The 56,153-nt window shown below is 36.5% G+C and carries 58 protein-coding genes, 1 tRNA gene and 1 rRNA gene; 5 read left to right on the forward strand and 55 right to left on the reverse strand.

The annotated features are described in order from the left end of the window. Positions 1 to 316 precede the first annotated feature (316 nt). From lysS to spoIIE, 15 genes are all read right to left on the reverse strand, one after another. The gene (gene lysS, locus DFR57_RS16585; RefSeq protein ID WP_114354338.1) at positions 317 to 1,798 is read right to left on the reverse strand and encodes a lysine--tRNA ligase; all 1,482 of its coding nucleotides are present in this window, start codon (positions 1,796 to 1,798) and stop codon (positions 317 to 319) included. A 298-nt stretch (positions 1,799 to 2,096) separates the two neighbouring features. Beyond that, a complete protein-coding gene (locus DFR57_RS16590) occupies positions 2,097 to 2,309 on the reverse strand; it encodes a helix-turn-helix domain-containing protein (protein WP_114354339.1) in 213 nt (70 codons plus the stop codon). Then, positions 2,279 to 2,788 (reverse strand): 2-amino-4-hydroxy-6-hydroxymethyldihydropteridine diphosphokinase, encoded by a 510-nt coding sequence (gene folK, locus DFR57_RS16595; RefSeq protein WP_114354340.1) that lies wholly within the window; start codon positions 2,786 to 2,788, stop codon positions 2,279 to 2,281. Before folK ends, DFR57_RS16590 begins: the two co-directional genes overlap by 31 nt. Further along, the gene (folB, locus tag DFR57_RS16600) at positions 2,788 to 3,150 is read right to left on the reverse strand and encodes a dihydroneopterin aldolase (protein ID WP_114354341.1); all 363 of its coding nucleotides are present in this window, start codon (positions 3,148 to 3,150) and stop codon (positions 2,788 to 2,790) included. The genes folK and folB overlap by 1 nt, the downstream gene beginning before the upstream one ends. Then, positions 3,143 to 3,979, reverse strand: a complete 837-nt coding sequence (gene folP / locus DFR57_RS16605; protein ID WP_114354342.1) for a dihydropteroate synthase — start codon at positions 3,977 to 3,979, stop codon at positions 3,143 to 3,145. The genes folB and folP overlap by 8 nt, the downstream gene beginning before the upstream one ends. A 293-nt stretch (positions 3,980 to 4,272) precedes the next feature. Next, positions 4,273 to 5,196, reverse strand: coding sequence for a cysteine synthase A (gene cysK / locus DFR57_RS16610; RefSeq protein WP_114354343.1), 924 nt, complete (start codon positions 5,194 to 5,196; stop codon positions 4,273 to 4,275). A 91-nt stretch (positions 5,197 to 5,287) separates the two neighbouring features. Continuing rightward, the gene (locus DFR57_RS16615; RefSeq protein ID WP_114354344.1) at positions 5,288 to 6,199 is read right to left on the reverse strand and encodes a peptidyl-prolyl cis-trans isomerase; all 912 of its coding nucleotides are present in this window, start codon (positions 6,197 to 6,199) and stop codon (positions 5,288 to 5,290) included. Positions 6,200 to 6,217: 18 nt separating this feature from the next. Next, positions 6,218 to 7,087: an Hsp33 family molecular chaperone HslO gene (gene hslO / locus DFR57_RS16620; RefSeq protein WP_114354345.1), complete on the reverse strand. Its 870-nt coding sequence runs from the start codon at positions 7,085 to 7,087 to the stop codon at positions 6,218 to 6,220. Beyond that, a complete protein-coding gene (locus DFR57_RS16625) occupies positions 7,080 to 7,880 on the reverse strand; it encodes a type III pantothenate kinase (protein ID WP_114354346.1) in 801 nt (266 codons plus the stop codon). The genes hslO and DFR57_RS16625 overlap by 8 nt, the downstream gene beginning before the upstream one ends. A 278-nt stretch (positions 7,881 to 8,158) precedes the next feature. Next, a complete protein-coding gene (gene ftsH / locus DFR57_RS16630; protein WP_114354347.1) occupies positions 8,159 to 10,147 on the reverse strand; it encodes an ATP-dependent zinc metalloprotease FtsH in 1,989 nt (662 codons plus the stop codon). A gap of 140 nt (positions 10,148 to 10,287) precedes the next feature. Then, positions 10,288 to 10,827, reverse strand: coding sequence for a hypoxanthine phosphoribosyltransferase (hpt, locus tag DFR57_RS16635; RefSeq protein WP_114354348.1), 540 nt, complete (start codon positions 10,825 to 10,827; stop codon positions 10,288 to 10,290). A gap of 11 nt (positions 10,828 to 10,838) precedes the next feature. Further along, on the reverse strand, positions 10,839 to 12,260 hold the full coding sequence (gene tilS / locus DFR57_RS16640; RefSeq protein WP_170133022.1) for a tRNA lysidine(34) synthetase TilS: 1,422 nt from the start codon (positions 12,258 to 12,260) through the stop codon (positions 10,839 to 10,841). Between the two features lie 39 nt (positions 12,261 to 12,299). After that, positions 12,300 to 13,256, reverse strand: coding sequence for a protein kinase domain-containing protein (locus DFR57_RS16645; protein ID WP_114354350.1), 957 nt, complete (start codon positions 13,254 to 13,256; stop codon positions 12,300 to 12,302). After that, positions 13,222 to 13,959, reverse strand: a complete 738-nt coding sequence (locus DFR57_RS16650) for a vWA domain-containing protein (protein WP_114354351.1) — start codon at positions 13,957 to 13,959, stop codon at positions 13,222 to 13,224. The genes DFR57_RS16645 and DFR57_RS16650 overlap by 35 nt, the downstream gene beginning before the upstream one ends. Before the next feature lie 75 nt (positions 13,960 to 14,034). After that, a complete protein-coding gene (gene spoIIE / locus DFR57_RS16655; RefSeq protein ID WP_114354352.1) occupies positions 14,035 to 16,491 on the reverse strand; it encodes a stage II sporulation protein E in 2,457 nt (818 codons plus the stop codon). A 288-nt stretch (positions 16,492 to 16,779) separates the two neighbouring features. Between spoIIE and DFR57_RS16660 the strand changes: the two genes are divergently transcribed. Next, a tRNA-Met gene (locus tag DFR57_RS16660) sits at positions 16,780 to 16,853 on the forward strand. Between the two features lie 192 nt (positions 16,854 to 17,045). Here DFR57_RS16660 and DFR57_RS16665 read toward each other — a convergent pair. From DFR57_RS16665 to glcT, 9 genes are all read right to left on the reverse strand, one after another. Beyond that, on the reverse strand, positions 17,046 to 17,456 hold the full coding sequence (locus DFR57_RS16665) for a S1 domain-containing RNA-binding protein (protein WP_114354353.1): 411 nt from the start codon (positions 17,454 to 17,456) through the stop codon (positions 17,046 to 17,048). A 75-nt stretch (positions 17,457 to 17,531) separates the two neighbouring features. Continuing rightward, a complete protein-coding gene (locus tag DFR57_RS16670; RefSeq protein ID WP_114354354.1) occupies positions 17,532 to 17,909 on the reverse strand; it encodes a septum formation initiator family protein in 378 nt (125 codons plus the stop codon). An 18-nt stretch (positions 17,910 to 17,927) separates the two neighbouring features. Beyond that, complete coding sequence (gene yabQ, locus DFR57_RS18695; protein ID WP_114354355.1) at positions 17,928 to 18,506, reverse strand: spore cortex biosynthesis protein YabQ; 579 nt, start codon at positions 18,504 to 18,506, stop codon at positions 17,928 to 17,930. After that, a complete protein-coding gene (yabP, locus tag DFR57_RS16680; RefSeq protein ID WP_114354356.1) occupies positions 18,503 to 18,802 on the reverse strand; it encodes a sporulation protein YabP in 300 nt (99 codons plus the stop codon). The genes yabQ and yabP overlap by 4 nt, the downstream gene beginning before the upstream one ends. Positions 18,803 to 18,901: 99 nt before the next feature. Continuing rightward, the gene (locus tag DFR57_RS16685) at positions 18,902 to 19,162 is read right to left on the reverse strand and encodes an RNA-binding S4 domain-containing protein (RefSeq protein WP_114354357.1); all 261 of its coding nucleotides are present in this window, start codon (positions 19,160 to 19,162) and stop codon (positions 18,902 to 18,904) included. 27 nt (positions 19,163 to 19,189) lie between these two features. After that, positions 19,190 to 20,641 (reverse strand): bifunctional methyltransferase/pyrophosphohydrolase YabN, encoded by a 1,452-nt coding sequence (yabN, locus tag DFR57_RS16690; protein WP_114354391.1) that lies wholly within the window; start codon positions 20,639 to 20,641, stop codon positions 19,190 to 19,192. A gap of 15 nt (positions 20,642 to 20,656) precedes the next feature. Beyond that, entirely contained in the window at positions 20,657 to 22,225 is a 1,569-nt protein-coding gene (locus DFR57_RS16695) for a putative polysaccharide biosynthesis protein (RefSeq protein ID WP_114354358.1), read from the reverse strand. Positions 22,226 to 22,349: 124 nt separating this feature from the next. Beyond that, the gene (gene ptsG, locus DFR57_RS16700) at positions 22,350 to 24,362 is read right to left on the reverse strand and encodes a glucose-specific PTS transporter subunit IIBC (RefSeq protein WP_114354359.1); all 2,013 of its coding nucleotides are present in this window, start codon (positions 24,360 to 24,362) and stop codon (positions 22,350 to 22,352) included. Between the two features lie 198 nt (positions 24,363 to 24,560). Then, positions 24,561 to 25,403 carry a glucose PTS transporter transcription antiterminator GlcT gene (gene glcT, locus DFR57_RS16705; RefSeq protein ID WP_114354392.1) on the reverse strand — a complete coding sequence of 281 codons (843 nt, stop codon included), beginning with the start codon at positions 25,401 to 25,403 and terminating at the stop codon, positions 24,561 to 24,563. A 451-nt stretch (positions 25,404 to 25,854) separates the two neighbouring features. Here glcT and thpD point away from each other — a divergent pair, with 451 nt between their 5' ends. Beyond that, complete coding sequence (thpD, locus tag DFR57_RS16710) at positions 25,855 to 26,802, forward strand: ectoine hydroxylase (protein WP_114354360.1); 948 nt, start codon at positions 25,855 to 25,857, stop codon at positions 26,800 to 26,802. Between the two features lie 248 nt (positions 26,803 to 27,050). Here the strand turns inward: thpD and DFR57_RS16715 are convergent, their stop codons facing one another. From DFR57_RS16715 to metG, 19 genes are all read right to left on the reverse strand, one after another. Next, complete coding sequence (locus tag DFR57_RS16715; RefSeq protein WP_245937507.1) at positions 27,051 to 27,431, reverse strand: hypothetical protein; 381 nt, start codon at positions 27,429 to 27,431, stop codon at positions 27,051 to 27,053. Then, a complete protein-coding gene (locus tag DFR57_RS16720; RefSeq protein WP_114354361.1) occupies positions 27,428 to 27,649 on the reverse strand; it encodes a helix-turn-helix transcriptional regulator in 222 nt (73 codons plus the stop codon). The genes DFR57_RS16715 and DFR57_RS16720 overlap by 4 nt, the downstream gene beginning before the upstream one ends. 173 nt (positions 27,650 to 27,822) lie before the next feature. Next, a complete protein-coding gene (gene spoVT / locus DFR57_RS16725; RefSeq protein ID WP_114354362.1) occupies positions 27,823 to 28,359 on the reverse strand; it encodes a stage V sporulation protein T in 537 nt (178 codons plus the stop codon). Positions 28,360 to 28,487: 128 nt separating this feature from the next. Next, on the reverse strand, positions 28,488 to 32,021 hold the full coding sequence (gene mfd, locus DFR57_RS16730) for a transcription-repair coupling factor (RefSeq protein WP_114354363.1): 3,534 nt from the start codon (positions 32,019 to 32,021) through the stop codon (positions 28,488 to 28,490). Positions 32,022 to 32,164: 143 nt separating this feature from the next. Further along, positions 32,165 to 32,395 (reverse strand): anti-sigma-F factor Fin, encoded by a 231-nt coding sequence (gene fin / locus DFR57_RS16735; RefSeq protein ID WP_114354364.1) that lies wholly within the window; start codon positions 32,393 to 32,395, stop codon positions 32,165 to 32,167. A 71-nt stretch (positions 32,396 to 32,466) separates the two neighbouring features. Continuing rightward, positions 32,467 to 33,033: an aminoacyl-tRNA hydrolase gene (gene pth / locus DFR57_RS16740; RefSeq protein ID WP_114354365.1), complete on the reverse strand. Its 567-nt coding sequence runs from the start codon at positions 33,031 to 33,033 to the stop codon at positions 32,467 to 32,469. A 324-nt stretch (positions 33,034 to 33,357) separates the two neighbouring features. Then, complete coding sequence (locus tag DFR57_RS16745) at positions 33,358 to 34,002, reverse strand: 50S ribosomal protein L25/general stress protein Ctc (RefSeq protein ID WP_114354366.1); 645 nt, start codon at positions 34,000 to 34,002, stop codon at positions 33,358 to 33,360. Between the two features lie 75 nt (positions 34,003 to 34,077). Further along, positions 34,078 to 35,028 carry a ribose-phosphate diphosphokinase gene (locus DFR57_RS16750; RefSeq protein ID WP_114354367.1) on the reverse strand — a complete coding sequence of 317 codons (951 nt, stop codon included), beginning with the start codon at positions 35,026 to 35,028 and terminating at the stop codon, positions 34,078 to 34,080. Between the two features lie 29 nt (positions 35,029 to 35,057). Further along, positions 35,058 to 36,422, reverse strand: coding sequence for a bifunctional UDP-N-acetylglucosamine diphosphorylase/glucosamine-1-phosphate N-acetyltransferase GlmU (glmU, locus tag DFR57_RS16755; RefSeq protein WP_114354368.1), 1,365 nt, complete (start codon positions 36,420 to 36,422; stop codon positions 35,058 to 35,060). A gap of 297 nt (positions 36,423 to 36,719) precedes the next feature. Next, positions 36,720 to 37,010 (reverse strand): septation regulator SpoVG, encoded by a 291-nt coding sequence (gene spoVG, locus DFR57_RS16760; RefSeq protein ID WP_114354369.1) that lies wholly within the window; start codon positions 37,008 to 37,010, stop codon positions 36,720 to 36,722. A gap of 151 nt (positions 37,011 to 37,161) precedes the next feature. Then, positions 37,162 to 37,977, reverse strand: coding sequence for a pur operon repressor (purR, locus tag DFR57_RS16765; RefSeq protein ID WP_114354370.1), 816 nt, complete (start codon positions 37,975 to 37,977; stop codon positions 37,162 to 37,164). Positions 37,978 to 38,031: 54 nt separating this feature from the next. After that, positions 38,032 to 38,901, reverse strand: a complete 870-nt coding sequence (gene ispE, locus DFR57_RS16770; RefSeq protein ID WP_114354371.1) for a 4-(cytidine 5'-diphospho)-2-C-methyl-D-erythritol kinase — start codon at positions 38,899 to 38,901, stop codon at positions 38,032 to 38,034. Between the two features lie 155 nt (positions 38,902 to 39,056). Then, positions 39,057 to 39,323 carry a biofilm formation stimulator Veg gene (gene veg / locus DFR57_RS16775; RefSeq protein WP_114354372.1) on the reverse strand — a complete coding sequence of 89 codons (267 nt, stop codon included), beginning with the start codon at positions 39,321 to 39,323 and terminating at the stop codon, positions 39,057 to 39,059. A 315-nt stretch (positions 39,324 to 39,638) separates the two neighbouring features. Further along, entirely contained in the window at positions 39,639 to 40,502 is an 864-nt protein-coding gene (gene yabG, locus DFR57_RS16780) for a sporulation peptidase YabG (RefSeq protein WP_114354373.1), read from the reverse strand. 99 nt (positions 40,503 to 40,601) lie between these two features. Continuing rightward, complete coding sequence (gene rsmA / locus DFR57_RS16785; RefSeq protein WP_114354374.1) at positions 40,602 to 41,489, reverse strand: 16S rRNA (adenine(1518)-N(6)/adenine(1519)-N(6))-dimethyltransferase RsmA; 888 nt, start codon at positions 41,487 to 41,489, stop codon at positions 40,602 to 40,604. Next, positions 41,486 to 42,046 (reverse strand): ribonuclease M5, encoded by a 561-nt coding sequence (gene rnmV / locus DFR57_RS16790; protein ID WP_114354375.1) that lies wholly within the window; start codon positions 42,044 to 42,046, stop codon positions 41,486 to 41,488. The genes rsmA and rnmV overlap by 4 nt, the downstream gene beginning before the upstream one ends. Positions 42,047 to 42,211: 165 nt before the next feature. Further along, on the reverse strand, positions 42,212 to 43,462 hold the full coding sequence (locus tag DFR57_RS16795; protein WP_114354376.1) for a G5 and 3D domain-containing protein: 1,251 nt from the start codon (positions 43,460 to 43,462) through the stop codon (positions 42,212 to 42,214). A gap of 181 nt (positions 43,463 to 43,643) precedes the next feature. Further along, positions 43,644 to 44,414, reverse strand: a complete 771-nt coding sequence (locus DFR57_RS16800; protein ID WP_114354377.1) for a TatD family hydrolase — start codon at positions 44,412 to 44,414, stop codon at positions 43,644 to 43,646. A 223-nt stretch (positions 44,415 to 44,637) separates the two neighbouring features. After that, positions 44,638 to 46,575 (reverse strand): methionine--tRNA ligase, encoded by a 1,938-nt coding sequence (gene metG / locus DFR57_RS16805; protein ID WP_114354378.1) that lies wholly within the window; start codon positions 46,573 to 46,575, stop codon positions 44,638 to 44,640. A gap of 289 nt (positions 46,576 to 46,864) precedes the next feature. On the opposite strand from metG, the gene DFR57_RS16810 reads away from it, so the two are divergent. Beyond that, positions 46,865 to 47,140, forward strand: a complete 276-nt coding sequence (locus DFR57_RS16810) for a transition state genes transcriptional regulator AbrB (RefSeq protein ID WP_114354379.1) — start codon at positions 46,865 to 46,867, stop codon at positions 47,138 to 47,140. A 57-nt stretch (positions 47,141 to 47,197) separates the two neighbouring features. On the opposite strand, the gene rsmI is transcribed toward DFR57_RS16810, so the two are convergent. From rsmI to DFR57_RS16865, 11 genes are all read right to left on the reverse strand, one after another. Next, positions 47,198 to 48,076, reverse strand: coding sequence for a 16S rRNA (cytidine(1402)-2'-O)-methyltransferase (gene rsmI, locus DFR57_RS16815; RefSeq protein WP_114354380.1), 879 nt, complete (start codon positions 48,074 to 48,076; stop codon positions 47,198 to 47,200). Then, positions 48,060 to 48,350 (reverse strand): GIY-YIG nuclease family protein, encoded by a 291-nt coding sequence (locus DFR57_RS16820; RefSeq protein ID WP_114354381.1) that lies wholly within the window; start codon positions 48,348 to 48,350, stop codon positions 48,060 to 48,062. Before DFR57_RS16820 ends, rsmI begins: the two co-directional genes overlap by 17 nt. Continuing rightward, on the reverse strand, positions 48,337 to 49,101 hold the full coding sequence (locus DFR57_RS16825; protein WP_245937508.1) for a tRNA1(Val) (adenine(37)-N6)-methyltransferase: 765 nt from the start codon (positions 49,099 to 49,101) through the stop codon (positions 48,337 to 48,339). Before DFR57_RS16825 ends, DFR57_RS16820 begins: the two co-directional genes overlap by 14 nt. A gap of 71 nt (positions 49,102 to 49,172) precedes the next feature. Further along, positions 49,173 to 49,520 (reverse strand): DNA replication initiation control protein YabA, encoded by a 348-nt coding sequence (gene yabA / locus DFR57_RS16830; RefSeq protein WP_114354382.1) that lies wholly within the window; start codon positions 49,518 to 49,520, stop codon positions 49,173 to 49,175. 16 nt (positions 49,521 to 49,536) lie between these two features. Beyond that, entirely contained in the window at positions 49,537 to 50,364 is an 828-nt protein-coding gene (locus DFR57_RS16835) for a PSP1 domain-containing protein (RefSeq protein WP_114354383.1), read from the reverse strand. A gap of 4 nt (positions 50,365 to 50,368) precedes the next feature. After that, a complete protein-coding gene (holB, locus tag DFR57_RS16840) occupies positions 50,369 to 51,358 on the reverse strand; it encodes a DNA polymerase III subunit delta' (protein ID WP_114354384.1) in 990 nt (329 codons plus the stop codon). 168 nt (positions 51,359 to 51,526) lie between these two features. Then, positions 51,527 to 51,967 carry a YaaR family protein gene (locus DFR57_RS16845; protein ID WP_114354385.1) on the reverse strand — a complete coding sequence of 147 codons (441 nt, stop codon included), beginning with the start codon at positions 51,965 to 51,967 and terminating at the stop codon, positions 51,527 to 51,529. Positions 51,968 to 51,987: 20 nt separating this feature from the next. Further along, positions 51,988 to 52,317 carry a cyclic-di-AMP receptor gene (locus tag DFR57_RS16850; RefSeq protein ID WP_114354386.1) on the reverse strand — a complete coding sequence of 110 codons (330 nt, stop codon included), beginning with the start codon at positions 52,315 to 52,317 and terminating at the stop codon, positions 51,988 to 51,990. A 28-nt stretch (positions 52,318 to 52,345) separates the two neighbouring features. Beyond that, positions 52,346 to 52,978: a dTMP kinase gene (tmk, locus tag DFR57_RS16855; RefSeq protein ID WP_114354387.1), complete on the reverse strand. Its 633-nt coding sequence runs from the start codon at positions 52,976 to 52,978 to the stop codon at positions 52,346 to 52,348. A 47-nt stretch (positions 52,979 to 53,025) separates the two neighbouring features. Beyond that, positions 53,026 to 54,453 (reverse strand): aminotransferase class I/II-fold pyridoxal phosphate-dependent enzyme, encoded by a 1,428-nt coding sequence (locus DFR57_RS16860; RefSeq protein WP_245937509.1) that lies wholly within the window; start codon positions 54,451 to 54,453, stop codon positions 53,026 to 53,028. Between the two features lie 129 nt (positions 54,454 to 54,582). Next, on the reverse strand, positions 54,583 to 54,771 hold the full coding sequence (locus tag DFR57_RS16865; protein ID WP_425450978.1) for a sigma factor G inhibitor Gin: 189 nt from the start codon (positions 54,769 to 54,771) through the stop codon (positions 54,583 to 54,585). A gap of 341 nt (positions 54,772 to 55,112) precedes the next feature. On the opposite strand from DFR57_RS16865, the gene DFR57_RS16870 reads away from it, so the two are divergent. Further along, positions 55,113 to 55,325, forward strand: coding sequence for a helix-turn-helix transcriptional regulator (locus DFR57_RS16870; RefSeq protein ID WP_114354389.1), 213 nt, complete (start codon positions 55,113 to 55,115; stop codon positions 55,323 to 55,325). Continuing rightward, a complete protein-coding gene (locus tag DFR57_RS16875; protein WP_170133023.1) occupies positions 55,306 to 55,803 on the forward strand; it encodes a hypothetical protein in 498 nt (165 codons plus the stop codon). Before DFR57_RS16870 ends, DFR57_RS16875 begins: the two co-directional genes overlap by 20 nt. A gap of 88 nt (positions 55,804 to 55,891) precedes the next feature. Here DFR57_RS16875 and rrf read toward each other — a convergent pair. Beyond that, positions 55,892 to 56,008 (reverse strand): 5S ribosomal RNA (gene rrf / locus DFR57_RS16880). Positions 56,009 to 56,153: the final 145 nt, after the last annotated feature.

Genomic DNA, 56,153 nt, shown 5'->3' on the forward strand with positions numbered 1-56,153 from the left:
CTCTCCATAATATGTGAGCTCGATTGCTCTAAACTTAACTAGCTTAATTTCTTACTTGACATACTGGTTGTTCTGTTCAGTTTTCAAAGATCAATAGTGCTATCTCAAAACGACAGCTTATATATAATATCATTTATCAACCATTCGCGTCAACACTTTTTTAAAATTAATTTAAAATAACATTGCGCTGTTTTTGGCGACTTAATAAATATAACATATAGTTATCGCAATAGCAATGATAAAACAAAGAATAGTTAACAGGAAAGAAAAGGGTCCTTTTCCATAAGCGGAAGGACCCTTTAAATCAAAAGCTAATTTACTTATTTCGCATTTGTGGGAATAGCAACACATCACGAATTGATGGAGAATTAGTTAAAAGCATGACCAAACGATCTATACCTATGCCTAAACCTCCCGTAGGTGGCATTCCATATTCTAAAGCTTCCAAGAAATCTTCATCCATTTCATGAGCTTCATCATTTCCTTGTTCTTTTTCTTTAACCTGCGCCTCGAAGCGTTCGCGTTGATCAATTGGATCGTTCAGTTCAGAGAAGGCATTCGCGTGTTCTCTTCCTACAATGAACAATTCAAAACGATCCGTAAATCTTTCATCTTCCGCATTTTTCTTAGCTAGTGGAGATATCTCCACAGGATGTCCATATACAAATGTAGGTTGCATTAATTTTTCTTCTACTCTTTGTTCAAAGAATTCATTCACAATATGACCATATGTCATGGAATCTTCTATTTGAATACCATTTTCTTTGGCAAGTGTTACTGCTTCTTCTTTGGTCATTTCTTTCCAAAAATCAACTCCAGTATGTTCTTTAATAGCATCGACCATATGAAGTCTTGTCCAACGAGGTTTTAGATCGATCTCGTTTTCACCATATTGCACCGTCGTAGATCCAGTTACTTCTTCTGCAATATGTGCTACTAAATTTTCTACAAGTTCCATAATATCGTGATAATCGGCATAAGCTTCATATAATTCAATCATCGTAAATTCTGGATTATGTCTAGTTGAGACACCTTCGTTTCTAAATACACGACCAATTTCATATACTTTTTCTAGTCCACCAACTATCAGTCGCTTTAAATGAAGCTCAATTGCAATACGCATATATAATTGTACATCTAGTGCGTTGTGATGTGTGATGAACGGACGAGCAGATGCCCCGCCAGCTATTCCATGCATCATTGGTGTTTCCACTTCTAAGAAACCTTGACCATCTAGATAACGTCGCATGGATTGAATAATTTTACTTCGAGTTATAAATGTTTCTTTACTTGTCGGATTTGTGATTAAATCTAAGTAACGTTGGCGATAGCGTTGCTCTACATCTTTTAAGCCATGGAATTTTTCCGGTAATGGACGAAGGGATTTTGTTAATAGTTGGAAAGAACTTGCCTTTACAGATAGTTCCCCTACCTTTGTTTTAAACATTACTCCCGTGACACCAACAATATCGCCTAAATCTGCTGTATTAAAAATCTCGTACGCCTCATCACCAATTTTATCTTTTCTAACATATAATTGAATCTGGCCACTTAAGTCTTGAATATGGGAAAAACCGGCTTTTCCTTTTCCTCGTTTTGTCATAATTCTTCCCGCAATGGTAACTTCAATTTCTTTTTCTTCTAACTCTTCTTTTGAAAATTGATCATAAGCTGCTATTAGTTCATCTGATAAATGCGTGCGAACAAACTTATCACCAAAAGGATCAATCCCTTTTTCTTTGTAACTATCAAGCTTATCTAACCGAACTCGCATATGATCATTTATTTCTTCACTCACGTTCATCACTCCATCATTTTTTATATTTATCTATTTTCAATGTTTCATTTAATACCTAAATTTTCTTATACTATAGCCCGATAAGTTTTATACTTTCCTAGATTGTAATAAATACTGCCAGTTAAGCCTTGGCAGTATCCAATTCACGGTAAGTATATGAAAGCAAACGTCTCCTGTCAACGCTAATACGAATTTCTCCGTTACCGGGTAATACCATGCTGCGTGCTTATGCATTTTCATAATAGCTACACGCTCACCTCCTAATTTCAAAAGGCGACTAGCTTACAACAGACATACTTTAACTTTCTTGATGCGGGTCCAATTCATCTAAAGACACATCAAGCGTCTTTGCAATTTTTTGCAATAATTCTAATGTAGGAACGCGATTCCCGCGCTCTAGTTCGCCGAGTATTGAAACAGATAATCCAACTTCCTTCGCGAATCCCACTTGTGTATAACCTTTTAATTTTCGGTAGGCTTTTATACGTTTCCCCCATATATTGTTCCCCATTTTATGACCCCTTCTTTATCTTCCTCAGGCAATCTTTCTAATAATTGTGAAAGTGTTTGATCTTCAAGTGTTATATCATGATCTTCTATAATTTCAACTAGCGGTATTAATACAAATGCCCGGTCACTTATCCCAGGATGCGGGAGGGTTAAAGTGGCCGTGTCGATTTTTTCCTTTTCATAAAAAAGAATATCGAGATCAATAGTTCGCGGTCCCCATTTCACTTCCCTTTTTCTTCCTAAGCTTTTTTCTACCTGCTGACATAATTTTAAAAGTTGCTCTGGTGTTAAGGTTGTTGCAACCTCTATCACCATATTTAAAAATTTCCCTTGATCCACTTTACCAACAGGCTCAGTTTCAAAAACAGATGATAATTGTTTTATCGTTACATATTCTACTGCTTCTAATGCATGAATTGCTCTTACTAAATATTCCTGTCGTGATTCGATGTTAGACCCTAACGCAAGATATGCTCTCATTATTCTCGCTCCCTATAGATCTCAACTGCCACTGATTGATAATGACCTGGAATTGGGGGATCTGGTTTATAAACTTTCACAAGACAAGCATCTAATTTATCTAATGTATTAAGAAGATTTGACGCAACCTCTTCAGCAACAGATTCTACTAAATTCCTTGATTGTCCTTCCACTACTTCTTTCACCTTTTGATAAACTACTCCATAATCAACAGAATCCTCCATAGCATCGGACTTTCCTGCCTTTTTCAAATCTAAAAACAAAGTGAGGTCTACTAAGAAACGTTGACCTAGCTTTTTCTCTTCTTTAAATAGCCCATGATACCCGTAAAAAGCCATTTGATTCAGATGTATTTTATCCATTTTCATGGCCTCCTTTACCGAGTATAATATCCATCATTCTTACTAAGCGGACATTCATTTCCACATTATGTACGCGAACAATATTTACTCCTTTACTGACACCGTAGCAACTAGTTGCACCAGTTGCTTCGTCTCTTTGGGTGACAGGCAGGTCTACAGCATGTCCAATAAAAGATTTCCTACTGGTTCCAAGTAAAACAGGATAACCTAACGTAGAGAAATGCTCTAAGTTTCGTATGACTTCTAAATTCCCTTCATAGGATTTTGCAAATCCTACACCAGGATCTAAGATAATCTGCTCGTCTGAAACACCTTTTTCTTTTGCAATTCTGATACTTTCCTTCAAATCTTCCAGCATATCTGGAATAAGATCGATATAATCTTGATTACTTCGATTGTGCATTAAAATGATTGGTGCATTAAAATGAGCAGCTACTTCAGCGATCCGCGGATCATATTTCGCTCCCCATACATCATTTATAATCGAAGCACCCGCCTCCAATGCCGCTTGGGCTACATTTGATTTATACGTATCAATAGAGATTGGAATGGTTAATTTATTAGAAAGAGCACTTATTATTGGAGTAATACGAGCAATTTCTTCTTTTTCAGATATTTTAATATGACCAGGCCTCGTCGATTCTCCGCCTACATCAATAATATGAGCACCTTCTGCTTCCATTTTTAAACCTTGGGAAATTGCATTTTCTAATTCGAGGTAGGACCCTCCATCAGAAAAGGAGTCAGGAGTAACATTTAGAATACCCATTACTAGCGTCTCTTTATTGTAATAAAAGTTTTTCTTATTTGTCTTTAAAGCTTTATGCATTTTATCCGTCCTCTATCAGAAAGACTCGGCTTATCGCTAAGTCTTTATGGCGAAAGCCTTCAATTTACTTATACTTGGCATATTAAATTTTCACTACGCAGATTAGAGCTTCGCGTGAAAATTTCTTTCTTAACGTATAAAAAAATCGACCTTAGGTCAATTATGTCTTCATAACTTTGGATTATAACATAAATTCCACTTGTAGGAAAAGATTTCAGAAAATTTCACAGAAAAAACGACCATCTACTAGAGATGGCCGCAGACCTCTTTATGAAGAGGTATAAATGCATATATTAATCTTCGAAATTATATAATGGTGTAGATAAATAACGCTCGCCATTACTTGGTATGACCGCTAGAACTTTTTTACCTTTACCTAATTTTTTTGCAACCTGTTTTGCAGCATAAATCGCAGCACCTGAAGATACGCCTCCAAGCAAGCCATCTTTACGTGCAGCTTCTCTTGCAGTTTCATATGCTTGATCATTGCTAACAGTAATAACCTCATCATATACTTCTGTATTCAATACTTCTGGAACAAAGCCTGCTCCAATACCTTGAATTTTGTGTGGTCCTGGCTTTCCACCAGATAAAATAGCGGAATCTTCTGGTTCTACTGCAACGATATGGATGTTATCAAAATGTTTTTTCAATACTTTTCCAGCTCCAGTAATTGTTCCACCAGTTCCAATACCAGAAACAAATGCATCTAGTTGATCTCCCATTTGCTCTACAATTTCTTTACCAGTTGTACGCGCATGGACTGCTGGGTTAGCTACATTATTGAATTGCTGGGGCATGAAATAACCGTGCTTTTCTTGTAATTCACCCGCTTTTGCAATAGCACCTTTCATTCCTTCTGCACCTGGTGTTAATACTAATTCTGCACCATATGCTTTTAATAAGTTTCTTCTCTCAGTACTCATTGTATCCGGCATAACAAGCACTGCTTTATAGCCCTTTACAGCTGCTACTAACGCTAAACCGATTCCCGTATTTCCGCTTGTTGGTTCAATTATCGTGTCACCTTTTTTTAAGTGACCTTCTTCCTCGGCCGCTTCTATCATAGCTAAAGCGATACGATCCTTTACAGAGCTTCCAGGATTCATAAATTCTAATTTTAAGTAAATTTCTGCACCCTCTGGATCTGCTGTACGATTTAATTTCACGATCGGCGTATTTCCAATTAATTCTGTCATTGATTGAGCAACTTTCATTTGACGTTCCTCCTAATTCCGAGTAAATTTATTGGTTTTAACTACAATTTACGCTAAACACCATTTTCTGTCAAGTGATCAACTTCATACACTAATCTTCATAAATCCAATCAATTTCATATTGCTCCCAAAGTAGCGATGGGTCTACATTTTGTTCTAATTTATCTAGGGCAACATCACGTCTTACTTCTTCATATGCTTCTTCGAATGTAAAGGTGATTTCTGGTAAGTTTTGATGTAAATAAACAATTACTTGACTATTTCCAACCGAAAAAGGATCACTATACGTCTCTTCCTTCAATTCCTTTACTTGGACGAAGTATTCATCTGATAAGAAGCTTGATGTATCGGTGTAAAATCCTAGGTAGCCTCCTGAATCTCTTGTATCCTCATCCGTAGAATATTCTCGTGAAACTTCTTGAAAAGAAGCACCTTCCTCTAGCGCTTCTAAAGCAAGCTGCGCTTGGGATTCAGAATTAACTACAATATGAGATAACTGAAACATCTCTGTGAAGTTATACTGACGCTCATACTCTGCGAAATAATCTTCTAGCTCCGCATCACTTACCTCAATATCTTCAGTTAGAAGCTGTTCAAGATAGAAACGATACCTAATTTCTTCTTCCCATTTTTCTCGTTTCTCTTCTCGCTCTTCCTTAGTCAACACATCTTCTAGTGTCATCAATCGTGCAATTTCTCGATTAATCGTTTTATCTTCTACCTCGATATTATTTTCCTCTGCTAATTGAAAAACTACTTCATGATTAATCATCTCGCGTAGCGTTTGCTTTCCGTGTTCGTTTAACAATTCATTGACCCAAGTTTTATACTCTATTTCATCGCCATCAATTTCTGCAACAGGTTCTTTTTCATTTACCCCATTCTTAGTACCTGAAATATTTTGTACTTCGACTTGATCTTTTTCATTTACGCACATCATGATCGTAAAAATATTAACAATTAATAGCAGTAGTATTACTCCCCATAAATACTTGCGCGGCATCGAAAGTTTCCTCTCTCTTTAAGATTTTAATGCTTTTAGCTCGTCGATGTTAAAGGTATACATTTCATTACAGAAATGACAGGATGCTTCTGCGCCATGATCTTCTTTAATCATATTATCTATTTCTTCATTACCCATCCCCTGAATTGCCGTTCCTACTCGTTCCTTCGAACAATTGCAATGAAAGGAAACGGGAAGCTTTTCATGAATTTTTAGATTACCTTCTCCTAAGAGAACTTCTAAAATATCCTCCGGCGACTTCCCATCTCTGATCAAACTCGAAATGGCGGGCATGTCTTTTAGACGTTGTTCAATTCTATCAATGATATCGTCATCTGCATTTGGTAGCATTTGCAGAATAAATCCTCCTGCCGCTAAAATACTATGATCTGGATTCACTAATACTCCTGCACCTACAGCTGAAGGTACTTGTTCAGATGTTGCAAAATAATAGGTGAAATCTTCACTAACCTCACCCGAAACAATGGGCACTTGCCCTGTGAAATTATTTTTTAATCCGAGATCCTTCACGATACTTAGTGTACCTGATGTACCTACTGCACGCGCTACATCTAACTTCCCTTTATCATTTAATTCAAAATCCACATGAGGGTTTACCGTGTAGCCTCTAACCTGACCTTTAGCATTACTATCTGCAACAATAGCACCCATAGGGCCATCGCCTTCTAATTTCACTGTAAGCTTGTCCTCGCCTTTTAGCATAGCGCCCATCATGGTGGTGATTGTCATCGTTCTTCCAAGTGCTGCAGACGCTGTTGCCCAAGTATCTTGTCTACGTCTTGCTTCTTCAATTGTATCTGTTGTTTGTATGGCATAAGCACGAACATTATTGTTAAATCCTGTTGCCTTTATTAAATAGTCACTCATTTATATTCAAGCCTTTCCTAAATTGATTTTCGTTTAATAGATAAATTTCATATAAGCCCTTCAAGGTTAAGTAAGGATCGACGTGTTCAATCGTTGTAGAATCCTTTGCAATCATATTTGCAAGTCCTCCAGTAGCAATTACTTTTGGATTTCCTCCCTTTTCTTCCTTGATTCTTCTTACTAACTCATCCACTTGACCAACATAACCAAAATATACCCCTGATTGCATTGCGCTGACTGTTGAGTTTCCAAGCACACTACCAGGATTTTTAATCTCAATTTTAGGCAGCTTAGCTGCATTTGCATATAAAGCGTCTAATGAAATGTTAATCCCTGGCGCTATAATTCCACCAACATATTCTTCTTCATCATTGACATAACAGTATGTCGTAGCTGTACCAAAATCAATGATAATAGCAGGTGAGCCATATTCTTTCACCACACCAACGGCGTTGACAATACGATCTGCGCCTATTTCCTTTGGATTAGGGTACTTCATTTTGAGAGCTGGATTTATTTTTTCTTGACCTATAATCATCGGTTTTTGATAAAAATATTTTTCTGACATCCGTTCCAAAGCAAAAAGTATGGGAGGAACGACGGATGACACTATAATACCTGTGATATCTGAAAAGCTAATCCCAACGTGTTCCATAAGCGATTTTACGAACATTGCATATTCATCTTCTGTTTTATTTTTATCTGTTTGCATTCTCCATTGATACGTTAGTTTACCCTGATCAAACACACCTAAAACAGTATTAGTATTTCCTACATCTAATACAAAAATCATGATAATTCCTCACTTTTGAATTTTTAATATCTCGTACACCATTGTATATGTCTAGGATATCTTGTTGCAAGTTTGAACACACCAAATTGTTGTTGCTACAGGCTCAGAGTGATGGGGCTAAATTGTTACTACCTTCAACTGATTCATCGTTAAAAATAACGACCTAGATTTCTTCTTATTTTTAAGCAAAGCACACTAAACGATAGTACGGTAATTTTTATGCTTTCCTATAGTATGAGAAAAGCGACTCCCAAAAAGGAAGTCGCTTAGATTTAAACTTATTCTTTTTTATCTTTATCTTCTTCAGATGACTCAGAAGTTTCATCATCCGTTTTGGACTGAATGTTAACTTTAACTTCTTGCTCATCTTCATTACTTTCATTTGAATCATCTGTTTTACTTTCGGTTGCTTTTGCTTCACCATTTTGTTCTGAAACAACTGGATCTGGCAATTTACCTTTTTCAAACAACGATTTGATTTGAGCTGCATCGAGCGTTTCAACTTCAAGTAACGTTTTCGCTATTAACTCAAGCTTATCCTGATTATCTGTTAAAATCTGTTTCGCTCTCTCATAACATTGATTTACGAAATTTTGCATTTCTTGATCAATCTCATAAGCAATAGCTTCACTATAGTTTTGTTCATTCTGCATGTCGCGACCCAAGAATACTTGGCCACCTGAGCTACCAAATTGGATTGGACCAATCTTATCACTCATACCATACTCAGAAACCATCTTGCGCGCAATACCTGTAGCACGCTGGAAGTCATTATGTGCACCTGTACTTACTTCACCAAAAATAACTTCTTCAGCTACACGTCCACCCAATAGGCCTGTAATTTTATCTAGCAATTCTGGTTTTGTCATAAAGTAACGATCTTCTCTTGGAAGCATCACAGCATAACCACCAGCTTGCCCACGAGGGACGATGGTCACTTTATGTACCATATCGGCATCATCTAGAACCATTCCAATAATCGTGTGTCCACTCTCATGATAAGCAACAATGTTGCGTTCCTTCTTAGAAATAACCCTACTTTTCTTGGCTGGACCTGCAATAACACGGTCAATCGCCTCATCGACATCTTCCATGTCAATCTTCGTCTTATCAGTACGGGCAGCTACTAACGCCGCTTCATTTAATAAGTTTTCAAGGTCTGCACCAGAAAAACCAGGTGTACGCATTGCAATTGTTTTCAGCTCTACGTCTTCAGCCATTGGTTTATCACGAGCGTGTACTTTAAGAACATCCTCACGACCTCTTAAGTCTGGTCGATCTACTGTAATTTGACGGTCAAAACGTCCCGGACGTAGTAACGCTGGATCTAAAATATCTGGTCTGTTTGTTGCAGCTATAATGATAATTCCTTCATTTTCACCAAAACCGTCCATTTCAACAAGTAGTTGGTTTAAGGTTTGTTCACGTTCATCGTGACCGCCACCAACACCAGCACCACGTTGTCTACCTACTGCATCAATTTCATCAATGAAAATGATACACGGTGCATTTTTCTTAGCATTTTCAAACAAGTCACGCACACGAGAAGCACCGACCCCAACAAACATTTCCACAAAGTCAGAACCACTGATAGAGAAGAATGGTACGCCAGCTTCTCCGGCAACTGCTCTAGCAAGTAACGTTTTACCTGTACCTGGAGGTCCTACTAAAAGAACACCCTTTGGAATTTTAGCGCCAATTGCTGTGAATTTGCGAGGGTCTTTTAAGAAATCTACTACCTCTACAAGTTCTTGCTTTTCTTCATCAGCACCGGCAACGTCATTAAAACGAACCTTTTTCTTGTCCTCACTGTACATTTTCGCCTTACTTTTCCCAAAGTTCATCACACGACTTCCGCCGCCTTGCGCTTGGTTAAGTAAGAAGAAAAATAGGATAAATATGATCACAAATGGAATCATGGTCGTTAAGAAAGTGACCCATCCACTTGGTTGCTCTTCTTCTTGCACATCTAATATTCCTTGCTCACTGGCTAACTCTTCTACTTCTGTCACAAGAGTCGGATTATCAAGGATATTCGTGACGAATGTTGCATCCTCACCAGAGGTTAATTCACCAGTAATACGGATAACCCCATTAGACGGGCGCATTACCATTTCTGCGATTTCGCCATTTTCTAAAGCTTGCGTAAATTCACTTACCTTGAATTCTTCGGCCTGGTTATTTTGACCATTAAATACTGATACAATCCCAATTACCACTAAAAATATTAGAAAATATAGGATCACATTACGTATAATTCGATTCATTGCCTACCTCCTCCCAAAACGAGAAAACTATAGTAAATAGTACCATATAAAAATACTACATTACAACTAATTGCAACTATTTTTAAGATATGTATTTTTTACGTGAACCATTCCTATTTAAACTTATCTATTTGTAACGATTACCCACCATATACTTCTGGCTTTAGAATGCCAATATAAGGTAAGTTACGATATTTTTCCTGATAATCTAACCCATAACCAACTACAAATTCATTTGGCACTTCAAAACCAACTAGATCTGCTTTGATATCTGCGGTTCTTCCTGCCGGTTTATCTAACAGGGTAACAATTTTAATGGAACGCGCCTTCCGGTATTTAAAAAGATCCACAAGATAACGTAATGTTAATCCACTATCAATAATGTCTTCGATAATTAAAAGATCTCTTCCTTCTACTTGTGTGTTTAAGTCCTTTACAATTTTAACTTCTCCACTTGAGCGCATTTCATTTCCATAGCTGGAGACGTCCATAAAATCCATTTCAATATGTGTCTCAATATGACGACATACATCCGACATAAATGGTAGTGCTCCTTTTAATACTCCTATCGCCAAGGGAAATTTATTATCGTATTCTTCTGTTAATTGCTTCCCGATCTCTTGGCACTTTTGGTCAATTTGCTCTTTTGAAATTAATACTTCCTTAATTTCATTCTGCATGCTTGTCCCTCCTAGTTGTCTGCATGTCGATACACCAATTTTAAATAGCCTTTTGGACTATTTTTTTGTTCCTGAATTGCTTCTCCCTTTTTTAAACCTACCACCCATATTATTTGACCATCCATGGTCTCTACCACGGGCCACGCGTCACGCAAATCTTTTGGAATCTTCTCATTGATGAAAATATCTTTGATTTTCTTATGGCCGAGTAATCCTCGCACACGTATTCGATCGCCGTTTTGTCGACCACGAATCAATAAGGGAAAGAAAGAATCGGAATAGATCGGACAAGTATACTCGTAGGTAGATTCATTTTGCTGTTTTCTGTGTGGGGTAATGGAAGCAGTAATCGTTGCTCCATTTGGCAGGCACACTTCTCCGGGTACTTCTAAGCTGTGTCGTAGCGTACTTTGGTTGAATGCTTGATAAGAAGTGAAAGATAGAGATATTTGATCATACACCTTCTTAACAAACAAGCCTCTTGGCAATTCAATACTTGCATTAGCTCGCTCGGTATGTAAAAAGCTTAAAAAATTATCCTCATGTATTGCGGATAGACCAATCGGAAGTGCTTGGTACAGATAACTTAATATTAGATGAAACGCACGCCTTTGTAAAGTAATGGGATACGCTTTAAAGGCATCTATTTTAAAATGAACGAACTTTTTATTTTCTGAAAAAGTAACGATTTCTTTAAGCATTGCTTCTGTCTGCTCTCTAAGGTAGTCCTGCTCTTCTCTCATTCGTTTACTTAGTTGATTCATATGACTCGAAAATAAAGGATTTTGTTCTTCTAATAATGGAAGAATCTTTAATCGATAATAATTTCTCGTGTAATCTGTTGATTGATTTGATGGATCTTCTCTAAAAGGAATCTCATGTTCTTTACAAAAAGTAAGGATATCCGTCTTTCTCAAAGGTAAAAATGGGCGAATTAACCGTCCGTCTTCAAAATTTCTTTTAGGTTGAATACCAGTTAAAGCATTCGGGGTAGCGTTTCTTACAAAACGCATCAGCATCGTTTCCGCTTGATCGTCAGCATGGTGCGCAAGTGCTACATAATCAGCCTGATGTTTTTTCATAAGATTTGCAAAAATATGATACCGTAATTCTCTAGCTGCAAGCTGTGTCCCCATTTTTTCTTGTTTCTTTTTTTCCAACACATTTACTTTTTCTGCTTCAAAGGTAATTTGTCTTTCTTCACAATAATTCTTAACAAACAACACATCAGCCTCGGATTCTTTCCCTCTCAAGCTGTGATCCACACTGACTACAATAAGATGAAGTTTAAAGTGTGCTTTTATGCTATTTAAAAAATAAATTAATGCCATCGAATCTGCACCACCAGAAACTCCGACTAAGACAGTTGCCCCTGGGTGTAGTAATTGATTTTTTTTAATGAATGTAAGTACCGTGTCTTTTACACTTAGCAATATGCACCCCTCCATCTCTACTATTTTAACATATCCATATTAAAATGTGAGATTGAGATAGCTCGTTATTAGGAGCCAACCAACTATACTACTTACTTCAAGCCAGGGGTAGTGCGGCTGTATATCTTTAGAATAAGTGCTGTTTTTCCTTTTTGCGTTTGTTCTGCTAGATTGCGATCTCCTTGTCTGCTGAGTCGGAAGATTTAGAATCATATCTTTTACTTCGCCCATTTGTTTAAAATCTCCTTGAACCATGTGTTTTAACAATTGCTTTCTATACTCTGGGACCGGTGCTTGATTAATTTTCTCTAGCAACTTCTTTTTCGGGTGATCACTCCGCTCAAATCCTTTCGGATAGTATAAGCGTATGATTACCATCGCAAAGGCAAAGATATCATAGCTAGGCTCTGCTCTTCTTGAGCCTAAATGCCAATAAGCTCGGTCATAAAACTCACTGTATTCTTTCATAGATCTCCCTATTTCCGTCATCCCGCCTACATCAATCCATCTAAGCCTATGAGGCTTTTTTGTTACGAGTATATTCTCTATTTTAATATCACCCAGAACCCAGCCCGCTTGGTGCAGATGTGATAATTGGTTAGAAAATTGATGGATAAAAGGGTCCAGCCAATCGAACCCTCTAATTCTTATAAAATTGTCCAAGCTGATACCATCAATATATTCCATCGCATAGAAGCTGTAGCATACTCCACGAGAATCTTCTAGATCATCCACATCGATAAAAGCAGGGCCAAGGCTATGACCTTGACCCCGCTTGAGTGCTTTTAAACGATTCACCTCAGACATAATAGAAGCCGTTTGATCACTCCCTTTTAGAGCGACTAATCGTCCTTTTGAAGAGCAAAGATAAACAGCACCAATGGCACCTTCTCCTAGCTTTTTTTGTACTTGGTACACATTTTTGTGCCATTTACCGACGACTACTTGACCGATATCGAGTTTAAAAGCCGATTTCTTCCACATCTTCGTAGTCATTCCACCTCATGCTCCTTCTCTTCTTCGGTTCACTAAAGGCTTTTAACGCTTCCTTCAAGGCTGGACCAGTCGGTGTTATTCCACCACCAGCAAGCTTAGGGAATATCTGAGAAACAGATTTTAGCTCCCCGGTCCAATCAATTAATTTTTGAATCACCTTTCTTTTTCCCGGGAAATGATAGATAGCAAAGCGATTTCGACCAATTCTGGCATTCATGCTTACTGATAAATCTATTAATGCTTCTTGAACGGTTGGCAATTTGTGCGTCATGCTTGCACTAGAGTCTACAAGAACCAATACCTCTACATCACAGGTCTCCTCCATATCATTCACAACTTCCATGATTTCACCACGTTCTTCTGGAGGTAGATCTTCTAATGTTTTTTCTTCCCCTAAAATTTGTTTTAATTCCTGGTTCACGACCCCTTGTAGTGTTTTGGTCATTGATTTCTTCGTAACAGATTGAACGGTTTGTGAAAGATGATGCGAATAAACAATTTGAGATTCACCTTGACCACTAGCTGCAATTTCTTCTATTTCTGATAAACCTTTTGCATCCACAGCACCTTCTTCTAAAATTCCAATAACATTAACAGCAATAGATTGTTCTGCAATAAATGCTGCAACAGCTGCTGGATCTTCTCCTTTATTGGAGCATCCATCCGTGATTAGTAAGATTTGTTTGAGTGTACCCTTTTGCATCAAATTCTCCTTTCCTGCTTTTGGCAAGTCTACTAGTTTCATTGTTGGCAAAATTTTCTCAAATTATACTTACCCTCACACGGAAACTTCATCTAGTATGTAGCTGGTTCTAATCGGTGCCCATTCTGCTTGAAATCGTTCGATTCTACTTACAAGTACTGTCATATCATCTTCAATTTCTCCGCCTTGTGTCCGTATAACCTCTTCTAATAATAAATCAGCTATCATTTGGGGATCATTGGTTTCGATCTCACCCAGTTTTCTTTTTATCCACCTGTCGACATTTTCAATATTCTTTGGACCTTCAAAAATACCATCGCTCATCATCACTAAGATATCTCCATCTTTTAACTGAGAATCGACCACTTCGACTTCAAATTCTTCTACTATACCAATTGGAAGATTACTTGATTCAATTTTTATCACTTCTTTGGGGCGTTTAATAAAGCTAGGACTTGAACCAATTTTTAAAAACTTTACAGTCGCATGATGTAAATCAACCATCGCGAGATCTAACGTTGCGTAAACCTCCTCTTCTGAACGCAGGGCTAAAATCGAATTAATGGATTGGATCGCAACCTGTTCATTAAGCCCTGTCTGCAATATTTGCTGAAGCAGTCTAAGCGCCTCTGTGCTTTCTTCATGGGCTCTTTCTCCGTTCCCCATGCCATCGCTTATTGCGAGTGCATATTTCCCAGCACTTAATTCTAGTGTTTTAAAACTATCCCCTGAAATGAAGCTACCACCTTTAGCTGCATGAGCTGCACCTGTAGTAAGTACGTATTGCTTTGCTGATTGAAAGGAAAAAAACTGCTCCGCGCTAGAAAGAGGTGAAATATCGGCTTTATCCATAATGATCGTTTCTTTTAAAATATCTGATAGAATCGGGGCGATAATTTTAGCCCCTTCTCCCCGGTAATCCTTGAACCTGATATACATTTCAATATCCACATTTCCTTTTTCTAATCGGTAGATATCTAATTTTTCTATATCAATCCCCACATGCTTTAATGCGGCAACAATTTCAAGCTCTTGCCTTTCGTGATTCTTCCTCTCCTTCATAATTTCCTCAGCAAACGTACCCATTACCTCAGATACTCCTGCCAATTGATTGGCAACAAATCTTCTGCTTTCTTCTACCTGTTTCTTCAGCTTTTGATTTGCTTTTAAATCGGATAATTCCTGCTGCATGACTTCTGTTACCTTTTCCGATTTGACACAATGCTTTTGAAATTGGACCTCTACTCCCTTGCTGATCTTTTGGTCCTCTTCTAAATCGTTTTTAACATCGATAAATAAGTCGTAAGTTTCGTCAAAATGTCTTGCCCAGCAATAATTTTTCTTAAAGCAAGATTGACAGGTTTTTTCTGTCACCTTGCTTAAATAATCATCCGTTTCTACTACTTTATCTTCTAGGGGAGAATCCGGTCGCTTTTGAAAGCTTCTAGATAATGCATGAAAAACATCTGAAAATTGCGTTACCTTATGCGCTGTTACTTGCCGTACCTTTTTTAAGTATTTTTCTTGCTCTAGCTGGTGGGCAGTGGTTCCTGGAATATACCTTGCTATAGCGGAAATAGCTGAGTATGGGGTTAAGAAAAACAAGCCAACCGCCAAGCAGGACTCTATGAGCGAACTCCAAACAAAGCTTTGTGCTTCTGTATACATACTCATTAATAGGGTTCCAATTAACAAGCCAATACCAACCGCTACCTTTTTTCCCTCTTTTAATAACCCGCCAAGTAACCCACTAAAAGCAAGAAGGCTTATTTGAAAAAGGTTCGCTACATTTGCAAGACTTAGTATCAATCCTGCAACTACTCCTACAGTGGAACCAATAGTAGCTCCGCCCACTAGAGCAAGAATTAAAACAAGATACCGCGATAAAATTTGTTCCATTTGTGCGCCATATATCGATAAACCTAAAAATCCAGTTAAAACTGATGCGATTAAAATGATCATACATATAATTTCCTCATGTCGTAGTGCAGGTTTATATCTTTTTGGTGATAATAAAGGAATGCTTTGCATAAAAATAAGTAACAACACAATCGCTAGTACCGCTTCTACAATTGCGAGTGTCCAATCTATGTATGCGAGAGGGGCTTCTAAGGAATAAAGGAAAATGCGCGCAAGAAAGCTCGAAAGCCCAACAGCAAGTAATAAACTTCTTTCTTTATGTTCACGAATCTTTAAAAGAGAAGATGCAATTAAGAAACATACAAATGAAAAAAACACATACGTAAATTGATGAAAAGAAACCGTTAAAGATCCAAGCAAAATGAAGCACACCATCTTTAGCGATTGTTCCCTGCGCATAAACCATACTGCTCCCATAAATGCGATTGAAAAAGGGGATAATAAGGAAAGCATAACAGCACGACCTAGTAAAAAACCTAAAATAGCAATCAGCCATCCCTTTTCAAACATTAATACATACGTCTTTCTTTTTGCTTTTTGATACCATGTTTGTCCTATTTCTTTTCGAGATAATCCAAGTACTTTTGGTTTGTTTTCTGTTACTGTATTCATTTTTACCACTCCTTCTGTATTCATCATTAAAGCACATGTTATTTTCAATATTTGTCAAAACAAGAAGGTTAAGTAAAAAAAGTGTTCGACTTATTTCTATAGGATAAAGGGAGTTTCTACATAAGTAGTCTCTTCTTTTTTTTTACTCACAAAAAGGGAATAAGCTCATTTTAAAAAGAATACCGCTAAAAATGAGAGCTTTCTATCGATTAGCGCAAGAATAGCTCTCTTTATTCTTTATTGACAGAATAAAAATCGTGTTGTAATATATCACTTGTGACTTCTTTTGGCGGTGTAGCTCAGCTGGCGAGAGCGTACGGTTCATACCCGTAAGGTCGGGGGTTCGATCCCCTCCGCCGCTATTCATAAAAAAAAGCAGGCTTTATCTCATAATTATGAGATAAAGCCTGCTTTTTTTGTAATAATCCATTCTTTTACTACACTAAAAAACTGTATCCCCTTGATCGCCAAGCGATCTAGATACAGTTTTTTCTTTTATTTATGAACGAACAATGTCGCTTTTTTAGTAGCTCTCTCGGATAGACAGCAAGTTTTTAACCTTTTCTCGCTCCTTTTCCTCCGCGCTTAGATTCAGTGTGTTTTTTCAAAGAAGCTAAACGATCCTCGGAATCTTTTAAGAAACGATTCATTTTTTGTTCGAATGATTCGCCTCGTTCGCGGTTGTTGTTTTTAGGACCGCTTTGACTAGGACGTCTGGTTACCGGTGGCTTATCTTTTGCTTTTTTAATCGATAATCCGATTTTCCCGTCGTCCCCAACATTAATTACTTTAACAGTTACTTCGTCTCCTACTGTTAAATGTTCATTAATGTCTTTCACATAATTATCGGCAACCTCACTAATATGGACTAAACCAGTTTTACCCTCTGGCAATTCCACGAAAGCCCCGAAATTAGTGATACCTGTTACCTTACCCTGCAACTTGCTGCCTACTTCGATTGACATAAAAAAATTGCTCCTCCTTAGAATATTAAAAAAGATAGATTACATTATTATTATATATAAGCAATAAAAATTGTGTCAATAAGATGGCTCTTCTTCTGGCAACTTAAACACAATTTCTCCCTCATCGGTGAAGAAATAATTCGTTTTTGCGATTTGAAGTAAATATTCCTCATCATTTAAGAGTTCAATTTCTTCATTTAATTTTTTCTCTTCATTTTCTAGGGAAGATAATTCTTCCGATAATTGCTCATACTGCTCTTGCTTCTCACTATACGCGGCACGTTGGTTTAGATGAAAGGTGAGCATTACACTAAAAGTAAGGACGACCACCACTGCAAAGAAAGCCAATCGCCTGTATAGTCTCTTTTTCTTTTTACGTTGTCTTGCTTCTTGTGCATCATGTTGTTCAATATATGATTCATGTATACGTGCGACTTTACTTCTTCTATCCATTACTTTTAGCAACCTCCTTTATTTCTTATCCTTTTTCCCTAACCAAAAGCGTCGTAACCCTATTTTACTACATATTTTCACAAATGACAGTAAGTATTTATAGATATTTTCAGGAAAAAGCTTTAGAAGCGGCCTGAAAAGGATAAAAAAGAACCTTCCAATCCACTTAAAAATGCGAAAAACAAGCTTTACTATAGCTAAAATAACGAGATAAGGAATACTTAAGATGAAAATCAGCGGTTGAAAGATGAAACGCTTCATCCCTAAATAGCTATAGCGTAAAATTACCTTTATCACTTTAATGCATGATTCTAAAAATTGTGTATACCTACCTTCGAATAAGGCCTTATACATTGAAAAACCGCAAAAACATGCGAGAAAAAGGTAAAAACGCAATACCCCTTGATTGATATTTACGAGCAGAAAATAAATAAGAAACATTTGCCCTGTCCAAAAAGTCAATTCCAAGAAGAATTGCGTAACCCTTGTGGAGTGAGAAAAAGAGGTTAACCGCTTAAAAGTAGTATACGCTATCCCTAAGTAAATTCCACTAGCAATCATATAGCTAAGCGTGAGAAACTGAACGGATAAACTCATTTAAAAAGCTTGCTAAGGATTCCTTTAGCTTTGTCTCCATGGGTTTGATCCACATAAGAAACCTCATAAATTTTACCTTTAATCGATACATTCCCTTGGTCCACATTAAGATTTTTCATTTGTAAATTCTCTCCTCGGATGATGAGATAGCCCATAACCGTGTGAAGTAAGAATTCTTCACTATCAAAGCTATCTACTTCTTTGACACCATCAATCTCAAGGAGTCTGCGGTTCATCATTTTAATGTGATGGTCTTCCTGTGGCGTTGTCATTGTATTTTTATCGATATAATTCATTCTTAATCCCTCCCTTTATCCATTCTCATTATATGAAGGGAGGGACAAGTCTAGAACGTCAGGTAATAAGAAATAATCGATTCTTTCAGGTAAAGGCTCTTATAATTTAGCCGCTTCTTCTTTTTTCACATCATAAAGCATGGTTGCTTCATCCTTCTTCACGACATCCTTTAAAACTTTTACTTCAATCGTTAATAATTTTTGACCAAATTGAATTTTTAATTCATCCCCAACTGCTACAACGGAAGATGCTTTTGCAACATTGCCATTTATCGTAATCCGGCCTTGATCAGCAACTTCTTTTGCTAATGTACGCCTTTTTATTAAACGGGAAACTTTTAAGAATTTATCTAAACGCATATTTTTCACTTCCTTTCAATCTGCTTCTTATTCTTCTTCTTTCGCTTCTTCCCACCACACGTCTAATTCCTCAAGCTTATACTCTTCAAAAGAACGATCACTTTCTGCAACCCTGTTTTCGAGGTATTTAAATCGTCTGAGAAACTTTTGATTTGTGCGTGTAAGCGCAATTTCTGGATTTACCTTATAATAGCTTGTCAGGTTAACAATCGCAAACAGAACATCTCCTAATTCCGCTTCCATTTCAGCATGATCACCTTGTATCGCTGCTTCTTTTACTTCTGCTAATTCTTCTGCAATCTTATCCCAAACTCCTTCTACTTCGTCCCAATCAAAGCCGACTTTCTTGGCTCTCTTTTGGATCGCTTCAGCAAGTAGTAACGCTGGACTGTCTAATGGAATATCCTGCATCACAGAAGTATTCGTCTCAGGCTTTTCCTCTTGTTTTATCGCTTGCCAATTTTTCATTACCGTATCTTCATCTTCTGCTTTTACATCTCCAAAAACATGTGGATGCCTTCGAATCATTTTTTCTGTTACTGTATTAATTACGTCATCGACCGTGAAAAATCCTGCATCTTCTCCAATTTGACTATGCAGCATGACTTGTAATAGCACATCACCGAGTTCTTCAATGATTTTCTCATCGTCCTCTAAGTCAATAGCCTCAAGCAATTCATACGCCTCTTCAATGAGATATTTTTTTAAAGAAGCATGGGTTTGTTTTTTATCCCATGGACAGCCATTCGGACCTCTTAACACTGAAATGACTTCTTTCAAACGGAAAAATTGATGATTTAATTGCTCTTCTTGAACTGGAGGAACATATACACTTGTTAAATTACTTACCTTCGAATAATGATCTAATTCAACTAAAGGAATGGTCTCTATACTTTCCTTTTCACTTCCGACCGCGCAGACAACGGTCACAGGATGCTCAGGTGGTAAATCTTCTAGCAGACTGAGCTTCACCTCCGAAGCGATAAAGCTATCATATACCTGACAAAAAATAAGATGCTGCTGATAATTTAATCCATTTCGGTTAAAGGAAGTGGCATCGACAAATTGAAATCCATCGATCGGGTCAATGCGAAGTACGCGAAATAAATCATCTAAAAAGCTTTGTCCGCCCAAAATAGAAACGTCGAGTTCGTCATTTTCCAGTAATAACTGAACGGTTTGCTCTGCAAGCATCGGGTGTCCTGGAACCGCGTATATAATCTCTCCGTCATCTTTAGCACTCTGGCTTAATTCAGCTGCTATCTGCACATATACATCTCCAAATTGTTGATGTGACTCATATATAGCATCAAAGCTTTTAAAGGTAACTCCTTCTTTTTCTAAATCAGCAACTAAAGGGTGATCTAAAGTTCGAATAAAGACTGGTTTTTTTGTATCTTGTAACTTTTTGTATATCCCTATGGACAATTGGTCAAGATCTCCTGCACCTAGTCCAATAATATCTATCTTTGGTTTCATCATTGATTATCCTCCCTATTTATTTCTTAGCAGTATTTTGGGAATTTTCATTGATTCCAATTCTTCTTTAGTAAATCCTTTAGCAACGATTAAAACGATAAAATAAAGAATTGCTCCAATCGCAACTGCACCCATCACATATAACGCGAGATAGCCCCGACTAACCGTGTCAAAGGGATCTCCAAAAATGAACTCGTATCCCGCTAAAAATAACAACATACTAGCAGCAGCTACATATAATGGCCCTCGTGAAAAACTGAATAGTTTGCGACGTTTTAATACTTTCCGAAGCAACCAACAATTAAAGAAAGCCACAATTCCTACGCTTAATACAGTAGCACTCGCTGCACCTATCATACCAAAGGAGGCGATCAGTACATAATTCAGGATAACCTTCGTTACTAAACCAATAAAAATAAATAACGCCGTTTGCTTCATATAACCAAGGCCTTGCAGGACAGCTGCGGTCGTTAATGCAAGGGAAGTGAATAAAATGGTGAGGGCTAACACCTGTAAGCTTGTGGTTCCATCATCATTTAAAAATAAAAGTTGATTTACATCTCTAAACAACCATATAAGTCCTACTGTGGCGCCAACGGATATGTAAATACTGAATTTCAAACTTGCTTCTACATAGCTAGAAACGCTCTCATTCCTGGAATCATCCTTCTGTTTTGCGATTCTCGGAATAAGTGTGAGTGCTAAAGAGGAACCTAATACAGTAGCAAATTGAATCAACGGTTGGCCGCGATCCAGAATCCCCTTCATTTCCATCGATTCCATCGGTGAATAGCCTGCAATTAATAACCTAGGAACCATCGTAAAAGCATCTGCTAATTGTAAAAATAAAAGAAGCATGTGATTCATGCTAATTAATATACCAAATCCAATAACATGCTTTAAAATAAACAGATACCGTACAGGTTCTTTCTCTGTTTTTTGAAAGGTTAACTTTTTATAAGATAACAAAAGACAAAAAAATGCAGCACTTAAACCACCAACTGCTGCGATAACGGCACCATCACCTATTTTATACAAAGACAAATTGGACTGATAGATCATATAAGCGGCAAGGATAATTACAATCACACGCACCAATTGCTCACTTACTTGTGACGCTGCAGTTGGTCCCATTAATAAATTCCCTTGAAACATTCCCCTTAACAACGCCACAAAAGGAACAAATAAAAATACCCATCCACTATGTCTTATCGGTGTGATTAAAAGTGGATCACCCATAATTTTTGCTAAGTAGGGACTGCCTAAAAAGAAAAACACAAATAGCGCGAGATGAAAAAGAAGTAGCAGGATAAATATTTTGCGGATAATCATTTTTGTGAAGTATTGATTCTTCTCAGCTGCTATAAATCTAGATATAGCGGCAGGAAAGCCATAAAGTGCAAGCATAAAAGCAATCCCAATAATCGGATATATTTGTTGATATATATAGTAACCCATATCCCCAATCATATTTTGAAGCGGTACGCGATAAGCAGCGCTTAATACTTTTCCAAAAAGAGCTGCTAACGTTAAAATAAAGGCACCCTTAAATAATTGATTTGTTGCTTTAGCTTGCATCTGCATCGTTTCCTTCTGGTTAAAAATTCCTTGCTATTATATCACATTGCTTATACAAACAGAAAAACTCCCAGCTGCTCTCTCTGCTGGGAGTTTTTCTAAATAAGTTACAATCGTTATTTGATTCGTGTTAACGAATCGAAATAATATTTTCTTTTTGAGACTCTACTTGGCCAGTTTCTTCTACATTAACTACTTGGCCTTCTTTTAGATTCGTGAAAATAATCGGTGTAATAATAGATGGTGCATTTTCTTTTACGTACTCAAGATCTACTTCCATCATTACTTGCCCTTTTTCAACGGTATCTCCTTCTTCAATTCTTGCTGTGAAGCCTTCACCATTTAGTTTAACGGTGTCGATTCCAATATGAATCAAGATTTCCATACCATTATCAGCCAAAATACCAATCGCATGTTTTGTTGGGAAGATGTTAAGAATTTTACCATTAACCGGAGATACAATTTTCCCGTCAACTGGTTCAATAGCAAAGCCATCACCCATCATTTTTTGAGAAAAGACTTGGTCAGGAACTTCTTCAAGTGCTAACACTTTCCCTTTAATCGGACTAACAAAATCTAAGTCTCCAGAGAATTCTGTTGGTTCACCTGTTTCTTTCTTTTCTTCTACTTTTCTTGGTGATTTACCATCGATAATATCTTGGATTTGACCACGTAATGTATCCGAAACCGGGCCAAATATAGCTTGAATATTATTTCCGACTTCCATAACACCAGAAGCACCTATCTTCTTCAAGCGCTTTTTGTTTACATTATTTTTATCTGCAACACTTACGCGTAAGCGTGTGATACAAGCATCTAAATGTGTAATATTCTCTTTACCACCCATTGCTTCTAAAATCTCATACGGGCGATCTCCAATTTCTTCATCATCATCTTCATCTTCAGAATCGTCTTCACGACCTGGTGTAGCTAGGTTGAATTTCAATATTGCGAAACGGAAACCAAAGTAATAAATCACAGAGAACACTAAACCAATGACTATTACCCACCACCAGTCGGTACGGTTAGGCATAATACCAAATAAAATAAAGTCAATCAGACCACCTGAGAAGGTCATCCCAATTTTTACATCAAGTAAATACATAGTCATAAATGAAAGACCCGCAAAAACAGTGTGAATCGCAAATAACAATGGTGCTACGAATAGGAATGAGAATTCCATTGGTTCTGTAATACCAGTTAAGAAAGAAGTTAGTGCTGCTGAGAACATAATCCCACCAACAAGTTTCTTTTTCTCAGGTCTAGCAGTGTGATAAATAGCTAATGCTGCAGCTGGAAGACCAAACATCATGAACGGGAACTTACCAGTCATAAAGTTACCTGCAGTAAAATCTACTCCATCTTGTAATTGCGCAAAGAAAATACGTTGGTCACCACGGACAATTTCCCCCGCTGCATTTGTGTAATTTCCAAATTCAAACCAGAACGGTGAGTAGAAAATATGGTGAAGTCCAAATGGAATTAACGCTCTTTCCACTACACCAAATACAAATGTCGAGAATGTACGATTTGTTTCAAGCATGAAATGCGAAACTGCATTTAGGCCATCTTGCGCAAAAGGCCATAAGTAAAACATAACAATCCCTAAAATTAAAGATGTAAACGCCGTAATAATCGGCACAAAACGTTTTCCAGCAAAGAAACCTAAAAACTGTGGCAATTCTATATTAAAGTACCGATTATACATGTAAGCGGCGAGTATCCCGACGATAATACCACCAAACACACCGGTTTGAAGGGTTGGGATACCTAAGACATTGGCATAGGCAGCCTCTGATGTCATTTCGGCATCAATATTTCCAAAGGTACTCATGGTAACATTCATAATAAGATAACCAATAATAGCAGCTAAACCTGCAACACCATCGCCCTTGGCGAGTCCAATTGCAACACCTACAGCAAAGAGTAGTGGTAAATTATCAAAAACAACCCCACCGGCCTCTGCCATTACCTCTAAAACCTGTAAAACGATCTCATTCCCAAACCAAGGGAATTTTTCTATCCATTGATCCTGTGCAAAGCTAGTACCAAATGCAAGTAAGATACCGGCAGCTGGTAAAAGCGCTACTGGTAGCATCAATGCTTTACCAACTTTTTGTAGTGTACCAAAAAAATTAGACATACTTATTTCCTCCTTATTTTTTATAATATTTTTTGACGCGACAGCAATTACAGCCTCTTTTAAACATTCACTTTCCTTTTTTAACCACCAAAAAAGGCATGAGTAATAGGTGAGCTTAGGTTCAATCTGGGTAAACTTTACCCATAGATTAACCTAAACAAACCTTTTTTACTCATGCCTGATCGTATCAGTAACACGTTAAGATTGGTTAGTTAAACGTTGTAGATGAATCGTTAGATATAACGCTTCTGAGTCATCTACTCGTGTATGTAATTGTTGTTGCATCACTTTTATCAACTTCCAAGCTAGATTATAGCATAAGGGATACATCGTTTTCAATACATTTGCTAAATTTGATTGTTCATTTAATTGTTCATGTTGATATACTCGCTCTATTGCACGGTGTAAATGTTGAATTAAACGATTGTAATTCACATCATTTTTTTCTAATTTCATTTCTAAATTTTCTTCAATAATCTTTACAAGCTTTGAAATTAAACGGTGATGGCGGTTAATATCATGAAGGGACTTGTCGGTAACAGCACTATGAATATGAAGAGCAATAAATCCTATTTCACCTTCTGGAAAATGAACTCCTGCTTTATTTGCTAAAATATTTACTACTTCTTGTGCTACCTGATATTCCTTTGGATATAAGGATTCGATTTCAAATAAGAATGGATTAGAGAACTGAACGTCTTTGGCAACTCGGTTAATGGCAAAGGATAAGTGGTCGGTTAATGCCACGTGAATATGTTCATGTAAGGATTGCCCCATTCTACTTTCAATCAACACCATTACATCATTTAAAATTTCCATTAGGTTGTGATCAATATGATTTAATAAATGCTTATATTGTTCTTGATCCTGTTGGTTTCTTAGCAAAAAGGTCTTCTCTGCATGTTCTTCTGGAACAAGATCGCCTTTTGATTTGTTAAAACCAATCCCTTTCCCAATAAGAATAATCTCTTTATGGATTGGATGCTCTGCAATAATTACATTATTATTTAATGCCTTTTGAACTACAATCTTTTCCTTCATCATACCTCACCACCTTCTCATTTCTCTTCCTATTCTACTTAAAAGATCTTTAAAAAACTACTAAAAAAAATAAAAATAAAAACTAAAGCTTTTTTTACTGTATAACGCATATTTAATGCTGTTACACGTTAGAGCGAAACTGAGACATAACCTTACTATTCTGGAAATAAAAAAAGAGGGTTGCACTCCAGTTACAGATGGTTGCTTTCTAAATATAAGATAACTCAACAATTACTTTTTAGATTACCTAAAGGTTTAAGGGATTTTATGTAAAATAAGCTGATTTCGAGAAAAAAAGTGAAAGATTCAGCAAAAATTATATAAATATGGAAAATCTCTTTTTTATCAAGAAATATTATCTTATACCGCTTCTTAGAAGAGTTGCTAATAGCGTTCATACAAATTACGATGTGTGTGAAAAATCTAATAAGCTAGAGGAGTGACTAAAGATATGAAAGATTTATATCCATCTAGAATTAATGGTTACCCCAAAATTATCAACAGAAAAGATCCAATCATTTACAACTCTACTGCGAATGATGGGCCTTTAAACCAATCGGAGTTAGATTTTTATGAAGATAATGGCTATTTATTTATGCCTAATTTATTTTCTACCGATGAGGTACAGATCCTTCAGCAAGAATTAAGAAGAAATATGAATGATAATAAAGAATCTCAAGAACCTCATGTGATTAAGGAATCCCAAGGCAATGAAATCCGATCCGTTTTTGATGTCCATAACAATGATGAATTTTTCCATGATTTATCTTCTCATGAACGAATTGTTAGTATTGCACAGCAATTATTAGGTAGTCAGGTATACATCAATCAATCGAGAATTAATTTTAAGCCTGGATTTAAAGGAAAAGATTTCTATTGGCATTCAGACTTTGAAACATGGCATATGGAAGATGGTATGCCTAATATGCGTGCAGTAAGCTGTAGCATTGTTTTGACTGATAATTATCATTATAATGGTCCATTATTACTTATTCCCGGATCACATAAATACTTTGTTCAATGTGTAGGTGATACTCCTGATAATCACTATCTTGAATCATTAAAAATGCAGAATTTTGGCGTTCCTGACCATGACAGTATTAACTGGTTGCTAGAAAAGGGCGGTAAGATTGATAGTGCTGTCGGACCTGCTGGATCCGTTTTATTTTTTGAGTCTAATACACTCCATGGTTCAAACAGTAATATATCACCATTACCCAGAAGTAATGTATTCTTCGTCTTTAATAGTATAGAAAATAAATTAGTAGAACCTTTTGCGGGCACAACACCACGTCCTGAATTCGCTGCGAATCGTTCAAATATTAAACCTATTATACCGAAGAATTTTGAAATGACTAAAAAAAGCTTTATGGTAAATAAGCAATATTACTATCGCTAATTTTAGTGATTGAATGTCGGATTGTTTATTCCTGCTATCGCAAACCAAATTGCTACCTCTGAGAAAGATTGTAACCTCTAATTTTCGAAGGCAAAAGGTTATCTACATTTACTTATATTAAAAAAAGAGGGCTTTCTCCAACTCTTTATGGCGAAAGCCTTCTTTTTTTATACTATAGTTCGCTGAATTTTTAACTTCCTTATAGTGCAAAAAAAGCTTTTAGAAAATTGGTTTAATGATGAAGAATATTAATATTTCCGAGAAAATACAATCCAACTAGAAAAAATGGTTATTATAGTTAGAGATATTAACAATTGAAGCGCATCAACTGTATTTAGTGATACATATTCATAACGGTTCCCTAACATAATAAGTATAAGGTAAATTATTATAAAAAATCCTGAATAAAACATCCCTTTCTGTCGAATTAATTGAGCTCTTTCATCTTTAATTTTAAATTGAGGATATAGATATCCTGAAGCAAAACTTAAGTAGGCTAAAGTTCCCCACGATATAACCTCAATTACTGAGAGTGAGTCATTCAATACCCCTACAAATAATCTAGCTATAAAAATAAACACAAACAAGAAACCAATATTAATGAAATTTCTTTGAGAAGATATTTTCATTTTTTATGCCTCCTATTTTTTTCATTCTCTCCTAATAAAAAGATGGATTCCACATTAGTATCAAATGTTCTAGCTATTTGAATCGCTAAAGGAAGGGATGGGTTATACTTACCTTTTTCTATTGATATGATGGTTTGTCTGCTTACTCCAAGTATTTCAGCTAACTTATCCTGTGAATAGCCAAACTTCTTCCTAAACTGATTCATTAAATTTTCCAAAACTCACACTCCTCATGTAGAAGTAAGATAATTTACATTTATTATATAGTAAAGTTAACTTTACGTAAAGCTAACTTAACATTGAATCTGCTTTACATCAAAACGGACATTATTTTACAATAATGAAAAAGGCGCAAAGCATCATCTGCTTTGCGCCTTTTAGTATTTAGCTATTATTCCATTTGTCTTGCTAAGAAATTAGCTGCAGTTTGACAAGCTTTGTTTTGCACTTCGCCAAAATCACTTTTTTCCTTTGAGAAGATCATGACAGAACCAATCGAATCACCATTAGCTATAATAGGATAGATAACATATGCGGAAATTTCCTCTTCTTTGTTTTCAACAATTTCAATTGCTGATGGAGAAGATTCAAGCTTGTTGTTACGTTCCTCCATCACCTTTTCCATCAAGGAACCAATATGTTTGCCTTGGTATTCCTTCTTCGATGTTCCCGAGACAGCAATACAAGCATCCCGATCTGAGATTAAAATCGTTAATCCTAACACATCAAATAAAGCATCCGCATATTCTTTTGAAAAATCACCTAACTCACTAATTGGGGAATATTTTTTTAATATTACCTCACCGTCTCTGTCCACAAAAATCTCTAAAGGATCACCTTCACGTATCCTCAAGGTCCTTCTAATTTCTTTTGGAATTACTACTCTTCCTAAGTCATCAATTCGTCTAACAATACCTGTTGCTTTCATATACTAATTAGCCTCACTTTCTTTGGTGACTTTTATGCTAATCACTCCTGCACCATCAGAAATAACCAGATGTGGGCTTAGTATGTTTAATCTTCCATTAAACTATTCATACTTACATATATTTCTCATTAAGCAGTTGGAACTTTTCTCATATCGGCCAATGCGTGAATAAAACGTTCAACCAGATTGTATCTATTTGGATCAGATTGATCTTTTAATTGGAAAGTAACCTTCAATTTTCTATTTTCTGTTCCTAATTGTATAGCACGGCCGTATTCATTCGCAAATTCAAATAGTTTTGCTCCATCTAATTGCTGACTTTGCTCTTCTTCTACAATAATTTCTATTTTCCGTTTTAATTCACTTACTGATTCGATACGCTCTTTTTTAGCTACTAATTTAAGTGTAGATACCTGAAATAAATTTTCTACCTCTTGTGGGTAATCACCAAAACGGTCAATCATTTCATCACGCAAATCATGAATATCCGCTTCGGTTAAAATAGCCTGGAAGCGTTTATACATATCTACTTTTTGCTTTTCATCCGGAATATACGTATCTGGAATATAGGCATCAATTTTAATATCGAGCTCGACTTCAAATGGTTGTACTTGCTCAATGGTGGTACCTTGTTTTCTAGCATCAATGGCATCTTTAAGCATTTGTGAATACATATCAAACCCAACTGAATCTATAAAGCCGTGCTGCTGGGATCCTAACATATTCCCAGCACCTCGTATCGATAGATCCCGCATGGCAATCTTAAAACCTGAGCCCAATTCCGTGAATTCTTTAATCGCTTGTAATCTTTTCTCTGCTACTTCACTTAAAATCTTATCCCTTTGATAGGTAAAGTAAGCATACGCTACACGGTTTGAACGCCCAACTCTTCCTCGTAATTGATACAGCTGACTTAATCCCATCCGATCTGCGCTATGAACGATTAAAGTATTAACATTCGGTATATCCACACCCGTTTCTATAATGGTTGTACTCACTAAAACATCTGCTTCTCCTTCTAAAAAGGAAAACATGACATTTTCAAGCTCTGTTTCATTCATCTGACCGTGTGCAACGACTACACGTGCGTCTTCGACTAAAGCGGAAATTTCCTGTGCCATTCGTTCAATGTTATCTACACGATTGTATAAAAAGAATACCTGTCCACCTCTGGCCAACTCTCGTTCAATTGATTCTCTGACTAAAGCTGGATTATATTCCATCACATAGGTTTGAATCGGGAATCGGTTTTCTGGTGGTGTCTCGATGACAGACAAATCTCTAACACCTAGCATTGACATGTGTAAGGTTCTTGGAATTGGCGTCGCTGTTAAAGTTAGCACATCAACATTTGTTTTTAATTGCTTAATTTTTTCCTTGTGCTTCACACCAAATCGTTGTTCTTCGTCTACAATTAATAAACCTAAATCTTTATAGATAACATCCTTAGATAATAAGCGGTGTGTACCGATTACCATATCAACCAAACCATTTTTTAAGCCCTTAATTGTTTCCTGTTGCTGCTTGCGTGTTCTAAATCTACTCAATAAACCAATGTTCACTGCATGATCCTGAAATCTCTCCAGCACAGTTTCATAGTGTTGTTGCGCTAAGATTGTAGTAGGTACTAATATCGCTACTTGCTTACCTTCTGCGATTGCTTTAAAAGCAGCACGAATGGCTACTTCGGTTTTACCATAACCCACGTCCCCACATAATAAGCGATCCATGGGTCTAAGGCGCTGCATATCTTGTTTGATTTCTTCAATACATCTTAACTGATCTTCTGTTTCCTGATATGGAAATACAGATTCAAATTCTTGCTGCATGAAGGTATCCTCAGCGAATGCATGACCTTTTGCAGCTTCTCGTTCTGCGTATAACTTGATTAAATCATCCGCAATATCTTCTACCTTTGATTGGACTTTTCGCTTCACTTTATTCCAATCACTGCCACCAAGCTTGTATAATTTGGGCTCTTTTCCTTCTGATCCTACATATTTTTGTACTAAATCTAATTGTTCGATTGGAACAAATAGTTTGTCATCGCCCGAATATTTTAACAGCATAAAATCCTTATGCAACCCGTTTACTTCAAGCGTTTCAATACCCACGTAACGCCCTATCCCATGATTGGTATGTACGACATAATCACCAATTTTAAGCTCCTGGTAGCTTTTTATTCTTTCAGCATTTGAAATTTTTTGTTTTCGCTTAGGTCGAATGGTCTTTTGTTTAAACAATTCATTCTCTGTAATGATCGCAAGCTTATGAAGAGGAAGCTCAAAACCACTCCCGATATTTTTAATAACAATTGTTGGAACTTGAACGGGTAGCGTTACATCCTCTGATGCAATAACCGTATCCATTTGATAATCCTCAAGCACCGCTTGGATTTTCTCTGCTCGTTTTTGATTTGGCGCAATAATAAGGACCGAGAAATCCGCTTTACTCCATCGCTGCATTTCATTTTGCAGTAAATTCATTTGCCCATGGAACTGTTGCATTGCTCTACAGGACAAATTAACAATGTTAGCTGGATTGGTATTTGGAATATGTCTTAAAAAGACAGACATGTATATACGCGATTTGTCCATTTTCGCCCAAACATCATGCCAATCAAAGGATAGTCTTAGGTTTCTAACCATCTTATTTTTTTCAAGCCCATCACGAAACCACTCCGCTTCCTCTTGATCAAGGTGAAGTGCCGTTTCTTGGATTCTGCTCATTTCATCCATAATGATTAAGCCATCGTCTGGTAAGTAATCTAGTAAACTATGAGGTATTTCATAGAAATAATTAAGATATCGACCAAGTTCTTGAAAGCGCTCGCAATGTTTAAGGCGCTCGATATCTCCTTCTATAAATTCCGATAATTCTTGTTGATCAGCCTTTTTCGTCTGTTTTTTCAATGATTCCTGAAGTGCCTTTTCTAAGCGTTGACTTCCTCTTTGCAGATCCTCATCCGTTAGCAATAGTTCTGTAGCAGGCTCAATTTCAACAGCCTGAAGCTTGTTTAACGATCTCTGGCTATCGGCATCATAATAACGAATAGAATCAACTTCATCATCAAATAGTTCAATTCGAATTGGGTTAGCTTCCGTGATAGGATAGATATCTAAAATTCCACCCCGCAAGCTAAATTCACCTGGACTGCTTGCCATATCTTCTCTTGAATAACCCATCTCAATGAGGACCTTTAAATAAGCTTCAATCGAAATGGTTTCACCAACCTGCGTAGCTAACTGGTTCTTCTTCCAATATGCTAGTGGGGGGAGAATACGCTTTACCCCTGCAATTGGAGCGATTAAAATACCCTTATCCGAATCGATCCACTTCGTAATAGCCTCTATACGCTGACTCTTTAACTCAGGACTCGCAACAGCAAGCTCTGAGGCTAGTAGTTCATTCGCAGGGTAAAGATAGACAGAATTATCCTCAGCAATCTCTGATAAATCATCGTATAGCTGCTGCGCTTGTGTTAATTGATGTGTAATAATGACCATTTTTCGTTTTACCTGCTCATTAACAATAGCAGCTAACATGCTTCTAGCAGAGCCTGAGAGGCCAGAGACTAACTGCTCTTTCATCCCCGAATTTATTCCTGAAATAATCGAATAAATATCATCATTATTCGTTAAAAATTGTTTTGTTCCTTGCATAAACATGCTCCCCCTACATGGATCTATTTCACCCATCATTCCACTTTCATATTCCGTTTATAAAGCTACTATCGTGTTGCGTTATTTTACTATACTATTGCAAAAATGCTTTGGCAATTTCACCAAAGCTTTTTAACGTTATATTACTGAATAAAAAAATCCAGTTCATGATAATGTGGATTTTGATCTAATATTAACTGGCAGCTTTCACAAATCGTTTTTACTGTAAGACTTTGATCAGGTGTATAGGTTAGAAATTTCATTCTTTCTTCTTCTGATAACACATTCCAACCTATTTTGGAAAGGTCAAGATTTTCATGCGCTATTCGCCCTACTTCTGTGTGACAATGATTACACGTATAAATGATTGTCATAATATCCTCCTTAAGCAAAATCTTCTATTATTTTGCCCAAGTGGTATTCATTTATACCTGCTTCCTTCATTCTATGAGGTTTGATTATAATCATTCATTACTTTTTGAAAAGGTTCCTGAAACCACGCTTCTGCTGCATCTGCTGCATATTGAATACTTTTATCTAAATCTGGCTTTTCTTCTTTTGAAAATTTACCTAGCACATAATCAACAACTGACATTGGTGTGGTTGGTCTTCCAATTCCAAATCGAATACGATTAAAATTCTTTGTCCCTAAATGATCAATAATAGAACGAATTCCATTATGGCCACCATGGCCGCCTTTTTGTCTCATTCTTATTTTACCAAGTGGTAAATCTAGATCATCATAGATCACTGCTACATCCTCTGGTTCAAGCTGATAAAAATCCATCAACGGGCCTAAGGATTCGCCCGACAAATTCATATATGTCTGTGGTTCAAGTAAAATAATCGTTTCCCCGTTCACATTCTCCTGTACGAAGTGACCGTTAAACTTTTTCTTCGAGAGCTCCCAACCATTTCTTTTTAAAAGCTCTTCTATTACCATAAAACCAACATTATGTCTCGTTTCTTTATATTTTCTACCCGGATTACCTAATCCTACAATACATTTCATGATTATTCGATCCTTTACATTAAACTTCCTTCATTCTTGGAACTCTTCCATTTTTGAATGAATGGATTTAGTCTATATTAGTTTACCATATTATTCTCTTCGATATTAATTATCGTATAAGAAAAAGCGGGACAGCCTACCCAGTCCTTTTAGTAGACGAAGATTAGTAGTTGAATCATATGAACAAAAAAGGTGTAACGATAACATTTTGAAATACATGAGACGCTTAACAACCGCTATGGCTTCTGCACTAAATGAATGCATTCTCAACGTAGAAAAAAGGCGCAACGACAAAATCCGTTGCGCCTATCTTTTTCTTTTTTACTATTTTTCTTCTTCTTCCGTTTCGTCCTCTTGTTTTTCACCAACTAATTCAGGTTCAGAAGCTTCTTCCTCTTCTGCGTCTGTTTCTTCTGGCTCTTCATCTGGAACTAGGATAGAAACGATTGTAGTATTTTCATCTTCTAGAATCTCATAATTTTTTCCTTCTTTTAAATCTCCAACTAAAATGCTATCGCCGACTTCTAAAGCAGCAACATCGATCGTAATTTGCTCTGGAATGTCATTCGGCTTAGCGCGAACTGCAATTTCATATAATGGTTGTTGCAAGACACCGCCGTCTTTTGCACCTTGTGCTTCTCCGTCCAAGACAATTGGTACTTGTACATCCATTTCTTCAGACATATTAACTACATAAAAGTCAGCGTGTAGTAATTGTCCTTTAAGTGGATCTACCTGATAATCATGTAGCATAACGTCTACAGATTTACCATCAACCTGAAGTGAAATAATTGCGTTTTTACCTTCATCTCTCACTGTTTTTAATAATTCAATGCTGTTAACAGCTACTGTTTTCGGTTCTACATTATATCCGTATACGATAGCGGGAACTTCCCCTGCTAACCGTAATTCTTTTGTTACTGAGCTTCTTAAATCATCTCTATTGTCTGTTTTTAGCTTTACTGCCATACTAAATCACCCTCCGTCAGAATTTAACAACTATATTGTTAGTTTTCCCTTTCTATCTTACCTCTAAACTTCATTTTAATCAAAGAGTATACTTACCGACTGTTGTTCATGTACGCGAATAATAGCTTCACTTATTAACGGGGCAACGGATAATTGCGTTACTTTTGCTGTGATTTTCTCTTCTGCTAATGGGATACTATTGGTAACGACAAGCTCTTTTATCTTAGAAGCTTCAATGCGTTCCATTGCTGGACCTGATAAAACTGGATGTGTACAGCATGCGTAAACCTCTGTAGCACCATTATCGATCAAGGCATTAGCTCCAAGTGTGATGGTGCCTGCAGTATCAATAATATCATCAATCAAAATAGCTGTTTTACCTTGAATGTTGCCGACAATATTCATTACTTCCGCAACATTTGGTTTTGGTCGTCTTTTATCAATAATTGCAATTGGAGCCTTTAATCGATCAGCTAACTGTCTTGCTCTTGTCACACCACCATGATCTGGTGATACGACTACAATGTCGTCTAACCCTTTTTTGCTCCAATAGCTTGATAAAATAGGTACACCTACTAATTGGTCCACAGGAATATCAAAGAATCCTTGAATTTGCGGTGCATGTAAATCCAATGAAATGGCTCGTGAAGCACCTGCTGTTTGTAGCAAATCAGCGACTAGCTTAGCTGTAATTGGCTCGCGCGCACGAGCTTTTCTATCCTGTCTGGCATAACCATAATATGGCATAACAACATTGATTGACCTTGCAGATGCACGTTTTAGAGCATCAATCATAATTAATAGTTCCATGATATGTTGATTGACTGGAGCGCAGGTTGATTGCACCACATATACGTCACAACCTCGAATACTTTCTTCAATGTTTATTTGGATTTCTCCGTCGCTAAAGCTCGTTACAGAGCATTTGCCTAATTCCACCCCAATATTTGCAGCAATTTCCTCTGCAAGCCTCGGATTCGAGTTCAATGTAAATACTTTTAATGATGAATCCTTATATTCGGTCATCCATTATACCCTCCATCACATGATCATTCTTATTTGAATTTCTTTGCATATTCTTCTTTATTTACTTGACGCGCACGTCCAATAGATAACGCTTCTTCAGGTACATCTCTATTTATGGTCGAACCAGCTGCGACATATGCGCCTTTTTTAACCGTTACAGGTGCGACTAAGTTCGAATTACAGCCGATAAAAACATCATCTTCTATCGTAGTTAAAAATTTATTTTTACCATCATAGTTTACTGTAATCGTTCCACAACCAATATTAACGCCTCTACCAACTTCGGCATCACCAATATAACTTAAATGTGGAACTTTACTTGTATCAGCAATTTTAGATTTTTTAATTTCTACAAAGTTACCAATTTTTACGTCACTGCCAATTTCTGCTTCTGGTCTGATATGTGCGAATGGACCAATTTGTACTCTGTCTCCAATATAACTTGTTGTTGCCATACTGTGACGAATAGTAGTCGCTTCACCTACATGACAATCGATAATTTCTGTATTCGGGCCAATTGTGGCATCTGTTTTTATGTGTGTTTTTCCTCTCAACACACAACCTGGATAAACGATAACATCAGATTCAATTTCCACATCCGCTTCAATATACGTTTGTTCAGGATCAACAATTGATACACCATTTCGCATGTGCTTTTCATTCACGCGTTTTTTCATAATCATTTCCGCTTGCGATAGCGCTACACGATCATTCACACCAATAGTTTCCTTGTCATCGATGGTTTGATAGGCACTAACTTTTTCTGAGGCCTTCTTAGCAATTTCAATCACATCCGGCAAATAATATTCACCTTGTGAATTGTTGTTTGATACTTTTGATAAAGCGTCAAATAAGAACTGATTATCAAAGCAATACGTCCCTGTATTTACTTCTTGAAGCTGTTGTTCTTCAGCTGATGCATCTTTTTGTTCAACAATCTTTTCTACTTGATTTTGATTATTTCTCACAACTCTTCCATACCCAGTTGGATCCGATAATTTCGTTGTTAGAACAGATACTTTAGCATTCTCTTTTTCATGAAATTCAATCAGATTTTTTAACGTTACATCCGTTAAAAGAGGTGTATCCCCGCAAACTACAATTGTCGTTCCCTCTTTGTCTTTTAAAAATTTTTCTGCTTGTAAAACGGCATGTCCTGTTCCAAGCTGCTCTTCTTGAATGGAAAAGTTAGACGCATCACCTAGTTGGTCTTGCACCTTCTCTGCTCCGAAACCGACAATGGTTGTAATGCTAGAAAGCTCTAGCTTCTGTAATTGATCTACTACATGCTGTACCATAGGTTTTCCTAGAACTGGATGTAGTACTTTATATAGCTTTGATTTCATTCTCGTCCCTTTTCCTGCGGCTAATACTACCGCGTAACGATTGCTCATCGGGTTCCCTCCGTCCTCACTCAAAAGTTTATCTTCGCTGCTTCTGTTTCTTATAAATATGATTTATTATGTATAATTGATTGGAGATTAACACAATAATCCCCCAATTATGAATATATACGAATAAAGTGTTGATTTCAACAACCAACCCTTACAATATTAACAGAATTCTAGCAATATTTCTTTTTTTCATAAGCATCTGCAGAAAACCTTCACAAATGAAGTTCCATTTTCTTAAATTAGCATAAGAAAAAAGCCCAATCCTTAACAGATTAGGCTTTTAACCAAAAGATATTATTAAGACGCACCTGCTTCTTCGAATTGAACCTCAGCTTCTCCGGCACGACGATATGCTTCTAATACAGCATCTTGAATTTTGGTGCGTGTTCCTGAATTAATCGGATGCGCGATATCGCGAAATTCCCCATCTGGAGTTCGTTTTGAAGGCATAGCAACGAATAAACCATTATTACCATCAATCACACGAATATCATGCACCACGAATTCTTCATCTAATGTAATTGAAGCAATCGCTCGCATTCTTCCATCGGTATTAACGCGGCGTAGTCTTACGTCTGTAACTTCCACTGTGTTTCACCACCTTTTCACCTATAAGAACTTACTAACTTAATTCTACATTTTTGTTCAAATTCCTTCTTATTTTCAAAAAAAGTTAAACTTTTTGAGCAAAAAACTTGAATTATTTAACATATCCTTAGGAATAGGCAGTTCTATCTCCTTATTCGTGAAAATAATTTCCCTTTATAACTTCAATTTGTTGATTATTCGCATCAACATTTTTAATTTGAATAAGCGAGGTATAATCCTCGACCACTCGATCTTCTTCCTCATCTTCAGCTTCAGCTAAGACACCAATCGCTGCAACATTAGCATTGAATTCTTTTAATAGGTTTTTAATGCCGTTGATGGTACCACCGGCTTTCATGAAATCATCGATGATACAGACGTTTTCTCCTTCTTGTAAACTTCTTTTAGAAAGAACCATGGTTTGTATTTTTCTTGATGATCCTGAAACATAATTGATACTTACAGTAGAACCTTCCGTCACTTTAGGATCCCGTCTCACAATAATTACAGGTACATCTAAAAAAGATGCCACAGCATAAGCAAGTGGGATACCTTTTGTTGCAACTGTTACAACAGAGTCAATTTTCACATCTGAAAATCTAGCAGCAAATAATCGCCCAATATTTCTTACCGTGTGCGGGTTTCCTAAGACATCGCTCATAAATAAATAGCCACCAGGTAATATACGACTAGGATCTTCTAGTTGGTTACATAATTCATCTATAAATTTTTCACTATACGTGGCAGACACTTTTGGAATATATTTTACTCCTCCAGCAGCACCTGAAACAGATGCGAGATAGCCTACGCCTTCTTCTTCAAAAATCCGATGCACAATAGCCAAGTCTTCACTAATTGAAGACTTTGCCGCCCCGTATTTTTCAGAAAAAAATGGTAGCGAAACTAATTCCATCGGATGCTCGATTAAATAATTGGTCATCGCAACTAAACGATCGCTTCTTTTCATCATTACACCCCAAAACCCGAATATTTTACGGTAAATATATCATTTTATACGGTTTTAATCAAGTGCCTGTGGATATCCGAGCATTCTTACGGCATAAACCTCTTCACAAAAACCTCTTAAACTATTGTACATTCTCTCTGCTCTAGTTTGCTGTTTCACTAGTGCAAATACAGTAGGGCCACTTCCACTCATCAACACAGCGTCAGCTCCTGATGACTGCATTAATTTTTTAATCTGGGCAACTTCTGGATGTCGTTCAAGTGTAACAGCTTCTAAAACATTCCCTAAACGACTACACATTCCTAAATAATCACTCTTATTTACCGCTTCGATCATTCCAGAGGTATCCGGATGATCGATCGTGGATAAATCTAATGATTGATACACTGTTTGTGTAGAAACACCCTGCCTAGGCTTGGCAAGTACTACCCAGCAGGAAGGCGGTGCTTTAAGCTCTGTTATTTTTTCTCCTCTTCCTTGAGCTAACGCTGTCGAGTTATAAACACAAAAGGAAATATCTGAACCTATTTCTGCCCCTAAAGAGGCTAAAGTCTGTTTATCTAAGCCAAGCTCCCATAATTTGTTTAGACCGCGTAATGTTGCGGCAGCATCACTGCTTCCGCCCGCGAGTCCAGCAGCTACTGGCACATGCTTTTCAATTTTAATTCTCACGCCTTTTTTTACTTCATAACGATCCTTTAGTAATTTGGCCGCTCGATATGCCAAATTACGTTCATCATTTGGCACAAAACGATTTTCTGATTCAATCACGATAGTATTTTGCTTAATTAAAAATAATTCGATCTGATCAGCTAAATCAACCGTTGTCATCACCATTTCAATTTCATGATAATTATCCGGTCTTTTATATAGTACATCTAAGGATAAATTTATTTTTGCTGGTGCCTTCTCTAACACATACATGATTTTTCACCTACTTTTCTCGGTCAACTTCTTCCTATTTCTACAATGTTCTTTCTGTAAAGATACCATAAATGCGAAAAAGGAACAAAACCCAAAATAGGCTTTGTTCCTTTTACCATCTTTTCAATATAAAAATAAAAAGCAGCAAACGTGGTTTACTGCTCAGCTACTGCTAACGCGCCTAGTTCATCAATGAAACTCAGTTCAACTGTTTCGGTTAGTACATCTGCATAACTATACGAAACGCGCTCAAATGAATTTTCCTGCTGGTCTAATGCTACAATAAATACAGAAGGATACGTTTCTGCTAATGTTCCATAACGTTCAATCGTTTTTCTTCTTCCGCCATTTGCACGAAGTTTTAAACGCTTGCCTACACAACACTCTAGTCCCTGTTTGATTTCTACTAATGTTTTAGCCAATAGACTCCACCTCACTAAACTTTATTATACTACATGCATGTCCAATAGTCAAATAAAACTTTTAATTATAACAATATTATAAAAATAAAGTCAACCAAAAAAATTGTGACATCGGATATTTTATTTTTACCAATTTCCTACACTTTATGTATAACAAGCCTTATTATGAAAAAAATAAATGCTAGCGCTTTAATAAAAATCTCGATATTGTCCTTCTATTTCGGAGTCTTATAAGGTTTTTGAGCAAGAAAAACTAATTTTTAAAATAAAAAAAGACTTTCCGCTTCAGTTAACCTCTACGAAAAGTCTTCCTTCTTATTGATCAGCTTTAAGATAAGGTAATCCGGTCCGCAAAAAACCTTTAGTTTCCATTCCGCCAAGGCCCTCTTCTCCGGTTAGTGTATTTCGCAGGCAATCGAGTACATTTATTTTTTCCATAAATGGGGTGTACGCAATTTTAGCTACTACATAAACGGGATCAAGCGCATGGATATTAACTCTTGACGGGGAGCTTGCAAAATTCGCACCAGCACGAATCAACCCTTCAAAATGTGATTGACAGGCCCCAGCAAAAATAACAAGCTGATCTAAATCTGGAATAACATCTCTTGCAGCACGAACAGCATCGATAAAATACTTCGAATGACGGTATGCTTGTAAATCCTTTTTGGTTCCTTTTGCTTTTAAATAGGCATCGTGACCTGTAATCACGATAATTTCAGGGTGAATTTTTTTAATTAATCCTGCTATTTCTAGTGGCATATCTTTTTCATCCATATAGGTGCCATGAACTTGCAGCCCTAGCTTCCGGTAGATATCAATGCATTTCTTTAAATAAAGTCGATCACCATCAAGGTGCAAAACCTTCACAGGCATCTGAAAACTCTTTAAATTAGTTGGAATGCTTTTTTTTTCTTCAGCGAGTCTTTTTTCTCTCATCAATTGATAATCCTGGCGGAACAAACGAAAAGAATATGCTTCCTTTTCTAATGCTGTTTTTTGTATTTCATTTAACTCACGGTCTGAAACAGGGCGAAGATCATCTATATTTGCATCAGCTTCTAAGCGAACTTCCTCACCGTGTAAAAGCACAGTGTTCTCAGTAATTTTTTTTACACGAAATACTATGTCATGCTCATAGGAATATCTTGTAACAAGCGTTCCAATTGTTAAAGCCATCTGTTGTCACCTCGGGATAAGAATTTTCGAGTGACGTCTGAAGCTATCTATACGTCTTCTATAGCCTATGAAAGCTTATCAATTCCTGTGCAGCATTCTTTAGTTTATCTTTGTAAGTTGATAGAACTTATTTGAGATTGTAGCAAATTCCTCCATCGACAAGGACTCGCCTCTTCTAGTTCCGTTTATCCCCACATTCATTAAAGCTTGCTCAATTTCTTCTTTCGACCATCTATCTTTAAAATGACGTGAGAGATTATTACGTAATGTTTTTCTTCTTTGTGCAAAACTTGCTCTTACTAAATCAAAAAAGAAAACTTCATCCTCTAATTCTACCGGAGGACTTTCTCTTAATTTTAGATGCAATACTGCTGAATCCACATTTGGTTTTGGCATAAAAACATTTTTTGGAACGATCATAGCTACATGTGCTTCTGTATAATATTGCACAGCAATCGATAAAGAGCCATAGCTTTTTGTGTTAGGTACGGCTGCCATACGCTCGGCAACTTCCTTTTGAATCATGACGGTAATACTTGAAACAGGTGCCCCTGCCATCAATAAGTGCATGAGAATGGGCGTGGTAATGTAATAGGGTAAATTCGCTACTAATTTTACATCTTTTATATCTGAAAAGTGATTGGTTATAAGCTCAGTCATATTTGCTTTTAATATATCCTGATTAACAATTTCGATATTGTCATAAGGCTCTAAAGTATCCTCTAATATTGGCATCAAACGTTGATCTATTTCATATGCTACTACTTTTTTGGCATGCTTTGCTAAATGCTCCGTTAAGGCTCCAATTCCAGGTCCAATCTCGATCGCACCAGTTTCGCCATTAACCTCAGCAGCATCAATAATTTTGTCTAAAATATTTACATCAATCAGAAAATTTTGACCCAAGCTTTTCTTAAAAGCAAACCCATACTTTTTTAAGATTGCTTGTGTTCTTACTGGTGTAGCAATTGCTTTTGTTGCTGTCATACCTCATCCTCCTGCTTCATTTCTTCCATGACTTTAATAAATGTTTCTTTATCTATTTGAAACATCTGTAACCTTTTTAATAATTGCTTGCCGTTCATACTTCCTATTCTAAGTGATTTCCCTAAATATTCTCTGCGTTTTTTAGCGTCTTTATCACCGATTAGCTTGTAGTGCATTAAATCCTGTCTTGTGATCTTTATTTCATCCTGTTGATCCCTTAGTTCATAAACACTACTTAACGCTTTCCTGATAGCTTCATTGGACGCATGCTCGATGCCGAGTGAGCCTTTTGCTTTTCCTTTTGCTTCTTGCTTTGTTAAAAAGGCATGCTTGCAGCCTGGGACATGTTCATTGATTATTTCTCTAATTCTTTGACCTGGATAATCAGGATCAGTAAAAACAATCACGCCTCTTTTTTCCTTGGCATGCTTAATTTGTTCTAAAATACTGTGGTTAATCGCAGAACCGTTTGTTTCGACAGTATCTGCTTTTAATGCTTGTTTTATTTTTGCAGTATCATCTTTTCCTTCTACTACAATAATTTCTTTTATATACAACGAGATTGCCTCCGTTCATCCGTAAAACACGTTAACTCTTTCTTATTATAGCGGTTTTATCTAAAAGAAAAAACTTAGTCCTTCATATTTATCGCATACTTCCTTTTACTATAAGGTATAAAAGACATAGAAATACCCTTACCGCTTTGGTAAGGGTACGATTCATTAATCTAAAATTTTAACTTGAACTGTTCTACTTCCAAATTGTTTAGCTTTTGCAATACTTGGCATATGCACATCAATTCGGTTGCCTTTAATGTTACCACCAGTATCTCTTGCTATTGCATAACCATAGCCTTCCACCCATACCTTTGTTCCAAGAGGAATGACGGATGGATCCACTGCTACAACACCACTTGGATTAGCTTTTAGGTTATAACCTGTTGCTGTTAAACCTCTACCATCACACGTAGCACAATCCCAGTTATATGCAGTTGCATGCATAGAAATGGTCTTGGTGGCAGATGAACTTCCACGCGAAACCGTCTGTTTAGATGATGATGTATTACTTGCACTTGCAGTAGTTTTTGTTGTAGTTTGAACAGGCTGTTTTTGCTTTACCTTCGTACCGACAGCAACCACACGATCACTGCTTTCTTTGGTTACATCTTCTTTGATTAATTCACGGGAAACTTCCTTACCATTTTCAAGCACTACTTCATAATGCTTTTCTTTAACGCCAGGTGATCCCTCTTCGATTACTTTTTCCTTCCCTTTTTCAAGAGATCCTTCGTTTTTCTTCACAACTTTCACATTCATCTTCTCTTTTACAACATCCGTCACCTTTTCCACACGAGTAATAGTGATTGTTTCGGAGTCTGTTAAAAGCTGAGATTCTTTTGGTTCAATTCGATCAAGCTCAGAAAGTGTTACTTCATTTTGCTCTAAAATATCTGCTACTTTAGCTCCTGTCGTCCAGATAACTGATTCTTTATCGGCATCTTTAACAGTAACTTCAAAAGCACGAGCTAATTCAATCTCCATGCCTTCACTTAAAACTTCGTTCTCATTAACAGATAAATCATCGTTTTTTGCAACTTCTATGTTATTTTCTGCTAAGAAATCTTTTACTGTTTCTTTTGTTGTATAGTATGTTTTATCTTCCCCATCTATATTTAAAACAACTTCTCTTGCAGGAATATGTGTTATTTCCATATTCGTTTCTACGAAATCCTCTAATTCATGTGATAGCTCGTCATGTGGTGCTACATCTATAGCAAGTTCTTCTAACACATCTGCAATCGTTTCTGCATGTGTGCGAACAGTAGTAACTTCGCCTTCTTGTATAAACGTAACTTGAGCTTTTGTAATTTCATACAATCCAAAACCAGCAAAACTAATTAATAAAATTAATGATAGCAATGAAATAAATATCTTTTTGCCTAAGGATTGTTTCTTATATGCCGTGTTACTCATACACAGTCCCCCTCCTTATATCCATTGCTGTATTATAATTAGATAAAAACCCCTTGTCAAACCAGCATTTTACGAATATTACAGGTGACAAACGTTGCTATAGCAACTAATACAGAGGGGAAAAGTGCCTATATTTCAATAATATTAAAAGTATATTACAGATTTAAATAACCTCTAAGTTTTAATAATTAATTCCGAAAAAGCGACAAGCGTTTTTAGTCGTTTCTTCTTCTACTTTTTTTACATCCAACTCTCTTAGCTCAGCAATTTTTTCTGCGACAAGACTGACATAAGCGGGTTCATTTCGCTTTCCTCGATATGGATGTGGTGCTAAGAATGGACAATCTGTTTCTATCAACAGGCGATCCAGTGGAACATATTTTGCTACTTCTTTTGGTAATGTAGCATTTTTGAATGTGACAGGTCCCCCCAAGGAAATATAAAAATTCATCGCAAGACATGCGTCTACATACTCGACAGAATCATTGTAACAATGCATAATTCCGCCAACCTCAGCAGCATTTTCTTGTTCCAATACTTCTATTATATCCTCTGTAGCCTCCCGATTATGAATAATAATTGGTAATTTTACTTTTTTAGCTAATTGAATTTGTTGCTTAAATACGTCTTTTTGAATATCCTTGGGGGATTTGTCCCAGTGATAATCCAAGCCCATCTCACCTAGTGCCACCACTTTTGGATGTTCTGCTAACTCTTCTAGCCACTGCAATTCTTTATTCATAAAATCAACTGCATCTACAGGGTGCCAGCCCACTGCTGCATATATATTTTCATTGTCTTCTGCCAGTTTGATTGCTTTTGGAATGGTTTCATGATCAAAGCCAACTACAACCATATATTTCACTCCAGCCTCTTCGGCTCTTTTCATTACTTCTTGTTGATCATCTTTAAAGTGCGAAACATTTAAATGTACATGTGTATCAAAAAGCATATTAAAATTCCTCCTTGTTCTACATTATTTTTCCGTGCGTGGTTATATCCGCGATGTCGGTCCCTTTATCCGCGATATTTTTCGTATTCCCGCGAAAAATTCGAAATATCCGCGGTTTTTTTTATAAATCCGCTAAAATCAAATTATATCCGCGTTTCTTGTTTTTTTCACACAAACAAGCGCTTATTTTAATGATAATAAGCGCTTGTTCCATTAAAGATCTTTATTTTACGATAGATCCATTAGGTAGGTCTTGTTCGACTGTAGCTAAGGATAGATTACCCTCTGCATCTTCCCCAGAAAGGATCATGCCCTGAGACATTTCTCCTTTTAATTTCACTGGCTTCAGGTTTGCTACACAAATAACTTTTTTACCAACAAGCTCTTCTGGTGTGTAAAATTTCGCTATGCCTGAGACGACCTGTCTTTTTTCTGAGCCAAGATCTAGCTGAATGCGTAATAATTTATCCGCATTTTTCATTTTTTCTGCGTGAATTACCTCTGCTACCTTAAGCTCTACCTTCATAAAATCATCATAAATGATTTCGTTCGTTTCCTCTTCTTTTTCAGGCTCTGGTGCCGTCATTAAATCTTTTATCGCTTTTACTTCTTGTTCAACATCTAAACGAGGGAAGATCGGATCTTTTTTAACCACGGCAGCACCTTCTGCGATCACACCTTCTGCAGTGATGCTTTCCCATGTTTTATCCTCTTCTCTCTCAACCCCAATTTGCTCAAAGATTTGATTCGGTGCATGGGTCAGGAATGGTCGTAAAAGGATTCCAATTCGGCGTAAACTATCTATTAAGTGTGCCATCACATTGCCCAAGCGCTCTTTTTTATCTTCGTCTTTAGCAAGTACCCATGGCTTTGTTTCATCAATATATTTGTTTGTACGAGATATATATTGCCAAATATTTGTGAGTGCGACCGAAAAGCCCATCTCATCTAGTGCTTTTTCTACTTTTTCTACAGTTTCTTGTCCTAGTGTTTCTAGCTCTTTGTCAAAGGAATCTTCACCCTTTTTAAAAGCAGGAACTTTTCCATCAAAATACTTATCTACCATCGCTACACTACGATTTAACAAATTCCCTAAGTCATTTGCTAGGTCAAAGTTTGTACGATCGACAAATCCTTCTGGCGTAAACACACCATCAGATCCGAATGGTACTTCTCGTAGAAGATAATATCTTAATGCATCCAGTCCATAACGGTCGGTTAAATCAATTGGATTCACTACATTTCCTTTTGATTTGGACATTTTACCGTCCTTCATCAAGATCCAACCATGCGCAAATACTTTTTTCGGTAATGGAAGGTCTAAAGCCATTAACATGATTGGCCAATAAATTGTGTGGAAACGAACAATTTCCTTACTCATTAGATGAACATCTGCGGGCCAGTATTTTTGGAAGCGTCCATCGTCATCTGTGCGATAGCCCAGTGCTGTAATATAGTTTGACAGTGCATCAATCCACACATAAATAACATGCTTTGGATCCCCTGGCACTTTAATACCCCAATCAAACGTTGTTCTAGATACCGCTAAATCCTCTAAACCAGGCTTGATAAAGTTACTGATCATCTCATTCTTTCTGCTTTCCGGTTGGATAAATTCAGGGTTCTCCTTGTAATAAGCAAGTAAACGATCCACGTATTTACTCATTTTAAAGAAGTAGGACTCTTCTTTTACATTTTCAACCGGTCCACCGCAATCTGGACAATGCCCATTTTCTAATTGTCTTTCTGTAAAAAATGATTCGCATGAGGTGCAATAGCTTCCTTCATATTCATCAAGGTAGATATCGCCTTGTTCTAGTAGTTGCGCAAAAATCTTTTCTACTACCTGCTTGTGGCGATCTTCTGTTGTTCTAATAAAATCATCATAGGAAATATCAAGCTTTTCCCATAAATCTTTGATACCACTCACAATTTCATCGACATAAACCTGTGGAGTAACTCCATTTTCATCAGCTTTCTTTTGAATCTTCTGACCATGCTCATCCGTCCCTGTCAGATACATTACATCGTAGCCTCGTAGACGTTTGTAACGTGCCATTACATCCCCTGCAACTGTACTGTATGCATGACCGATATGTAAATTTCCGCTCGGATAATAAATGGGAGTCGTTATATAAAAAGTTTTTTTCTGATTCGACATAATACGCTACCTCCTTCAAGATTTTTTCTTATTTTCTATTTTAATATCGATTAAACAGTCTGCTTTTATTGTAGCGACTTTTCTTCTATATTTCCATTATTTCAATAGATTTACCTCGCTAAACCTCATATTTTTACGTGGTTTCCCTTATTCGAGCGCGATTTTTAAAATTTTACAAAAAATTTCAATTTTATTGAAGCAAACCGATTGACAGTATTGGCACTTACTGGTAGTATAATGCTATAAATGTCGAATGTTGACGAAATTTATTAAAGGGGAGAAATAAACAATGAAATCTACTGGTATAGTACGTAAGGTTGATGAGCTAGGACGTGTCGTTATTCCAATCGAATTGCGCCGTACATTAGGTATTAATGAGAAAGATGCGCTTGAAATTTATGTAGATGATGAAAGAATTATTTTACAAAAATATAAGCCTAACATGACATGTGCAATCACTGGCGATATTTCTGATGATAACTTAACACTTGCTGACGGAAAGTTAATCCTAAGCCCAGAAGGCGCTCAAGCTTTAATTGATGAAATTCAAAATAAAATGAAATAATCACTTTTTCTTATGGAAATAATCCACCTCTTTGAAATTAGAAGGGTGGATTATTTTTTATTCTTCATTTAAATGGTAAGCTTGGTACACCTCTCGCTTTTTTAATCCTCTTATTGTAGCTACTTCTTTAATTGCTTCCTTACTGGAAAGCCCTTCTTCATCGATAATTTTTTCGACATGTTTCTTCAAGGATGTGTTTTGCCACCATGCCTCTTGTTCAAGCGTTTCTTCATCCAAACCTTCGACTACGATACAGAACTCACCCTTTAATGTGCGCTCTCTTGCCCATTCGACAACTTCTGCTAACTCCCCACGAATATACTCTTCATACCGCTTCGTTAATTCACGTGCAATGCTCACGTTTCGATTTCCTAAATGCTCATGCAAAAATTCTAACGTTTCTACTAATCTGTGCGGTGATTCATAAAATATAATCGTACATGTCATTAATTTCAATTTCTCTATAGCTGCTTTTTTTTCTTTGTTTTTTCTAGCAAGGAAGCCATGAAAATAAAAATTTTCTGTCGGTAAACCAGATCCTACTAGGCCCGCTAAAGCGGCGTTTGCTCCTGGTAAAACAACTACCGTAATCTCCTCATCAATCGCTGCTTTAACTAAATCAGAGCCTGGATCAGATATACCTGGCATACCAGCATCACTGACAAGAGCAATCAATTTTCCTTCTTTTAAATCATTGATTAATGTCGATTGACGCTCTCTTTTATTATGCTCATGATAACTGATCATCGGTTTAGAAATCTCAAAATGATGGAGTAATCGTCCAGTATTTCGGGTGTCCTCAGCGGCAATGGCATCTGCTTCTTTTAAAATTTCCAAAGCACGAATGGTAATATCATTTAAATTTCCAATTGGTGTCGGAACAATATAAAGCGTGCCAAATTCACTTTCGCCCTGAAAGCTACTTGTTGCTCTCATGAATCCCATCCCCTTCTAGTTCTGTTTGAATTAGTTCTGATTTTTTCTTTCGAGATAATTTTTTAATCTGTGCTTCAAGCTGCAATGCCTCTGATCTCGAAGCACATGCTCTGCAAAATACCAATTCAAAGGGTCCTCTACTACGTGTGTATTTTGCCCCTTTGCCAGATTCATGCATTTTTAAACGTCTCGTTATATTGGTGGTGTATCCGGTATACAGGGAAGCATCCTTACATTTTAGAATATAAACAAAGTGAAATTTATCTTTTTCCATATAAAATACCTTCTACTTCTTTTGTATAGCTATCATCGTCATGAAATACCGTTAATGGTGGCAATAATTTTAAATCCGGATTTCCGTCTCGTATTCCTTCTATTAATACCATATTCGCTTCTTTATTTTGCTTGGGATAAACAAAGCGCAATCGTTTTGGCTCAATTTTATATTGGCGAAACATAGTTAAGATATCCATTAAACGCGATGGCCTGTGAACCATGGCTACCTTTCCACCTGACTTCACTAGTTTACTACAAGCTTTAATAACATCCTCTAAGGTACAACAAATTTCATGACGCGCAATCGTTAAAAAATCATTTTTATTATGTAATTTTTCATTTAACGTCTGAAAATAAGGAGGATTAACGGTAACCATATCAAATTTATCATTTCCGAATTTTTTCGGCATATCTATTAAATCCCCGTGAAGCATAGACAGTTGGGTATCTAATTTATTTAAAGCAACATTTCTCATTGCCATATCAAATAACCTTGCTTGAATTTCGACACCAGTAATAGGAATAATCGTTTTTCTAGACAGAAGAAGTGGTACCACGCCATTTCCGGTACATAAATCTATTGCCTTTCCTCTTTTTTTTGGTATCTGGGCAAAGTCAGCAAGTAATACTGCATCTAAGGAAAAAGAAAAAACGGTCTCACTCTGGATAATACGCATATTTTCTTCTGCTAGTAAGAAATCAATTCGTTCGTCTTCTCTTAATTCCATCTCTCCTACTCCTTCATTCATTCGAAAACATTCCTTATTATAGAAAAGGCTGACACGAATAAATATGTGTCAGCCCTTCACTTATTGGTGTTCTATTTTGTTTTATTTAAAAATAGTAAACAAAACAAACAGTCTCCATCTTGTCTCGGACTTCCAAAATGTACGTTACAAATATGAAAACCTTCTTCATAAAGACGTGCTAAATTATCGTAGCCTTCTCCTAATTCAAATTCTTCCTTTGATATATTGTTCTGGTCTTTGCCATTTTCATCAGTGGAATCATCAAGGCGTTGGCGTAAGTGATGGTTTTCCATCTCCATGCGATAATTTTCTTCCAATACTTCACTTAATTGATTCTTCATTTCCCCCAGCTGCTGATATAGTTGCCCAATTTGCTCTTCCATATCAGAAACTTGCTCAAATAATTTCTTTTTATCCACGCTCTAATTCACCCCACTATTCTGTGGCCTGCGTCTTGATGACTCCTTCTTCAATTAGCTCATCCAAGGTATATTCAATAACTCTTTCTTTCTCAGGAATTTCTATTTGAATCATACGCTCTAAAATATTCAGACCAACTACCTTACCATTTCCATAAGGTGTGGTTATTTTCTCGCCTAAATCAGGCAATTGCTTTTTAGCTGATTCATAATCATCGTTCTCATATTTCAAGCAACACATTAAGCGACCGCATAAACCAGAAATTTTTGCAGGATTTAAAGATAAATTTTGATCCTTTGCCATCTTAATGGATACTGGCTCAAAATCACCTAAAAAGGTAGAACAACAAAGCATTCTTCCACATGGACCTATTCCACCTAATAGCTTCGCTTCATCGCGCACACCAATCTGACGCAATTCAATCCTCGTTTTAAAAACAGAAGCTAGATCCTTTACTAAGTGTCTAAAATCCACGCGTCCATCTGCAGTAAAATAAAAAATCACTTTATTTCGGTCAAAGGTATATTCTACATCAACCAAATTCATCTCTAGCTCATGATCTTTTATTTTTTTATCGCAAACACGGTAAGCCTCATCAGCATTTTCCTGATTTTCTACTACCGTAATTTTATCCTTTTCCTCTGCAAGACGAATAACCTTTTTTAAAGGTAGGACGACATCTTCTTCGTCGACTTTCTTTCTTGCAACAACAACCTTACCAAACTCAACACCTCGAACCGTTTCTACGATCACATAATCATCTGTGTCTATCGTGAAATTTGCCGGATCGAAGTAATATATTTTACCCGCTTTTTTAAAGCGAACTCCTATAACCTCTATCATTTTTTCACCTCTGAAAATGAAGTGTTAATTGCTCCATAACTAATTGTGGATGTACATTTTGTTCAAGCTTACGCTTAGCATCCATAATATGTGACAGATTATCCGTAGCATGCTTCTTTGACCAATGCATGGCGGCTTTTTCAATTTTATCATAATGATAAGAAAAAACCATTTGCTCTTTTTGATCAATATGATAATACACCATATCCTTAAACCATAAAAGAAGGAGATCTAAGCCTTGTTGCGCTTGAGGTCTTTCCTTAAAATGTGGCATCCATTGTGTATGTATAAACAATAGCACTTCATTTGGATTAGTTTGAAGCATTTCAACTAATTGTACCACTATTTTTCTTGCATTAGCAAACCACTCATCCTTACTTTTTTCCAATGCCTCATTTAAATCATTCGTCACAGCTGCAAAAATTTTAGCATTTGCTTCTGTTAACCCTTCTTGCTCTAGTTTTTCTATCAGCTGTTTATTATTTAAAGGACGAAGACTGATTAACTGGCACCGTGATTGAATGGTTGGAAGAATAGCTTGGCTATTTTCGGTTAATAAAATAGCAGTAGTATCCATGCTCGGTTCTTCTAAAAATTTAAGCAATCGATTAGATGCATTTGTCGTCATTTTTTCCGCATCTGAAACAATATATACTTTACGGTTAGACTCCATGCCTGTGTATGTGAATTCTTTTTGAAGGTGGAGAATTTGCTCTTTTTTTATACTCGCACCATCGGGCTCAATCCAGTGAAAGTCTGGATGATTACCACTGTCAATTCGCTGACAATCTCGACACGTATTACAGGGCTCTGCGCGCTCTTGGTGCTTACAAAAAATACTTTTTGCTAGCAAAATCGCTAGATATTTTTTTCCTGTTCCTCTTTGACCATGTAATAAATAAGCATGCGAGATTCGTTCTTTATTAATACTACTTACAAGCATCTTACTTACTACTGGTTGTATGCTTTTCATTTCTGTCCAAGTATTAACCATCACGTCTATGGAGGTTCGTTCTGTTTGAACGCTCCATTACCCTCCTCAAGTATTCACAGCTTTATTTATAACTATTTTTTTCTCCATCTACATTATAATGTTTTCTCTCCAAAAGAAAAAGGATTGATTAGCACATTATAGCCTAATCCACCCTTTTATAGTGCCTCATTACGTATACAAATTTATTAGGAGGCCTTTTATTTCACCGATCACATCTAAAATGTTAATGGAATTCTTTTCTTTATCTAATACAGTCTCTGTTAATTCCACTAATTTTTCATCTACTTCTTCTACTAAAGTTAGCTTACGGTTATTACCATCCATACTGAAGCTATGGGATTGTTTTAAATTCATCCCAAAATCGACTGCTTCTTTTACAAAACGCTTTACCATTCTTTTATAAATGGCTAGGTCATGGAAAGATCTGAATTTAGCAATTTTTTCACCTTGTGTTGCTAACTGTCCCATTAATTGTTGTAATTCAGCTTGCTTCAATTGGATAGATTCCGATTTCACCATCGTATCAAATCTTTGAGAAGTATTCTTTTGTGCTTGGCCTTGTTTATTTAAGGTATCTAGTTGCGCTCTCATTTCTTGACTGATTTTCATTTGTTTACTCCCTCATTTATTTAAAACTGGAAAAAGGAATCAACCGGTACAACAAAAACTGTTGCTCCGCCTACTTCTACATTTATCGGTCGAGGAATGTAGGAGTCTGCATTTCCTCCCATTGGAGAAACAGGAGCTACCATTTGCTCACGATGACTGCAATTATCTCGAATGATTTCTAGAGCACGATCGACGTTCTCATCCTCACAACCAATCATTAAAGTCGTATTACCCTCTTTTAAAAAGCCTCCTGTAGAAGATAGTTTAGTGGTTTTGTAATCTTGATCTCCTAAAGCATCCACTAAACGGTTACTGTCTTTATCCTGGACAACAGCCATGATTAATTTCACGATCTTCGCCTCCTTATTTTTAATAGATTTATTTATCTCTTAAAAATTTCATTACTTCTTTATATGCAAGTTCTTCTACCTCTATTATACTCAAATTTGCATTAATTTTCCTTATTCGTTGTGGGAATTTTTCAATAAGAAGCTGATACGCTTGATATACTTGATTATGAAAGTCGATATTTTCTAAGTCTAGTCTATTTTGTTCTCTATTTTCATTAGCAGCAATGCGTTTTAATCCGAATTCTGGTTTAATATCAAAGAACAACGTTAAGTCTGGCATATGATTACTAATTGCAAATTTATTTATTTGAAATACCTCATCAATTCCTAAACCTCTGGCATAGCCTTGATAAGCTAAGCTGCTATCTACAAACCGATCACATAGAACAATTTTTCCTGTCTCTAATGCTGGCAGAATTTTTTCGACTAGATGTTGTCGTCTTGCCGCTGCGTATAAAAGCGCCTCTGTTCGCGCGTCCATCATCGTGTGATCACGGTTAAGAATGACTTCTCTAATTTTTTCCGCTATATCAATGCCTCCGGGTTCTCTTGTGATAAGAACTTCAAATCCATCTTCTTGTAAATGTTTTTTTAATAAAGATAAAACAGTAGACTTACCTGCTCCTTCTCCACCTTCTACAGTAATAAATGCCCCTGCCACTATTCATTCTCCTTCATACCATACCTTAATTATATCGTTATACCTTTTTATAGGAAGATTCTTATTCCTTTTTTAACATCCCTTGGTTGAAAAGATACACCCTTATTTAATAATTCCACGATATGATCAACTTGATTTTTTGTAATCTTTTCACCTTTAGCAATTAAAGGGATACCAGGTGGATAAGGAATTATTTGTTCTGCTGCCACCTCACCGATAGCTTCTTCTAATTTTTCTATTTTCGTCTCCATTGACCTCATTTCATTATAAGCGTAATGAAGTGTCTGGATCTTACTAATAAATAATTCTGTATATTTATTTATTGTATCATGTTTAGGCTGTAATATTAATTGCTTATTTACGCTCTTTATTGATTTCTTTAGACTTTCTAAATCTATATAAGGTTCTAAACCTACAATTAACAAAATTTGATTGGTTGTTACTAATTCAGGATAAATACCCTCTTTTTCAAATAAACGTGCCACTTCCCTAGCACTTACCCCATTTATTGTTTCTAATGTTATTTTTAAAGGATCATCCAAACTCGTTGTTTCCAAAACTTTAACATAATCACAAGCTTCCAATTCATTTTTTATTAAATCAATACTTTCTTGTAAGTTAGTCATTTGTTCTGCTTTAAAATTTTGCAAATAAAATCTAGCAACATCCAAACTAGCCATAATTGGATAGGAAGGGCTACTAGATTGAAGCATTTGATAGTAATGCTCTACTCTTTCTTTATTCACATATGCACTATTTATATGTAAATAAGCAGCCATTGTCATCGCAGGTGCCATTTTATGTGCGGATTGGACAACGATATCAGCTCCTAGCTCAATAGCTGACGGTTGATCTATAAAGGGAAGAGAGAAATGAACTCCATGTGCTTCATCAATAAGAACCGGGATTTTTTGAGCATGAGCTAATTCAATTTTCTCTTTTAATGGATAGGTTCTACCAAAATAATCTGGATAAGTTAAAATAAGAGCTTTAATATTCGTATATTTATGTATAGCTTCTTCAAGCGTTTTTGTCGAAGGTGCTCCGTATCGATTCACTTCTGTATCATATTCCGGTGTTAAGAAAATAGGTTTTGCCCCGCTAAGTTCAAGTCCATTCAAGATCGACTTGTGACAATTCCTTTGCACAAGGACAAGATCTCCAGGACCACACGTCGCCATAATCATGATTAAGTTACCCACAGTACTTCCATTAACTAAAAAATAGGAAGCATCAACTTGAAACCATTCTGCAGCTAGGATTTGGGCCTGTTTAATAGCACCTTCTGGGACATAAAGGTCATCTAATTCTGTTATTTCAGTTAGATCAATAGAAAGGATAGATTTAAATAAGTCTTCAGAATGCGAAGGGAATACTTGTCCATTTTTATGACCAGGAACATGAAAGGATATTGGATTTTTCTTTTTATGTTCTATCAGTTTATGTAATAAAGGAATACCTTGACTATCTTCCAACTACCTTCTTCCTTTCTTCTAGCATTTGTTGTACTTATTGTAGCTAACTATAGAAAGAAAAGCGAATGTACATTTATAATTAACCATAAAAATTCCTTACATAAACGAATGTAAGGAAGGGGTCTCTATTTATACTATTTTTGTCATATGATTTAGTGCTTTTAATTTTTCTACGTAAAAGGAATAATTAGGATCGTTCACATCAGTTGAAACTATCTTTCTCTCACAACTAAAACAAACAAAACAATGATAGATATGAATGCCACTAGCCTTATTTTCTTCACAAATAACACACTTCTCTTGCAATGTATTTTCCAAATTCTCCACCTCCATCAACTAGTTTTACCAACTCCGGAAACCTTTATACCTTTTATTCTAAAAAAGTTATAAAATATGAGATTACGAAAATATTTTTTTGTTTCTATAACTGTAAAGTCAACACGGTTGTCGAAAATTAGCTTTTTCACGTGAAACATTTTGTTTCCTGTCAACTTTAATTCTCTTCTCAGTCAATGATTATGAATAAACAAACTACTAACTTCTCTTTAAACAATAGAGAATCTATGAGGAAGGGAAAGTGATATGTCATATATAGTTGACACATCATTAAAATGTCACATATAATGTACTTATAGTTGATGTTTGAAAGGGTGTATGGCTTGAATAGGGTCAAAGAATATAGAAAACGTTGCAATTTAACTCAGATTGAACTTGCCCGGAGGGTTAGTGTTGCGAGACAAACCATTAATTTAATTGAAAATGCTAAGTACAATCCATCTTTATCTTTGTGTATTTCGTTGGCAAAGGAACTTAAAACAGACCTTAACACTTTATTTTGGGAGGAGAAAAACAATGAAGAATCAGGTACTTAATCGTTTTATTGGTGTAGTTGATGATCGTGATGAATACCAGCGCTACGAAATTTATAAGCAATTAGCTTATTCAGGAATTTTGTTATGGTACTTATCCATGTTATTAATGTTTATCAACCTTATTATTGATACAATTCAAAACACACTATCCTTCGCAACACCTTCACTCTTTATAATTAATATGGGGTACGCAATTATGGCTATAGTAAAAATAAGAAAAAAAGACTTGGATGAAATAGATTGTGCATCAACAGAAGAATACATAGAAAAGAAAAAAGCATTAAAAAAAGCATCCTCATTAGCTGGTTTTCAATTCGGTTTATTTATGTTAATTTTTATCGAGTTCGTTTCTCCTTATTTAGTAGCTGGTGAAATAGACGTACGTTGGTGGAATATTCTGATTTGGATTTTCAGTGGACTGTTCTTTGGAATAATAATGTATTGGTTCTCAAAATCAAAGCTACAGAAACACTTTTGATCTATCCCCTTATAATTAGAATCGAACTTTTATAATGGCTAACGAAAAAAAGATCCTTAATCAATACTGATTAAGGATCTTTTTATTTGCCTGGCAACGTCCTACTCTCGCAGGGGCGCAAGCCCCAACTACCATGGGCGCTGAAGAGCTTAACTACTGTGTTCGGCATGGGAACAGGTGTGACCTCTTCGCTATTGCTACCAGACTTTATATTTATGAAGGAATATACCTTCAAAACTAGATAAGGTGTATGACAATCAAACATTTTGTGTTTAGTTAAGTCCTCGATCGATTAGTATTCGTCAGCTACACGTGTCACCACGCTTCCACCTCGAACCTATCTACCTCAT

This window comes from Saliterribacillus persicus, assembly GCF_003337485.1.
Classification (GTDB): Bacteria; Bacillota; Bacilli; order Bacillales; family Amphibacillaceae; genus Saliterribacillus; species Saliterribacillus persicus.

What these genes read in the sequence shown, in the direction of transcription:
- yabP (WP_114354356.1), bottom strand. Translation starts at nt 18,802, where the DNA reads ATGAATTATATCGATAAAAATACAATGACAACGCCACAGGAAGACCAT.
- yabG (WP_114354373.1), bottom strand. Translation starts at nt 40,502, where the DNA reads ATGGCTTTAACAATTGGAACGCTTGTTACAAGATATTCCTATGAGCAT.
- DFR57_RS16820 (WP_114354381.1), bottom strand. Translation starts at nt 48,350, where the DNA reads ATGGAAAAAGATAAATTTCACTTTGTTTATATTCTAAAATGTAAGGAT.
- hpt (WP_114354348.1), bottom strand. Translation starts at nt 10,827, where the DNA reads ATGCAGAATGAAATTAAGGAAGTATTAATTTCAAAAGAGCAAATTGAC.
- DFR57_RS16685 (WP_114354357.1), bottom strand. Translation starts at nt 19,162, where the DNA reads ATGCGTTTAGATAAATTCTTAAAAGTTTCCCGTTTAATAAAAAGGCGT.
- DFR57_RS16665 (WP_114354353.1), bottom strand. Translation starts at nt 17,456, where the DNA reads ATGTCAATCGAAGTAGGCAGCAAGTTGCAGGGTAAGGTAACAGGTATC.
- ptsG (WP_114354359.1), bottom strand. Translation starts at nt 24,362, where the DNA reads ATGTCTAATTTTTTTGGTACACTACAAAAAGTTGGTAAAGCATTGATG.
- yabN (WP_114354391.1), bottom strand. Translation starts at nt 20,641, where the DNA reads ATGAAACCAAAGATAGATATTATTGGACTAGGTGCAGGAGATCTTGAC.
- DFR57_RS16875 (WP_170133023.1), top strand. Translation starts at nt 55,306, where the DNA reads ATGAAGAATCAGGTACTTAATCGTTTTATTGGTGTAGTTGATGATCGT.
- DFR57_RS16615 (WP_114354344.1), bottom strand. Translation starts at nt 6,199, where the DNA reads ATGCCGCGCAAGTATTTATGGGGAGTAATACTACTGCTATTAATTGTT.
- DFR57_RS16825 (WP_245937508.1), bottom strand. Translation starts at nt 49,101, where the DNA reads ATGAATGAAGGAGTAGGAGAGATGGAATTAAGAGAAGACGAACGAATT.
- metG (WP_114354378.1), bottom strand. Translation starts at nt 46,575, where the DNA reads ATGTCGAATCAGAAAAAAACTTTTTATATAACGACTCCCATTTATTAT.
- DFR57_RS16650 (WP_114354351.1), bottom strand. Translation starts at nt 13,959, where the DNA reads ATGCAAAAGGGTACACTCAAACAAATCTTACTAATCACGGATGGATGC.
- DFR57_RS16845 (WP_114354385.1), bottom strand. Translation starts at nt 51,967, where the DNA reads ATGAAAATCAGTCAAGAAATGAGAGCGCAACTAGATACCTTAAATAAA.
- spoIIE (WP_114354352.1), bottom strand. Translation starts at nt 16,491, where the DNA reads ATGAATACAGTAACAGAAAACAAACCAAAAGTACTTGGATTATCTCGA.
- hslO (WP_114354345.1), bottom strand. Translation starts at nt 7,087, where the DNA reads ATGAGTGACTATTTAATAAAGGCAACAGGATTTAACAATAATGTTCGT.
- DFR57_RS16750 (WP_114354367.1), bottom strand. Translation starts at nt 35,028, where the DNA reads ATGACCGAATATAAGGATTCATCATTAAAAGTATTTACATTGAACTCG.
- DFR57_RS16800 (WP_114354377.1), bottom strand. Translation starts at nt 44,414, where the DNA reads ATGCTTTTTGATACACATGTACATTTAAATGTTTCGCACTTTAAAGAT.
- folK (WP_114354340.1), bottom strand. Translation starts at nt 2,788, where the DNA reads ATGAGAGCATATCTTGCGTTAGGGTCTAACATCGAATCACGACAGGAA.
- fin (WP_114354364.1), bottom strand. Translation starts at nt 32,395, where the DNA reads ATGACAATCATTTATACGTGTAATCATTGTCACACAGAAGTAGGGCGA.
- DFR57_RS16835 (WP_114354383.1), bottom strand. Translation starts at nt 50,364, where the DNA reads ATGATAGAGGTTATAGGAGTTCGCTTTAAAAAAGCGGGTAAAATATAT.
- DFR57_RS16645 (WP_114354350.1), bottom strand. Translation starts at nt 13,256, where the DNA reads ATGACTACGAAGATGTGGAAGAAATCGGCTTTTAAACTCGATATCGGT.
- folP (WP_114354342.1), bottom strand. Translation starts at nt 3,979, where the DNA reads ATGCATAAAGCTTTAAAGACAAATAAGAAAAACTTTTATTACAATAAA.
- pth (WP_114354365.1), bottom strand. Translation starts at nt 33,033, where the DNA reads ATGAAATGTATTGTAGGATTAGGTAATCCGGGTAGAAAATATAAAGAA.
- DFR57_RS16810 (WP_114354379.1), top strand. Translation starts at nt 46,865, where the DNA reads ATGAAATCTACTGGTATAGTACGTAAGGTTGATGAGCTAGGACGTGTC.
- DFR57_RS16625 (WP_114354346.1), bottom strand. Translation starts at nt 7,880, where the DNA reads ATGATTTTTGTATTAGATGTAGGAAATACTAATACTGTTTTAGGTGTG.
- DFR57_RS16715 (WP_245937507.1), bottom strand. Translation starts at nt 27,431, where the DNA reads ATGAAAATATCTTCTCAAAGAAATTTCATTAATATTGGTTTCTTGTTT.
- DFR57_RS16695 (WP_114354358.1), bottom strand. Translation starts at nt 22,225, where the DNA reads ATGCAGATGCAAGCTAAAGCAACAAATCAATTATTTAAGGGTGCCTTT.
- DFR57_RS16670 (WP_114354354.1), bottom strand. Translation starts at nt 17,909, where the DNA reads ATGGATAGAAGAAGTAAAGTCGCACGTATACATGAATCATATATTGAA.
- rsmI (WP_114354380.1), bottom strand. Translation starts at nt 48,076, where the DNA reads ATGAGAGCAACAAGTAGCTTTCAGGGCGAAAGTGAATTTGGCACGCTT.
- thpD (WP_114354360.1), top strand. Translation starts at nt 25,855, where the DNA reads ATGAAAGATTTATATCCATCTAGAATTAATGGTTACCCCAAAATTATC.
- purR (WP_114354370.1), bottom strand. Translation starts at nt 37,977, where the DNA reads ATGAAAAGAAGCGATCGTTTAGTTGCGATGACCAATTATTTAATCGAG.
- holB (WP_114354384.1), bottom strand. Translation starts at nt 51,358, where the DNA reads ATGGTTAATACTTGGACAGAAATGAAAAGCATACAACCAGTAGTAAGT.
- rsmA (WP_114354374.1), bottom strand. Translation starts at nt 41,489, where the DNA reads ATGACAGCAACAAAAGCAATTGCTACACCAGTAAGAACACAAGCAATC.
- DFR57_RS16590 (WP_114354339.1), bottom strand. Translation starts at nt 2,309, where the DNA reads ATGGGGAACAATATATGGGGGAAACGTATAAAAGCCTACCGAAAATTA.
- folB (WP_114354341.1), bottom strand. Translation starts at nt 3,150, where the DNA reads ATGGATAAAATACATCTGAATCAAATGGCTTTTTACGGGTATCATGGG.
- ftsH (WP_114354347.1), bottom strand. Translation starts at nt 10,147, where the DNA reads ATGAATCGAATTATACGTAATGTGATCCTATATTTTCTAATATTTTTA.
- DFR57_RS16795 (WP_114354376.1), bottom strand. Translation starts at nt 43,462, where the DNA reads ATGAGTAACACGGCATATAAGAAACAATCCTTAGGCAAAAAGATATTT.
- ispE (WP_114354371.1), bottom strand. Translation starts at nt 38,901, where the DNA reads ATGTATGTGTTAGAGAAGGCACCAGCAAAAATAAATTTATCCTTAGAT.
- glcT (WP_114354392.1), bottom strand. Translation starts at nt 25,403, where the DNA reads ATGAAGGAAAAGATTGTAGTTCAAAAGGCATTAAATAATAATGTAATT.
- mfd (WP_114354363.1), bottom strand. Translation starts at nt 32,021, where the DNA reads ATGCAAGGAACAAAACAATTTTTAACGAATAATGATGATATTTATTCG.
- yabQ (WP_114354355.1), bottom strand. Translation starts at nt 18,506, where the DNA reads ATGAGTTTATCCGTTCAGTTTCTCACGCTTAGCTATATGATTGCTAGT.
- cysK (WP_114354343.1), bottom strand. Translation starts at nt 5,196, where the DNA reads ATGAAAGTTGCTCAATCAATGACAGAATTAATTGGAAATACGCCGATC.
- DFR57_RS16745 (WP_114354366.1), bottom strand. Translation starts at nt 34,002, where the DNA reads ATGGCAGTAAAGCTAAAAACAGACAATAGAGATGATTTAAGAAGCTCA.
- spoVT (WP_114354362.1), bottom strand. Translation starts at nt 28,359, where the DNA reads ATGAAAGCAACAGGTATTGTTAGACGAATTGATGACTTAGGAAGAGTA.
- glmU (WP_114354368.1), bottom strand. Translation starts at nt 36,422, where the DNA reads ATGAGCAATCGTTACGCGGTAGTATTAGCCGCAGGAAAAGGGACGAGA.